General features: G+C 63.2%; 45 protein-coding genes, 3 tRNA genes and 1 riboswitch. Of the genes, 30 read left to right on the top strand and 18 right to left on the bottom strand.

All coding sequences use genetic code 11. The annotated features are described in order from the left end of the window. Positions 1–56: 56 nt before the first annotated feature. Positions 57–2,273 (top strand): patatin-like phospholipase family protein, encoded by a 2,217-nt coding sequence (locus CBW50_RS19315; RefSeq protein WP_086147054.1) that lies wholly within the window; start codon positions 57–59, stop codon positions 2,271–2,273. On the opposite strand, the gene CBW50_RS19320 is transcribed toward CBW50_RS19315, so the two are convergent. After that, positions 2,246–3,031, bottom strand: coding sequence for a helix-turn-helix transcriptional regulator (locus CBW50_RS19320; protein WP_172404820.1), 786 nt, complete (start codon positions 3,029–3,031; stop codon positions 2,246–2,248). The two genes, CBW50_RS19315 and CBW50_RS19320, sit on opposite strands and share 28 nt — an antisense overlap. A gap of 167 nt (positions 3,032–3,198) precedes the next feature. Here CBW50_RS19320 and CBW50_RS19325 point away from each other — a divergent pair, with 167 nt between their 5' ends. Further along, positions 3,199–3,813: an outer membrane beta-barrel protein gene (locus CBW50_RS19325; protein ID WP_086147055.1), complete on the top strand. Its 615-nt coding sequence runs from the start codon at positions 3,199–3,201 to the stop codon at positions 3,811–3,813. 138 nt (positions 3,814–3,951) lie between these two features. Here the strand turns inward: CBW50_RS19325 and CBW50_RS19330 are convergent, their stop codons facing one another. The 8 genes from CBW50_RS19330 to CBW50_RS19365 form a co-directional block, all read right to left on the bottom strand. Continuing rightward, positions 3,952–4,146: a hypothetical protein gene (locus CBW50_RS19330; RefSeq protein WP_077398720.1), complete on the bottom strand. Its 195-nt coding sequence runs from the start codon at positions 4,144–4,146 to the stop codon at positions 3,952–3,954. A 15-nt stretch (positions 4,147–4,161) separates the two neighbouring features. Continuing rightward, positions 4,162–5,514, bottom strand: a complete 1,353-nt coding sequence (hslU, locus tag CBW50_RS19335) for an ATP-dependent protease ATPase subunit HslU (protein ID WP_086147088.1) — start codon at positions 5,512–5,514, stop codon at positions 4,162–4,164. A gap of 46 nt (positions 5,515–5,560) precedes the next feature. After that, positions 5,561–6,097, bottom strand: a complete 537-nt coding sequence (gene hslV / locus CBW50_RS19340) for an ATP-dependent protease subunit HslV (protein WP_076565072.1) — start codon at positions 6,095–6,097, stop codon at positions 5,561–5,563. 219 nt (positions 6,098–6,316) lie between these two features. Further along, the gene (gene dksA / locus CBW50_RS19345) at positions 6,317–6,769 is read right to left on the bottom strand and encodes an RNA polymerase-binding protein DksA (protein ID WP_034753066.1); all 453 of its coding nucleotides are present in this window, start codon (positions 6,767–6,769) and stop codon (positions 6,317–6,319) included. 482 nt (positions 6,770–7,251) lie between these two features. Continuing rightward, positions 7,252–8,352 carry a GTP-binding protein gene (locus CBW50_RS19350; protein WP_086147056.1) on the bottom strand — a complete coding sequence of 367 codons (1,101 nt, stop codon included), beginning with the start codon at positions 8,350–8,352 and terminating at the stop codon, positions 7,252–7,254. A 125-nt stretch (positions 8,353–8,477) separates the two neighbouring features. After that, positions 8,478–9,425, bottom strand: coding sequence for a tyrosine recombinase XerC (locus CBW50_RS19355; protein WP_086147057.1), 948 nt, complete (start codon positions 9,423–9,425; stop codon positions 8,478–8,480). Positions 9,426–9,432: 7 nt separating this feature from the next. Beyond that, positions 9,433–10,110, bottom strand: coding sequence for a DUF484 family protein (locus CBW50_RS19360; RefSeq protein ID WP_086147058.1), 678 nt, complete (start codon positions 10,108–10,110; stop codon positions 9,433–9,435). A 163-nt stretch (positions 10,111–10,273) separates the two neighbouring features. Further along, positions 10,274–11,362: a porin gene (locus CBW50_RS19365; protein WP_086147059.1), complete on the bottom strand. Its 1,089-nt coding sequence runs from the start codon at positions 11,360–11,362 to the stop codon at positions 10,274–10,276. A gap of 414 nt (positions 11,363–11,776) precedes the next feature. Here CBW50_RS19365 and CBW50_RS19370 point away from each other — a divergent pair, with 414 nt between their 5' ends. Further along, on the top strand, positions 11,777–13,282 hold the full coding sequence (locus tag CBW50_RS19370) for an SEL1-like repeat protein (RefSeq protein ID WP_086147060.1): 1,506 nt from the start codon (positions 11,777–11,779) through the stop codon (positions 13,280–13,282). Between the two features lie 8 nt (positions 13,283–13,290). On the opposite strand, the gene dapF is transcribed toward CBW50_RS19370, so the two are convergent. Genes dapF through CBW50_RS19385 form a run of 3 tightly spaced genes read right to left on the bottom strand, consistent with a single transcriptional unit; the run spans position 13,291 to position 15,907 of the window. Further along, positions 13,291–14,154 carry a diaminopimelate epimerase gene (dapF, locus tag CBW50_RS19375; RefSeq protein WP_086147061.1) on the bottom strand — a complete coding sequence of 288 codons (864 nt, stop codon included), beginning with the start codon at positions 14,152–14,154 and terminating at the stop codon, positions 13,291–13,293. A gap of 11 nt (positions 14,155–14,165) precedes the next feature. Then, positions 14,166–15,041 carry a lipid A biosynthesis acyltransferase gene (locus tag CBW50_RS19380; RefSeq protein ID WP_086147062.1) on the bottom strand — a complete coding sequence of 292 codons (876 nt, stop codon included), beginning with the start codon at positions 15,039–15,041 and terminating at the stop codon, positions 14,166–14,168. Then, entirely contained in the window at positions 15,038–15,907 is an 870-nt protein-coding gene (locus CBW50_RS19385) for a lysophospholipid acyltransferase family protein (RefSeq protein WP_086147063.1), read from the bottom strand. The genes CBW50_RS19380 and CBW50_RS19385 overlap by 4 nt, the downstream gene beginning before the upstream one ends. Before the next feature lie 188 nt (positions 15,908–16,095). Here CBW50_RS19385 and metK point away from each other — a divergent pair, with 188 nt between their 5' ends. The 4 genes from metK (at position 16,096) to metF (ending at position 20,385) form a co-directional block, all read left to right on the top strand. Further along, positions 16,096–17,262 (top strand): methionine adenosyltransferase, encoded by a 1,167-nt coding sequence (metK, locus tag CBW50_RS19390; protein WP_076565088.1) that lies wholly within the window; start codon positions 16,096–16,098, stop codon positions 17,260–17,262. A gap of 282 nt (positions 17,263–17,544) precedes the next feature. Next, positions 17,545–17,613, top strand: a riboswitch (S-adenosyl-L-homocysteine riboswitch). A gap of 24 nt (positions 17,614–17,637) precedes the next feature. After that, positions 17,638–19,062, top strand: a complete 1,425-nt coding sequence (gene ahcY / locus CBW50_RS19395; protein WP_086147064.1) for an adenosylhomocysteinase — start codon at positions 17,638–17,640, stop codon at positions 19,060–19,062. 149 nt (positions 19,063–19,211) lie between these two features. Next, positions 19,212–19,568 (top strand): phage holin family protein, encoded by a 357-nt coding sequence (locus CBW50_RS19400; protein ID WP_086147065.1) that lies wholly within the window; start codon positions 19,212–19,214, stop codon positions 19,566–19,568. After that, positions 19,555–20,385 (top strand): methylenetetrahydrofolate reductase [NAD(P)H], encoded by an 831-nt coding sequence (metF, locus tag CBW50_RS19405; protein WP_086147066.1) that lies wholly within the window; start codon positions 19,555–19,557, stop codon positions 20,383–20,385. The genes CBW50_RS19400 and metF overlap by 14 nt, the downstream gene beginning before the upstream one ends. A gap of 19 nt (positions 20,386–20,404) precedes the next feature. Here metF and CBW50_RS19410 read toward each other — a convergent pair whose 3' ends face one another. Further along, entirely contained in the window at positions 20,405–20,935 is a 531-nt protein-coding gene (locus CBW50_RS19410) for a 5-formyltetrahydrofolate cyclo-ligase (protein ID WP_086147067.1), read from the bottom strand. Positions 20,936–21,034: 99 nt separating this feature from the next. Here CBW50_RS19410 and CBW50_RS19415 point away from each other — a divergent pair, with 99 nt between their 5' ends. From CBW50_RS19415 to CBW50_RS19430, 4 genes are all read left to right on the top strand, one after another. Continuing rightward, the gene (locus tag CBW50_RS19415) at positions 21,035–23,023 is read left to right on the top strand and encodes a lytic transglycosylase domain-containing protein (RefSeq protein WP_086147068.1); all 1,989 of its coding nucleotides are present in this window, start codon (positions 21,035–21,037) and stop codon (positions 23,021–23,023) included. 22 nt (positions 23,024–23,045) lie between these two features. Beyond that, complete coding sequence (locus CBW50_RS19420) at positions 23,046–23,762, top strand: glutathione S-transferase family protein (RefSeq protein ID WP_086147069.1); 717 nt, start codon at positions 23,046–23,048, stop codon at positions 23,760–23,762. A 12-nt stretch (positions 23,763–23,774) separates the two neighbouring features. Continuing rightward, positions 23,775–24,872, top strand: coding sequence for a multifunctional CCA tRNA nucleotidyl transferase/2'3'-cyclic phosphodiesterase/2'nucleotidase/phosphatase (locus CBW50_RS19425; protein ID WP_086147070.1), 1,098 nt, complete (start codon positions 23,775–23,777; stop codon positions 24,870–24,872). 86 nt (positions 24,873–24,958) lie between these two features. Continuing rightward, positions 24,959–25,675 (top strand): GNAT family N-acetyltransferase, encoded by a 717-nt coding sequence (locus CBW50_RS19430; protein ID WP_086147071.1) that lies wholly within the window; start codon positions 24,959–24,961, stop codon positions 25,673–25,675. Here the strand turns inward: CBW50_RS19430 and CBW50_RS19435 are convergent, their stop codons facing one another. After that, positions 25,676–26,200 carry an Lrp/AsnC family transcriptional regulator gene (locus tag CBW50_RS19435; protein ID WP_070220829.1) on the bottom strand — a complete coding sequence of 175 codons (525 nt, stop codon included), beginning with the start codon at positions 26,198–26,200 and terminating at the stop codon, positions 25,676–25,678. 125 nt (positions 26,201–26,325) lie between these two features. Here CBW50_RS19435 and hppD point away from each other — a divergent pair, with 125 nt between their 5' ends. The 11 genes from hppD (at position 26,326) to kefC (ending at position 42,498) form a co-directional block, all read left to right on the top strand. Next, complete coding sequence (hppD, locus tag CBW50_RS19440; RefSeq protein WP_077398749.1) at positions 26,326–27,453, top strand: 4-hydroxyphenylpyruvate dioxygenase; 1,128 nt, start codon at positions 26,326–26,328, stop codon at positions 27,451–27,453. Between the two features lie 251 nt (positions 27,454–27,704). Continuing rightward, positions 27,705–31,298, top strand: a complete 3,594-nt coding sequence (locus CBW50_RS19445; protein WP_086147072.1) for an indolepyruvate ferredoxin oxidoreductase family protein — start codon at positions 27,705–27,707, stop codon at positions 31,296–31,298. Between the two features lie 125 nt (positions 31,299–31,423). Beyond that, on the top strand, positions 31,424–32,917 hold the full coding sequence (locus CBW50_RS19450; RefSeq protein WP_086147073.1) for a S41 family peptidase: 1,494 nt from the start codon (positions 31,424–31,426) through the stop codon (positions 32,915–32,917). A gap of 162 nt (positions 32,918–33,079) precedes the next feature. Beyond that, positions 33,080–35,803 carry a TonB-dependent siderophore receptor gene (locus CBW50_RS19455; protein ID WP_086147074.1) on the top strand — a complete coding sequence of 908 codons (2,724 nt, stop codon included), beginning with the start codon at positions 33,080–33,082 and terminating at the stop codon, positions 35,801–35,803. A gap of 124 nt (positions 35,804–35,927) precedes the next feature. Further along, on the top strand, positions 35,928–37,703 hold the full coding sequence (locus tag CBW50_RS19460; protein WP_086147075.1) for a M14 family metallopeptidase: 1,776 nt from the start codon (positions 35,928–35,930) through the stop codon (positions 37,701–37,703). A 97-nt stretch (positions 37,704–37,800) separates the two neighbouring features. Further along, a complete protein-coding gene (locus tag CBW50_RS19465) occupies positions 37,801–38,964 on the top strand; it encodes a glycosyltransferase (RefSeq protein WP_172404823.1) in 1,164 nt (387 codons plus the stop codon). Beyond that, on the top strand, positions 38,961–39,443 hold the full coding sequence (locus tag CBW50_RS19470; RefSeq protein WP_086147076.1) for a hypothetical protein: 483 nt from the start codon (positions 38,961–38,963) through the stop codon (positions 39,441–39,443). Before CBW50_RS19465 ends, CBW50_RS19470 begins: the two co-directional genes overlap by 4 nt. Further along, positions 39,440–40,015 (top strand): dual specificity protein phosphatase family protein, encoded by a 576-nt coding sequence (locus CBW50_RS19475; RefSeq protein ID WP_086147077.1) that lies wholly within the window; start codon positions 39,440–39,442, stop codon positions 40,013–40,015. Before CBW50_RS19470 ends, CBW50_RS19475 begins: the two co-directional genes overlap by 4 nt. Further along, positions 40,012–40,299, top strand: coding sequence for an SRPBCC family protein (locus CBW50_RS19480; RefSeq protein ID WP_086147078.1), 288 nt, complete (start codon positions 40,012–40,014; stop codon positions 40,297–40,299). Before CBW50_RS19475 ends, CBW50_RS19480 begins: the two co-directional genes overlap by 4 nt. A 12-nt stretch (positions 40,300–40,311) precedes the next feature. Then, positions 40,312–40,587, top strand: a complete 276-nt coding sequence (locus CBW50_RS19485; protein WP_086147079.1) for a hypothetical protein — start codon at positions 40,312–40,314, stop codon at positions 40,585–40,587. An 84-nt stretch (positions 40,588–40,671) separates the two neighbouring features. Beyond that, positions 40,672–42,498, top strand: a complete 1,827-nt coding sequence (gene kefC / locus CBW50_RS19490; RefSeq protein WP_086147080.1) for a glutathione-regulated potassium-efflux system protein KefC — start codon at positions 40,672–40,674, stop codon at positions 42,496–42,498. Positions 42,499–42,553: 55 nt separating this feature from the next. Here kefC and pepF read toward each other — a convergent pair whose 3' ends face one another. The 4 genes from pepF to CBW50_RS19510 all read right to left on the bottom strand — a co-directional run bounded on the left by pepF (position 42,554) and on the right by CBW50_RS19510 (position 46,807). After that, a complete protein-coding gene (gene pepF / locus CBW50_RS19495; protein WP_086147081.1) occupies positions 42,554–44,431 on the bottom strand; it encodes an oligoendopeptidase F in 1,878 nt (625 codons plus the stop codon). 167 nt (positions 44,432–44,598) lie between these two features. After that, positions 44,599–45,531: a tRNA 2-thiocytidine(32) synthetase TtcA gene (gene ttcA, locus CBW50_RS19500; RefSeq protein WP_086147090.1), complete on the bottom strand. Its 933-nt coding sequence runs from the start codon at positions 45,529–45,531 to the stop codon at positions 44,599–44,601. Between the two features lie 35 nt (positions 45,532–45,566). Further along, positions 45,567–45,965, bottom strand: a complete 399-nt coding sequence (locus CBW50_RS19505) for a dihydroneopterin aldolase (protein WP_046682033.1) — start codon at positions 45,963–45,965, stop codon at positions 45,567–45,569. A 53-nt stretch (positions 45,966–46,018) separates the two neighbouring features. Then, the gene (locus CBW50_RS19510; RefSeq protein ID WP_086147082.1) at positions 46,019–46,807 is read right to left on the bottom strand and encodes an SDR family oxidoreductase; all 789 of its coding nucleotides are present in this window, start codon (positions 46,805–46,807) and stop codon (positions 46,019–46,021) included. Positions 46,808–46,881: 74 nt separating this feature from the next. On the opposite strand from CBW50_RS19510, the gene CBW50_RS19515 reads away from it, so the two are divergent. The 8 genes from CBW50_RS19515 to CBW50_RS19550 all read left to right on the top strand — a co-directional run. After that, positions 46,882–48,033: a class I SAM-dependent methyltransferase gene (locus CBW50_RS19515; RefSeq protein ID WP_086147083.1), complete on the top strand. Its 1,152-nt coding sequence runs from the start codon at positions 46,882–46,884 to the stop codon at positions 48,031–48,033. Positions 48,034–48,172: 139 nt separating this feature from the next. Then, a complete protein-coding gene (locus tag CBW50_RS19520) occupies positions 48,173–49,258 on the top strand; it encodes a J domain-containing protein (RefSeq protein WP_086147084.1) in 1,086 nt (361 codons plus the stop codon). 65 nt (positions 49,259–49,323) lie between these two features. Then, on the top strand, positions 49,324–50,919 hold the full coding sequence (locus CBW50_RS19525) for a DUF3369 domain-containing protein (protein ID WP_086147085.1): 1,596 nt from the start codon (positions 49,324–49,326) through the stop codon (positions 50,917–50,919). A 134-nt stretch (positions 50,920–51,053) separates the two neighbouring features. After that, positions 51,054–52,697, top strand: coding sequence for a tetratricopeptide repeat-containing response regulator (locus CBW50_RS19530; protein ID WP_086147086.1), 1,644 nt, complete (start codon positions 51,054–51,056; stop codon positions 52,695–52,697). Between the two features lie 236 nt (positions 52,698–52,933). Then, positions 52,934–53,018, top strand: a tRNA-Tyr gene (locus CBW50_RS19535). A gap of 60 nt (positions 53,019–53,078) precedes the next feature. Beyond that, a tRNA-Gly gene (locus CBW50_RS19540) sits at positions 53,079–53,152 on the top strand. Between the two features lie 43 nt (positions 53,153–53,195). After that, positions 53,196–53,270 (top strand) — tRNA-Thr (locus CBW50_RS19545). An 88-nt stretch (positions 53,271–53,358) separates the two neighbouring features. Then, the coding region (locus CBW50_RS19550) for a GTP-binding protein (RefSeq protein ID WP_253251337.1) at positions 53,359–53,498 on the top strand (140 nt) is incomplete at its 3' end.

Here is a 53,498-nt window from a genome sequence, read left to right on the forward strand (position 1 = left end):
ACAGGAGTCTTCATGTTCTTGATCCGTGCCGTCCTGGCGGCCTGCGTGGCGGCGCTGTGCGTCTTGCCGCAAGCCGGCGCTGCCGCACCGCAGCCGACGCTCCCGCCGTCGCGCCTTCCCCCGTTCCCGGCCAGGCCGTTCCCCCGCCCGCGCGCCCGCGCATCGCCCTGGTGCTGTCGGGCGGCGGCGCGCGCGGCCTCGCGCATATCGGCGTATTGAAAGTGCTGCAGGAACTGCACGTGCCGATCGACATGGTGGTCGGCACCAGCATGGGCGGCGTGGTCGGCGGCGCGTATGCGGCCGGCGCTTCCGTGGCGGACCTGGAGAAGATGGCGCGCGAGACGAATTGGGCGCGCGTGGTGGCCGATCGGCCGCCGCGCGACGAACTGGCGTTCCGCCGCCGCGAGGAAGATTTGCTGCTGCCGTCGCGCATCGAATTCGGCACCAGCCGCAACGGCATTTCCACGCCGCCGGCCGCGGCCAGCAATGCGGCGCTGGAGATGGCGCTGAACCGCCTGCTGCCGGCCGGCATGCGCGACCGTCCCGCCAGCCAGCTGCCCTTGCCCTTCCGCTCGGTGGCCTCGGACCTGGTCAATGGCGAGCTGGTGGAGCTGGTCGACACGCCGCTGTTCCTGTCGATGCGCGCCTCGCTGGCCGTGCCCGGCGTGTTCGCCCCCGTGCGCGTCAACAACCGGCTGGTGGTCGACGGGGGCCTGGTGCGCAACCTGCCCGTCGACATGGCGCGCGCCATGGGCGCCGACATCATCATCGCCGTCAACGTGGGCACGCCGCTGGCGCCGGAAAAAGAGCTGGGCAGCGCCATCGGCGTGGCGCAGCAGATGCTGCAGATCCTCACGGAGCAGAACGTGCAGCGCTCGCTCAAGGAACTGCAGCCGCAGGACATCCTGGTGGCGCCGGACCTGACGGGCGTCAGCTTCCTCGACTTTGAAAACTATGCGCGCGCCATGCGCGCCGGCGAACAGGCGGCGCAGGCGCTGGCCGCCCGCCTGGCGCCGCTGGCCCTGCCGCCGGAACAGTACGTGGCGCGCGAGCAGCTGCGCCTGGCCGCGCCGGCCCTGCTCGACGTGGCCCTGCCGCTGACGCGCCTGGCCGTGGAGAGCGAAGGCGATATCAATCCGCGCATCCTGCAGGCGCAATCGGGCCTGGTGGAAGGGCAGTCGGTCACCCAGGAAGACGTGCTCAAGGCGGCGGCCAAGCTGTATGGCCGTGGCGACGTGGCGCGCGTCGAGACGGACGTGGTCGATGCGGGCGACCAGCGCGCCGTCACCATCAAGGCCGTCGAGGCGCCGTGGGCCAGCAGCCGCCTGCGCGTGGGCCTGGAAGTGGCCAGCGATTTCAGGGACAGCAATACCTTTGCCTTGAAGCTGCTGCACGTGCGCTCGAATCTGAACAGCTGGGGCGGCGAATTGCGCAGCATGGTGCAGATCGGCACCACGCGCAACTTCGGGGTGCAGTACTGGCAGCCGCTGGGCGCCGGCAATCCGTGGTACATCGCGCCGTCGATCCAGTACAGCTCGCAGGCGGTCGACCTGTTCGACAAGGGACGGCGCAATGCGCGCGTCGCCTACAGCGGCCAGGGCGCCAGCCTGGTGCTGGGGCGCCAGTTCGGTTTCTGGGGCGATCTGCAGTTCGGCATCACGCGCAGCGAAGTCAAGGCCGGCGTCAGCATTCCCGCCGACCCGGCCTTGGCCGACCAGCGGGCGCTGGGCACCAACCAGTTCGTCCAGTTCCGCGTCGATACCCTCGATTCGCCCGGTTTCCCCACGCGCGGCGTGCTGTTCGACGCCACCTGGACGCGCTCGGCGACCACCGGTACGGGCGAGTCGGGCCTGGGGCGTTCCGCCATCACGGGCATGAAGGCCTTTGGCCGCGGCAACTGGGCCGGCCACGTGTATGGCGAATGGGCGCGCGCGCAGCGGGGCGAGGCGCCGCTCAGCCTGGGCGGCTTTTTGCGCCTGTCCGGCACGCAGTTCGAGTCGGTGACGGGGCGCAGCGTGGCCCTGGCGCGCATCGTGATGGCGCGCCGCATCGGTTCTCTGCCGAGCACCCTGGGCGGCGCCGTGCGGGCCGGCTTTTCGCTGGAAATGGGCGGCGGCTTCGATCAGAGCGAGCGCTGGAAAGCCAGCAAATTCACGCAGGCCAGCAGCGCCTTCATCTCCGTCGATACGCGCTTCGGCCCCGTGTACGTGGCGTCGGGCGCGTCGAAGGGCGGCGCGAGCACGCTCTATCTGTTCCTGGGACCGGTCTGGTAAGGGGCTGCCGGGGCGACGGACGCCGTGCTGCGGCGCAGCGCCGTGAAGGCGGCAAATTCCCATGAGCGAAAACCCAGCAGCAGGGTAAAGCCGTCGCGCTCCTGCGCGGGCAGGCGCCGGTCGTTCTGGTGCAGGCGCGCCAGTTCCTCGGCCAGCTGGCGGATTTTTTGCACCAGCTCCTGGGCGCTCGACAGCGACAGGCGCGCCGGGATGCACATCAGGGTTTCGCCGGCGCCGTCAAAGTGTCCGCTGAAATAATCGGCTACCACGTACTCGCGGAAGTACTGCTGCACGGGACCGTCGGCCAGCCAGTGGAAGGCGTTCGAGACGCGCAGGCTGTAGCGGTTCAGCGGTTTGAGCTCGATCAAGCCCAGGCGGTCCAGTTCGGCCAGGCAGCCGATGCACTCGGCCTGCGTCAGCGCATACGTTTCCACCACCTGCTCCAGGCTCCAGTGGCCCAGGCAGCAGATCGCCACCAGCAGCAGGCGCGGATGCGCCACCAGCGACTTTTCCTGCACCAGGGTGAGCGTGTCGGCGTGCGGCGTGATGTCGGCCGCGCCGCGCAGCACGTCTTCCATGGCGATGCCGGAAGCCTTGCAGATCAGGGCCAGGCGCGACAGCGACATGTCGTGCTGGCCAAACATGCGCTTGACGCTCGATTCGCTCATGGCGATGCGCTCGGCCAATACCTTATAAGTGATGCCGGCGGCGCGCAATTGGGTGCGCAGCACGCGTAAAACCAGTTCAGGCGAACTCACGATAGTTCCTTTTTACAAGTTTGGTAGCGGATGACGGTACCGAATGTAGCCCTTAATGGCACTTTGCACAAGGTGATAGTACTTTGTGGCAAAAAAGATGACACTCCCGCTTGTGGCTCGCGCAGCGCGCTACAACCAGGCAATCCATCCACTTGTAGAGGTTATCCATGTTCCCATCTTTCCGTTTTCCCGCAGCCCTGCTGGCGCTGGCCAGTATCGCTCCCCTGCATGCCGCGGCTGCCGATCCGGCGCCGAGCCCCATCTATATGGGCGCCAGCTACGGCTTTCGCGCCAGCACCAACCTCGATTGCGTGCCAGGACAAGGCGATTGCGACAAAAGCAGCAAGCGCAGCGGCAAGGCCTACGTGGGCTACAGTTTCGATGCGCTGCCGTTTCAGGGCGGCGTGGCCCTGCCTTCGATTGAGCTGGTGGGGTACCTGGGGGGAGAGGTCAAGTCCGGCTTTGACACGGGCGCCGGCAAGCGTGCTGGTCGCGGCAAATTCACCGGTCTCGGCATGCAGGGCGTGCTCGGCTACCAGTTCGACGCGTTCACCCTGAGCGGCCGCGCCGGCGTGGCTTACACGCAGGGCAAGGTCGATTATCTGGGCGGCGGTTCGGACAAGAAGGACAAGATCGGCCTGACCTACGGTATCGGCGCGGCATATGCGTTGAACAAGAACTGGTCGCTGCACCTCGATTGGGACCGCGTGCCGGTCAAGTACAGCACCCAACAGACGAGCAAGGTCGACATGTTTTCGCTGGGCGCGTCCTACCGTTTCTAAGGGGGACGTTCAGCAGACGATGGCCTGATGGCGGACGCCCTGTAAAAGGGGTGTCCGCGGGCGGCCTGCAATGCCCATGGCGGCGTTGCACTGCGCATACTGTCTTCGTCCATGCGCCTTGCCATGGACATTTCCAGATCAGTCCTTGACGTCTACCTTCAGCAGCAGTTTCGCCAGCAGGCGTTTTTCCTGCTGGCGCTGGCCGGACACGGTCTTCACATGCGCCCCGGCGGCGCGCTGCAGGGCAGCGGTGGCGACCGGGTTGCGCGGCTTTTGCGAGGGTTCGACGCGGAACTGCATTTTCTGCCGCGTCGCCAATGCCTTGTTTGCCATCGGTCCCCTCCTTGACTACAGCACGTAGCGCGACAGGTCTTCGTTGACCGACAGCGCTTCCAGGCGTTCATTGACGTAGGCGGCATCGATCACCAGCAGGTTTTCCGTCGTGCTGCTGCCTTCGCTGGCCGTAAACGACACTTCCTCCAGCAGTTTTTCCATCACCGTGTGCAGCCGGCGCGCGCCGATGTTTTCCGTGCGCTCGTTGACCGAATAGGCGATTTCCGCCAGGCGCGTGATGCCTTCCGGGGCGAATTTCAAGGTCAGGTTTTCCGTCGCCAGCAGGGCTTCGTACTGCATCGTCAGGCAGGCGTCGGTGCTGGTCAGAATGCGCTCGAAGTCCGAGATCGACAGCGATTCCAGTTCCACGCGGATGGGGAAGCGACCCTGCAGCTCGGGGATCAGGTCCGACGGCTTGGCCAGGTGGAAGGCGCCCGAAGCGATGAACAGGATGTGGTCCGTGCGTATCATGCCGTACTTGGTGTTGACGGTCGTGCCTTCGACCAGCGGCAGCAGGTCGCGCTGCACGCCGGCGCGCGAGACGTCGGCGCCGCCCGCTTCCGAGCGCGAGGCGATCTTGTCGATTTCGTCGAGGAAGACGATGCCGTTCTGCTCGACGTTCTGGATGGCCTTCTGTTTCAGCTCATCCTCGTTGACCAGCTTGGCCGCCTCTTCCTCGACCAGCAGCTTTAATGCTTCCTTGATCTTGACCTTGCGCGCCTTCTTGCGCTGGCCGCCCACGCCCGAAAACATGGACTTGATCTGCTCCGTCATTTCTTCCATGCCCGGCGGCGCCATGATTTCCATCTGCGGGCCCGCCTCGGCCAGTTCCAGCTCGATTTCCTTGTCATCGAGCTCGCCCTGGCGCAAGCGCTTGCGGAAGGTCTGGCGCGTGCTGTCGCCGCTGCCCGTGTCCACGGCCGCTGGCGTATTCGGCGTGAAACCGAAGTCGCGCGCCGGCGGCACGAGGATATCGATGATGCGGTCTTCCGCCGCGTCTTCGGCGCGCGCGCGCACTTTCTTCATTTCCAGCGCGCGCGTCTGCTTGATGCCGATGTCGATCAGGTCGCGGATGATGGTGTCGACGTCGCGGCCCACATAGCCCACTTCCGTAAACTTGGTCGCTTCGATCTTGATGAACGGCGCTTCGGCCAGCTTGGCCAGGCGGCGCGCGATTTCCGTCTTGCCGACGCCCGTGGGGCCGATCATGAGGATGTTCTTGGGCGTGATTTCATGGCGCAGCGGTTCGGCCACCTGCTGGCGGCGCCAGCGGTTGCGCAGGGCGATGGCGACGGCGCGCTTGGCCTTGGCCTGGCCCACCACGTGTTTGTCGAGTTCGGTAACGATTTCCGACGGGGTCATGTTCATGATCATAGTTGGCTTTCTGTATTCTTTGCTTGGGCGCGCTTGGCGCTTAATCGAGAGTCTCGATAATGTGCGACATGTTGGTATAGATGCACAGCTCGGCGGCGATGGTCAGCGACTTCCTGACCACCTCGGCCGGCGACAAGTCCGTGTTTTCCTGCAGCGCCTTGGCGGCCGACTGGGCGTAGGTGCCGCCCGAGCCGATGGCGCCGATGCCGTCTTCCGGTTCCAGCACGTCGCCGTTGCCCGTGATGACCAGGGTCGACTCGCTGTCGGCCACCAGCAGCATCGCTTCCAGGCGGCGCAGCACGCGGTCGGTGCGCCAGTCCTTGGCCAGTTCCACGGAAGCGCGCAGCAGATTGCCCTGGTGTTTTTCCAGCTTGCCTTCAAAACGGTCGAGCAGGGTGAAGGCGTCGGCCGTGCCGCCGGCAAAGCCGACGAGAACCTTGCCCTGGTACAACTTACGCACCTTGCGGGCCGTGCCCTTCATGACGATATTGCCCAGCGTGACCTGGCCGTCGCCGCCCAGGGCCACTTGCTTGCCGCGCCGGACGCAGAGGATGGTGGTGCCGTGAAATTGTTCCATAGTGACCTCAAAAGATTCGTGCCTATGCGTGCAGCGTCATGCGCCTGCGCGCCCATGGCTCAAAAGTGGGGATGGAAAAGGCAATTGCAAGCGGCACTTGCCGCTGCCGCGCTCGCTTCAGTGTAGTCGGCGCGGGACGAAAAAAAAGCACGCAACGCAGGTTGTGTGCTTTTTTCGCCATCACGGGCCGCCGGGGCGGCCGCGCAAGGGAAGGGGCGATCAGTCGCCGTACAGCTTTTGCTTCAGTTCGCGCCGTTGCTGGGCTTCCAGCGACAGGGTGGCGGTCGGACGGGCGATCAGGCGCGGGATGCCGATAGGCTCGCCCGTTTCTTCGCACCAGCCATAGTCGCCGGCGTCGATGCTGGCGATCGATTGCTGCACTTTCTTCAGCAATTTGCGTTCGCGGTCGCGCGTGCGCAGTTCCAGCGCATGCTCTTCCTCGATGGTGGCGCGGTCGGCCGGGTCCGGCACGAGCACGGTTTCACGCAAGTGTTCCGTGGTTTCGCCGGCGTTTTTCAGCAAGTCTTTCTCGAGCTGCTGCAGGCGCGCCTTGAAGAATGCCAGTTGTGCCGGATTCATGTAGTCATCTTCGCTCATGGCGCGAATTTGGTCTTCGCTGATGAGAGGGATGTCTTGGTTGGCGGCCGGGGTCGATTTATTAGTTTTGGTCATAACTTCGCTTACCTTCGATACGACAGAGTTTTCAAATTGATCAGTTGATGCGGCGGTGCCGAGCAACTGTACAGGTTCCGCTTGGCATTGCTGTCCCGCTGTACTGCGTGCGACCTTGGCTTGCCGGCGGCGGCCAGGACTACCGGCCGGCTATTTTTGCCATGTTGATAACTTTTTACCGCTCTATGCCAGTCGCGCTCTGTGCGCGACAACGGGCGTGTTGGGTGGATCGCTTGCATGCCTGGCATGCGGCCAGCGGCAGTTTGCCAGCATTTCATGACAGGCTAACGACATGGGCCGTTTTCGTCGCTGATTTTGGCACGCTTTGCCTTATATTGCCATCCCGATTTGTTGACTAGCCGATCAGAGGCGGCCACTTGTTGGTTTATGTCAGCAAGATTGTCGTCGGATGGCGGGAAAGCGTGCTTTACTTTCCCTTTTGTTTCTGCTTTGCAACGGGTACTTTGCAAAACCCGGCTAGTTTATACCAAACATTGTTCGAGTCCGCGAATAAAAATGTCTTTTGGTAGATTTTTGCCAATAAATACCATTTTGCTGCCGCGTACCTCGTTTTCGCCCCATTTGGCGCCCAGGTCACTGCCCATCAGCTGGTGCACGCCCTGGAAGACCACCTTGCGCTCGGCGCCCTGCATCAGCAGCACGCCCTTGTAGCGCAGCATGCGCGGGCCATACACTTGCACCAGGCCGCCGAGGAATTCGTCGAGCTTGGCGCTGTCGAACGGCTGCGTACTCTTGAAAACAAAGGCGGCGATATCGTCGCTGTGCTGCGCATGGTGGTGGTCCGCATGGCCGCAGTCGGTGGCGCAGGCGTCGCTGTGCTCGTGTTTGTGGCCGTGCTCATGGCCATGTGCATGGTCGTGCGCCGTGTCGTGCACCGTGTCGTGATCATGTACGTGCGCCGTCTCCGTCGCCAGGAAATCCGGGTCCAGCTCCAGCTTTTCATTCAGGTTGAAGCCGCGGATGTCGAGCACCTCGGCCAGCGGCGCGCGGCCGAAATCGGCCCGGGCGATGGGCGCGCGCGGATTGATGCGCTTCAGGCGGCGCGTCAGGGCGGCCACGTCGTCATCACTGACGAGGTCGGTTTTTGACAGCAGCAGCTTGTCGGCAAAGCCCACTTGCCGCTGGGCTTCCTCGTATTCGTCAAGTTGCTTCATGGCATGGCGGGCGTCGACCACCGTGATGATGGCGTCGAGCATGTAGCGGCTGCCCACTTCCTCGTCGACAAAGAAGGTTTGCGCCACGGGGCCGGGATTGGCCAGGCCCGTCGTTTCGATGACGACGCGGTCAAACGCGATCAGGCCAGCGTCGCGCTTGCGCGCCAGTTCCGTCAGGCCCACGATCAGGTCGCCCCGCACGGTGCAGCAGATGCAGCCGTTGTTCATCTCGATGATGTGTTCGTTGCTATCCTGCACCAGGATTTCATTGTCGATGTTTTCCTGGCCAAACTCGTTTTCGATCACGGCGATGCGCATGCCATGGTCTTCCTGCAGTATGCGGTTGAGCAAGGTGGTTTTGCCCGCGCCGAGGAAACCGGTGAGGATGGTGGTGGGTATCATTGCCATGCGATGCCTATGCTGTAGTCGGTGGTGCCGCCGCGCAAGCGGACGAATCCGGACGATTATGCCGGAATTTCCCAAATGCTTGCAAATGTGCGCCGATTCGCTTGATTTGGATCAGGCCGTCTGGATTATCTGGCCTTGGCGCGCGGGTGGGCCTGGTCGTAGACGTGGGCCAGGTGCTGGAAGTCGAGGGCCGTGTAGACCTGGGTCGAGGTGATGCTGGAGTGGCCCAGCATTTCCTGCACGGCGCGCAGGTCGCCCGACGATTGCAGCACGTGCGAGGCAAACGAGTGGCGCAGCACGTGCGGATGCACGTTGGCGGGAATTTCCGTCGCCAGCGCGTGCGCCTTCAGGCGCAGCTGCAGCACGCGGGGCGAGATGCGCGTGCCGCGCGTGCTTAAAAACAAGGCAGCGCTGCCATCTTTTGCCTGCGGGCGCACGGCCAGCCAGGCGGTCAGGGCCACGAGAGCTGCCTTGCCGACGGGCACCTTGCGCATCTTGCTGCCCTTGCCCGTGACGACGACTTCGAAGCTGGCCATGTCGAGCCAGCCCAGCGAGGCGGGCTGGCCGCCTTCGGCCTTGCAGTAGTGGGTGTCCAGGCTGGTCAGTTCGGACACGCGCAAGCCGCTCGAATACAGCAGCTCGAACATGGCGCGGTTGCACAGCTGCTCCGGCTCGGCGCCGCCCTGCTGGTGTTGCGCGGGCGCCACGAGGCGCACGGCGTCGTCCACCGACAGGGCTTTCGGCAAGGTCTTGGCCCGCTTGGGCGCGCGGATGCCGTCGACGGGGTTGGCGTCGAGCGCCGTTTCGCCGCTGAGCCAGTTGAAGAAGCCGCGCCACGACGACAGCTTGCGCGCGATCGAGCGCGGGTCGAGGCCGCCGGCGTGCAGCTTGGCCGTGTAGCGGCGCACTTCATTGTGCGCCAGGGCCGTCCACGGCGTATTGCCGCTCAGTTCCAGCAGGGCGCGCAGGTCGCGCCCGTAGGCGTCCAGCGTATGCGGCGACAGCTTGCGCTGCGTGGCCAGCTGCGCCAGGTAGGCGTCGAGCCAATCGGCCTTGCCGCGCGCCGCATGCATGGCGGCCTCAGGCTGGCGAACCGGCGCGCAGCGCGGCCAGGGCGGCGCTGGCCGTGGCGCCGATATGCACGAGGAAGTCGGTGCCCATGCTGGAGGTGAAGCGTTCGCTGTCTGGCGAGCCGAGCACCAGCAAGCCGAAGGTGCCCGTGGTGCCCGGGGCGCGCAGGGCGATCATCACGGTCGATTCGATTTTATCCGCCTGCAACCAGTGCACGGCTTCGAAATCGCGGTTGCTGCCGCAGTACGGCGCTTGCAGGCTGTTGGCGAACATGCGCACGTCGGCCGTGACGTCTTCCGTGAACCAGCCGTTGGCGTGTTCCGGCAAGACTTGCCACAGGCGCAGACTGACGTAGGGCACGTCGAAATTGCTTTGCAGCGCATCGACCAGCACGCGCGGCATGGCGGCATCGTTGCGTACTTGCAGCATGGCCTGGTTCCAGCCGTGGAACTTGCTGGCGATGTCGCCATTTTCCTCGGCCAGGCGGCTCAGCTTGGACATGCGCAGCTCGAGCGCCTTGTATTTGTCGCGCATCACTTCCATCTGCCGCTCCTGCAGCGAGATGGTGCGTCCCGTCAGCGGGCTGCTCAGTTTGACCTCGCCGAGCAGAGCTGTATGCTCTTCGAAGAAATTCGGGTGCTCGCTCAGATACTGGGCGACGGTGCTGGAATCGAGTGTGGCGGTCATTGATAGTGTCAGAAGATAGAAGGATGAACACTTGATTCTAACCGAGAGTGCGCCGCAATATGGAGCAAAAGCGCGCGCCCATGAAAAAAGCGGCATGGTTGCCCATGCCGCCTTGCTCCGTCTGGCGCGTCACGTCACCCGTAGCGGGTGACGCGCGATGCCATTAGAAGTTGTGGTGTACGCCGATGCCGAAGTAGTTGATGCTTTTCGCAACGTTGTAGTTGATATTGTCGGCCACAGCGCCTTTTTTGTTCGAGATGTCTGCATATACGTAGGTGCGCTTCGACAGATTGTAGTCATAGCCCAGCGATGCTTGCTTGGTTTTGACGACGCCATCGGGCGTTTTCTGGCCATAGCCGGCGCGGATCTTGCCTGGGCCAACGTCGTAGTTGGCGCCCAGTACCCACGATTTGGTGCCGGTATTGATGATTTTGAAGTCATCATCCTTCTGGTGCTGGATCGACAGCATGACTTTCAGCTCAGGAATAGGATTGACCGAGGCGGCAACCGACCACAGCTTGGCTTGCAGGCCATTGCGCTCGTAGGCAGCCATGGCGGCAAAACCAGGCGAGGTGTACGTCGCGGAGATCGAGTATGGCGTCGATGTCGGCGCCACGTTGGCTGGCACGGCATAGTTGCCCGAAGCAAATGTTACCGAATTGCCCGGCGCACGTGCCGGGACGGCGCTGTTGTTATTGGCTTCCTTGGCAGCGACGGTGGCGTTGAGCTGGAAGCCATTGAACACTGGCGAGTTGTAGAACACGGCGTTCGAGAAGCGGTTACGCGAGTTGCCTGGCGCGCTCAGCGGATCGCTGGTGTAGCCGGCGACGGTCAGGTCGGTCTGGAAACCGGCTTGCGTAGGCATGCCCGACCATGGTTCGAACGAGGTGCTCACTTCCTGGTATGCGGTCAGACCACGGCCCAGACGCAGGGTACCGAAGTCGCCTTGCAGGCCGACGCGGCTTTGACCCTGGAAGAGTGGACGCGAGTTGTTGCCCGACGTGTTTTCAATGGTGCCCGTGTCGGATTCATAGCGAATTTCCAGTTGGAAAATAGCTTTCAAGCCATTGCCCAGATCTTCCGTGCCTTTGAAGCCCAGCTTGTTGTTGTCGCGTTTGCCGACGGAAGTGGTGCCTTCGGTGGCCTTGGTCAGACCTGCATCGATCGTGCCGTAGATTTGAACGGACGACTGCGCTTGTGCGGTTGCGGCGTAGGCGCCGAAGAGAGCGAGGGCAACGAGTGATTTTTTCATGTCTTATTCCCTATTAAAAGTAAGTTCCGTCCGAGATCCGAGCAGATTGAAATGCGCCAACTGCCGCGTTTCGATGAATGAACCTTAATTCGTCGGCACGCAAGACGTGTGGGATTGGTCAAATATGCGTGAAAAGATTGGTGAAAAGCGGCATAAGCGCATGCCCCTGTTGTATTTTTGTAACGCGCGATTTCTGCGGCCGGCACGCCAACGGCCACCGTCTTCCCTTGCTGGCGCATCGGCCGCAAGCGCATATTGGCGTAACGTCGCCATGGCATTGTTGCGTTGAATCAAGTTCTTGCGCCGGCTTTGGCGGAATTTGGACGCCGTGACGGTACACTAGGGGACGGCTTGCATCGACAGGCCTGAGACAGCTCACCATTATTAGAATCATTGACTCAATATCGAGAATCGATGGCAAATCGCGAAACATTAGGATTGATCAAGGGGGCGCGTGCGGGCGATGTGGCCTGCCAGCTGGCGCTGGGACGGCTGTACCTGTTCGGGCAGGGCGTGCCGCAGAGCTTGCCGACCGCCTTGCACTGGCTGGCACGCGCGGCCCAGGAAGACAGCCAGGAAGCTTGCATGCTGATCGGCACGCATGTGCCGTTCGAGGTGGCGCAACCGGCGGCCAAGGTGCTGATTCCGTACTACGCGCAGGCGTACGACGCGGGGCTGGCGCAGGCCGGTCTCGTGCTGGCGCAGCTGGTGCTGGGCGATGCGGCCAGCACCACGTGCGAAATCCTGCGGGCCAAGGCGCGCCTGGCCCTGGACGCGGCCATACGCGCCGGTTTGCCCGATGCGCAATGGCTGCTCTCCACGCATGATGGCGTGGCCGGAGACGCTGTAGCGGCCGTCAGGCATGCCGTGGCGCAGGGAAGCGAGGCCGATACCCTGGTGCATGCCGGGCTCGAGCGTGCATGGAATACGGGCGACCATGCGGCGTTCCTGGCGCAGGGCTTGCCGCTGGCGCGCGAACTGCTGCAGCGCCAGGCGGCGGCCGGCGCGCGCACCATCGCCCTCGATGCGCAGCAGGTGCTGTTGCTGTCGCGTTGCGCCCAGGCGCTGGCGCCCGGTGGCGACGCCGAGGGCTGGCAGTGTTGCGAACTGGCCGCGCATGGCGGCGACCGCACGGCACAGCTGGAGCTGGGACTCGGCTATGCGCGCATGGATGCGCATGGCCAGCGCCTGGCCACGCGCAATGGCGCGGCGAATTTCAAGCGGGCAGTGCGCTGGCTGACGCAGGCGGGCGAGCAGGGCCTGGCCGAAGCGTGGTTCGTGCTCTCGCGCATCTATACAAAACCGGAATTTTCCCAGCGCAATGTGGTCGAAGCCCATTGCTGCCTGGAGCGGGCGGCCGACCTGGGGCATGGCCCGGCCCAGCTCGAGTGCGGCATGTATGCGTGGCGTAACCGCCGTGATGGCGTCAACAGCGACGTGCGCGCCGCCTACTGGCTGCTGCAGGCGCAGGCGCAAGGCAGTGCTGAAGCGGAGGCGGCGCTGGCGCGCATTGCGCCGCGCGGCGAGCCGGGCGACTGGGGGCAGTGGGCCGCGCTGCAAGCCGGCTCGCCGCTGCGCCAGCTGGAGCAGAATCATCCCTTGCTGGCGGCGCGGCTGGAACTGGCACGCTGGTTTCACCTGTCGCGCGCCGAGGCATTGCTGCTCGACATGCATGCGGCCGACCAGGGGCATTGTCTGTTGATCGATATCAGTGCCGCGCATGGCCGCGGCAAGCGGCGCCTGGCGCTGATCCGCACGGCGCAGGAGCGCCAGGTGCTCGACCAGGTGGTACGCCTGTTCGAGCGCGTCGATTGCGGCGTGGCGGGGCCGGAAGGCAATTACCGGCAGCGCTTGTACCGCCTGAAGTGCTACCTGGGCGAGCTGGGCGTCGCGCAGGAACAGCAGTTCCTGGCCGCCTGACCCATTCCTTACAGCTCGATCGTGCCTTCGAAGACGGTTACGGCCGGGCCCGTCATCAGGACGGGCTGGCCCGGGCCTTGCCAGGCGATCGACAGTTCGCCGCCGCGCGCACTGATGCGCACGGGGGAATCGAGCAAGCCGCGCATGATGCCGGCCACGGCGGCGGCGCAGGCGCCCGTGCCGCAAGCGAGGGTTTCGCCCGCGCCCCGTTCAAACACGCGCAGTTTCACGTGCTGGCGGTTGACGATCTGCATGTAGCCGGCGTTGACGCGGCGGGGAAAGCGCGGGTGGTGCTCGATCAGCGGCCCCGACGCTTCCAGGTCTTGCGCGTCGACATCGTCGACCACCTGCACGGCATGCGGATTGCCCATCGAGACGACGGACACCAGCACCGGGCCTGCATGACCGGGCAGCGCCAGGTCCAGCGGCCATAAGGTGTCATTTCCCTGCGCCACGCCATCGAGGCCGCTTGCATCGAACGGCACCAGCGCGGGTTCGAGCACGGGCGCGCCCATGTCGACCGTGATGCTGCCATCAATTTCCAGGCGCGGTGCGATGATGCCGGCCATGGTTTCCACGCGGATGCTGCTCTTGCTTGACAAGCCTTTTTCGCTGACGAACTTGACGAAGGCGCGCGCGCCGTTGCCGCACTGTTCCACTTCGCCGCCGTCGTTGTTATAGATGCGGTAGCGGAAGTCGCAGCCGGGCAGGCGTGGTTTTTCCACCACGAGGATCTGGTCGGCGCCGATGCCGAAACGGCGGTCGGCCAGGCGCTGCCACTGGGCCGGCGTGAAATCGACATCCTGATTGATGGCGTCGATGACGATGAAATCGTTGCCCGCGCCATGCATTTTGGTAAATTGGAGTTTCATGTTCCGCCGTATCACTTGTGCTGGTTATAGAACGACGCTTCGCCTTCCGGACGCGTCTTGAAGCGTTTATGGGTCCAGAAATACTCGGCCGGCGCTTCGCGCACGCGCTCTTCGATGAATTCGTTCATGCGGCGCGTGGCGGCCGTGATGTCGTCGCCCGGATAGTCATCCCAGGCCGGATAGTAGGTCACTTGCCAGCCCTGGTAATTGGGTAAAAAAGTGGCGATGACGGGTATCACCTGCGCCTTGGCGGCCAGCGCCAGGCGCGCCGTGGCCGTCAGGGTGGCGGCCGGCACGCCGAAGAAGGGCACGAATTCCGCATCCTTCTCGCCGAAATCCATGTCCGGCAGCATGAAATACGGCAAGCCGTCGCGCAGGGCGCGCAGAATCGTCTTGATGCCGTCCTGGCGCGTAAACAGCTTGGGCGGCTTGAAGCGCGAGCGGCCGTTGCGCAAGGCCTGGTCGAAGGCGGCGTTCTTTTGCTGCACGTACATCGAGGAAGCGGAAATTTCCATGGCCGTGGCGGCGCCGGCCACGTCGAGACAGACGAAGTGCGGGCACAGCAAAATGGTGGGCTTGGCCGCGATCTGCTGGCCCGGGAACGCGGGCACTTTCCTGATCAGGCGGTTCAGGCGTTCTTCCGATGACCACCACAGGATGCTGCGCTCCCACACGCTGCGCGAATAGGCCTGGAAATGCTGGCGCGCCAGGGCCACGCGTTGCTGTTCCGTCAATTCCGGCATGCACAGGCGCAGATTCGTCAGGGCGATCCTGCGCCGCGTGGGCATGGCAATGAACAGCACGCTGCCGACGGCCACGCCGAAGCGGCCGAGGATGGGCAAGGGCAGCCAGTGCAGCAGCCACATGAAGGCGATCAGCAGTCTCATGCCTGCTCCCCGGCGGGCTCGGGCGTGGCGGGCGTGGGCGGCGGCGCGCCGCGCGGCACCTTGTAGCGATTGTAGCTCCACAGGTATTGCGCCGGGCTGCGCGCGATCAATTGTTCCATGGCCGCGTTGATGGTGCGCGCCTGTTCGGCCGAGGTGCTGTCGAGGGACGCGGTGAACGGCACGAAATGCACGACATAGCCGCGTCCGCCCGGCAGGCGTTCCGCGTAGGTGATGATGACTTCGGCGCCGCCCATCTGCGCCAGCTTGGCCGGCAGGGTCATGGTGTAGGCGGGACGGCCGAAGAAATCGGCCCACACGCCTTCGCCCTCCTGCGGCACCTGGTCCGGCAGCAGGCCGATCGGCTGACCTTTTTTCAGGCATTTGGCGAAGATGCGCACGCCCGACATATTGGCCGGCGCCAGCATCAGGTTTTCGCGCGCGCGCGCGCCTTCGATCAGCGGTTTCAGGGCGGCGCGCTTGGGCGGACGGTACATGACGGTGAGCGGCGTGCGCAGCGCGATCTGCTGGGCGACGATTTCAAAGCAGCCCAGGTGGGGTGTCAGGAAGACAATGCCACGGCCATGCTGCAGCGCCTTTTCCACCAGTTCCCAGTTTTCCACCGTCGCATGGCGCGCCACGCGCTCGGCCGGCGCGCACCAGATGAAGGGCAGTTCCAGCACGCTCTTGCCCGCTTCGGCCACCGCCGTGTGCAAGTGTTGCGAAAACCCCGCACCCTGCATGTTCTCGCGCATGCGGCGGCGGTAGGACGGGGAAATGGCGTAAATCACCCAGCCGAGCGCAGCGCCCAGGCCATGCAGGACGGGCAAGGGAAAGATGGATAAGAAGCGGAAAATAGGGACTAACATGTATAAGCTGGTTCCAGGAATGGCGTGTTGCCGTGCCAAAATTTTTTAAGAAGCGTAAAATACCACGTATGCAGTACCCGCTGAGTTAATAGACAACTTGCGAAGCGGAATATAAATATCGCTAAAGCGTCGCAGGCAAAATCCTCTTTACTGCGACAGAACATTCACATAGTAATCAGGAGCTTGCAATGTCAAACGACTATCTCTTCACTTCCGAGTCCGTCTCGGAAGGCCATCCCGACAAGGTTGCCGATCAAATTTCCGACGCCATCCTTGACGCTATCCTGACCCAGGATCCAGCCGCCCGCGTGGCTGCCGAAACCCTGTGCAACACGGGTCTGGTGGTACTGGCCGGCGAGATTACCACGCACGCCAATGTGGATTATATTCAAGTTGCGCGCGAAACCATCAAACGCATCGGCTACGACAACACGGAATACGGCATCGACTACAAGGGTTGCGCCGTGCTGGTGGCCTACGACAAGCAGTCGCCGGACATCGCGCAAGGCGTCGATGAAGGCGCGGGCATTGACCTGGATCAAGGCGCTGGCGACCAGGGCCTGATGTTTGGCTACGCCTGCGATGAAACGGCCGAGCTGATGCCTGCCGCCATCCACTACGCGCACCGCCTGGTCGAGCGCCAGTCGCAACTGCGCAAGGATGGCCGTCTGCCATGGCTGCGTCCGGACGCGAAATCGCAAGTGACCCTGCGCTACGTCGACGGCCGCCCCGTCGGCGTGCACACGGTCGTGCTGTCGACCCAGCACGCGCCGGAAATCTCGCACAAGCAGATCGAAGAAGCCGTCATTGAAGAAATCATCAAGCCTATCCTGCCGCGCGAATGGCTGACGGAGACCAAATTCCTCGTCAACCCGACGGGCCGTTTCGTCATCGGCGGTCCGCAAGGCGATTGCGGCTTGACCGGGCGCAAGATCATCGTCGACACCTACGGTGGCGCGGCCCCGCACGGCGGCGGCGCGTTCTCGGGCAAGGACCCGTCGAAAGTCGACCGTTCGGCAGCCTACGCGGCCCGTTACGTGGCGAAAAACATCGTCGCCGCAGGCCTGGCGCGTCAATGCCAGGTGCAGGTCAGCTACGCCATCGGCGTGGCCAAGCCGATCAACATCACCGTCTACACGGAAGGCACGGGCGTGATTCCCGATACGGAAATCGCCAAGCTGGTGCTGGCGCACTTTGACCTGCGTCCGAAGGGCATCGTGCAAATGCTGGACCTGCTGCGCCCGATCTACCAGAAGAGCGCCGCCTACGGCCATTTCGGCCGCGAAGAGCCGGAATTCACGTGGGAGCGCACGGACAAGGTCGCCCTGCTGCGCGACGCTGCCGGCCTGAAGTAATCTAAGTAACCCCAATAAATTATTGTGATCTCTGACTTCCATAACCGGCGCTCTGCGGCGTTGCCCGCTGCTAGCAGTGCTCGCACTGCGTCGCAGCGGGCGCCTTGCATAGCATCGGCTTCTGTTCTTCATAATTTCACAATAATTTCCTGAGGATTACTTAGTCAGACTTGCAAGAAAAGCGCCCCGGCCGCCAGGCTGCGGGCGCTTTTTTTATATGTTGTTAGTTGGCAATGCATGCCGAACAGGCTGGCGCGCGCGGCTTGACAATGTTAAAATCCCGTGTCCGAGGAGCGTTGCGACGAAGAAATTCGCCAGGCTCGGAATATCCTGCAACCGCGCTCACGTACCTTTTTCAACTGAAAGGAGGGCGTGATGAACGCCGTACTCAAATCGCAACACGACTACACCATCGCCGATATCACTCTGGCCGCATGGGGCGACAAAGAAATCAAGATTGCTGAAACGGAAATGCCTGGCCTGATGGCCATCCGCGAGGAATTCGCGGCAGCGCAGCCATTGAAGGGCGCGCGCATCACCGGTTCCATCCACATGACCATCCAGACCGCCGTGCTGATCCAGACCCTGGAAGCACTGGGCGCGCAAGTGCGTTGGGCATCGTGCAACATTTACTCCACGCAAGATCACGCCGCCGCCGCCATCGCTGCCGCCGGCACGCCCGTGTTCGCCGTCAAGGGCGAGTCGCTCGACGACTACTGGGAATACACGCACCGCATCTTCGAATGGCCGGATGCGGACGGCAAGGCTGTCTACTCGAACATGATCCTCGACGATGGCGGCGACGCCACCCTGCTGCTGCACCTGGGCGTGCGCGCGGAAACCGACCTGTCGGTGCTGGCCAACCCCGGTTCGGAAGAAGAAATCTGCCTGTTCAACTCGATCAAGAAGCACCTGCTGGTTGACCCGACCTGGTACTCGAAGCGTTTGCCGGAAATCCTCGGCGTGACGGAAGAAACGACGACCGGCGTGCACCGTTTGTACCAGATGCATAAGGAAGGCAAGCTGGCTTTCCCTGCGATCAACGTCAACGATTCCGTCACGAAATCGAAATTCGACAACCTGTATGGCTGCCGCGAATCCCTGGTCGATGGCATCAAGCGCGCCACCGACGTGATGATCGCCGGCAAAGTGGCCGTCATCGCCGGTTACGGTGACGTCGGCAAGGGTTCGGCGCAAGCCATGCGCGCCCTGTCGGCGCAAGTGTGGGTGACGGAGGTCGACCCGATCTGCGCACTGCAGGCGGCGATGGAAGGCTACCGCGTCGTGACCATGGATTACGCGTGCGAACACGGCGACATCTTCGTTACCTGCACCGGCAACTATCACATCCTGACGCACGACCACCTGACGCGCATGAAAGACCAGGCCATCGTCTGCAACATTGGTCACTTTGATAATGAAATCGACGTTGCTTCGTTGAAACAATACGAGTGGGAAAACATCAAGCCGCAAGTTGACCACATCATCTTCCCGTCGGGCCGCCGCATCATCCTGCTGGCCGAAGGCCGTTTGGTCAACCTCGGCTGCGGCACGGGCCACCCGTCGTACGTGATGAGCTCGTCGTTCGCCAACCAGACGATCGCGCAGATCGAGCTGTACGCGAACACGGCCAACTACCCGGTCGGCGTGTACACCTTGCCGAAACACCTGGATGAAAAAGTCGCGCGTTTGCAACTCAAAAAGTTGAATGCGCAGCTGACGGAACTGACGCAAGAGCAAGCCGACTACATCGGCGTGCGTCAAGAAGGCCCTTATAAGCCAGAGCACTACCGTTATTAATCGCTTGCTTGCCTCGGGAACCTACTGCGCTTCTCGGCCACGCCGCGCATCCGCTCGCTACGGTTCCTGAGGCAACAAGACTGATCGGTGTATCGTTAGAGACAGCCGTTACTGTGCTGTCTCAATATCTTTTTTGACAGGCTAGAGAAATGCGCTTGCTACTGATTTGGTTTATCAATGCGGCAGCCCTGTTTGCCGTCCCCTATCTGATGCATTCGGTGACGATGAGCAGCGGCTGGACCGCGCTGCTGGCCGCTGCCGTGCTGGGGCTGGTCAATGCACTGATCCGTCCTTTGCTGATCCTGCTGACCCTGCCCGTGACGTTTCTGTCGCTGGGCCTGTTCATTTTGATCATCAATGGCTTCCTGTTCTGGCTGGTGGCGCAGGTGATAGCTGGTTTCCATGTCGCCAGTTTCTGGTCTGCCGTCGGTGGTGCCATTCTGTACAGCATCATTTCCTGGGCCTTGTCGACCTTACTTTTGAGTAATGACGATGGAAAAGCATAATTTCAGTATTGAGTTTTTCCCGCCGAAAACCCCGGAAGGGGCGGAAAAGCTGCGCGTCACGCGCGCCAAGTTGTCCGAATTGCATCCGAAGTATTTCTCGGTGACGTTCGGCGCGGGCGGCACCACGCAGCAGGGCACGCTGGACACTGTGCGCGAGATCCTGGCGGCCGGCGAAGAAGCCGCACCGCACCTGTCTTGCGTGGGCGGCACGCGCGAATCGATCCGCGCCGTGCTGGGCGAGTTCAAGGCGGCCGGCGTGAGCCGCATCGTGGCCTTGCGCGGCGATTTGCCGAGCGGCTACGGCGCCTCGGGCGAGTTCCGCTACGCCAACGAGCTGGTGGAATTCATCCGCGCCGAGACGGGCGACCATTTTCATATCGAAGTGGCCGCCTATCCGGAAGTGCATCCGCAAGCCCGTTCGCCGCAGGACGACCTGAATGCGTTCGCGCGCAAGGTGCAGGCCGGCGCCGATGCGGCCATCACCCAGTACTTCTACAATGCCGACGCGTATTTCCAGTTTGTCGAGCAGACGCAGAAGCTGGGCATCAATGTGCCCATCGTGGCCGGCATCATGCCGATCACGAATTACACGCAGCTGATGCGCTTTTCGGACATGTGCGGCGCGGAAATTCCACGCTGGGTGCGTTTGAAACTGGCCAGCTTCGGCGACGACAGCGCGTCCATCAAGGCGTTTGGCCTGGACGTGGTGACGGGCCTGTGCGAACGCCTGCTGGAAGGCGGCGCGCCAGGCTTGCATTTTTATAGCATGAACCAGGCGGCCGCCACGACGGCCTTGTGGCAGCGCCTGGTGAAGTAGTACCTCGGGCTTACAGCGCCTAATAGTAAAGATCGCCCTCGGTCACGATGTAATCGAGGGCGATGTCGTATTGGCCGTTCGGAAAACTTGCCGCTAGGCAGGCATAGGCGATACCGACGGTGCGCGGACGGGGCGTTTGGGCCAGCGTGCGGTCATAATAGCCGCCGCCATAACCGAGGCGAAAGCGTTCCTGGTTAAAACCCAGGCAGGGCACGAGCAGGGCCGCGGGCGCCGGGTGCAGGCGCAACCGGGCCGGCACGGCCACGCCCATGCCATCCTTGACCATGGCTTCGCCAGGCGTCCAGCCGGAAAATGCCAGCGGCGCGTGCTTTTCCAGCACCACCGGCAAGCTTAATTGCACGCCGCGCGCGGCCAGCTGCGCATATGCCTCGTGCAAGTCGGGCTCGCCGTGCAGCGGCCAGTACACGCCCAGTTCCTTGACGTTTTCCTGCGCGCACCAGTCGAGCAGGCGCTGCGCGATGGCCGCATCCCATCCTGCGCGCGTGGCGTCGGGCAGGGCACGGCGTGCCGCCAGCAAGGCTTTGCGCAAGCCGGCTTTTTCCTGTGGCGCAATGGGTGGCCGTGCAGCCGGGTCGCATGTTATTCTAGGGTCGCTATTCATATCACCATCAAGATTGAGAGTCGTACATTGATTTCCCCACTGAAATGGATTGCCGGCTCGATGCTGTGTGCCGCATCGGCCTTGTCTCCCCTGGCCGCCCTGGCCCAGGTGTCCGCCACCGTCTCCCCCGCTGCCGCGCTGGCGTCCGATACGCGCAGCGAGGATGATGCCTTCCTGCTGCTGCGCGACGCCGCGCGCAAGGATGACGCCGAAAAAGCCGACTTTTATGCGGCGCGGCTGACGAATTACCAGATTCCATCGTATGTCGACTATTATCGGCTGAAACCGCGCATCAAACTGCTGACCGAGGCGCAATTTCGCGATTACCTGAACCGCTACAAGGGCAGCGCCATCGCCGACCGCTTCCGCAATGACTGGCTGCTGGAACTGGGCCGCAAGCGCGACTGGGCAGTGTTCGATGAGCAATACCCGCAATTTGCCCTCGACGATGATACCCAGCTCAAGTGCTACGCGCTGATGTCGCGCGCCGCCAAGGGCCAGAACGTGGCGGCCGAGGCGCGCAATCTGCTCGTCGCGCCGCCCGGTTATGGCGAAGCGTGCGGCAGCCTGATCGCCGTATTGGCGCAAAACGGCCAGTTTGACACGAATGAGCTGTGGGCGCAGATCCGCCTGGCGGGCCAGACCAACGCCACGGGTCCGGCGCGCCGCATCGCGCTGCTGCTGGGCGCGTCCGACGCGAAGATGGCGCAAGCGATCGACTTGCCCGCGCTGATGCTGGCCAAGGGGCCGGGCCCCAGCCGCGCCGACCATGAAATGTACCTGGTGGCCATCGGCCGCATGGCGAAAAGCACATTAAAACTGGGCGTGGTGGCGCTGCAAAAGGCGAGTGCGCAGCTGACGGCGCAGGAACAGGCCATCGGCTGGTCCAACCTGGCCTTGCAGGCGTCGTACTCGCTGGCGCCGGAAGCCTTCGAATATTGGCAAAAATCCAATGGCGCGCCATTGACCCTGGAGCAGATGCAGTGGAAAACGCGCATTGCCTTGCGCGAAGGCAACTGGCCCATGGTGAAGTCGTCCATCCAGGCCATGCCGGCCTCGCTGCGCACGGACCCCACCTGGGTCTACTGGCTGGCGCGCGCGCAGCAGGCGGAAACGCCGGGCCGCCCGAATGCACAGGCCGATGCCCTGTACCGCACGATTGCCGACCAGTCGAATTTCTACGGCTTGCTGGCCAACGAAGAGCTGGGCAACCACCTGGTGCTGCCGCCGCCGGGCCAGCCCGTCACGCCGGCGGAAATTGCCGCCATGGCCGCCAATCCGGGGCTGCAGCGGGCCTTGAAATTCTTCAATATGCGCTTGCGCTTCGAAGGCACGCGCGAGTGGAACTGGGAATTGCGCTCGATGACGGATCGACAACATCTGGCGGCCGCGGAATTTGCGCGCCAGAACAATGTGCTCGACCGCATGGTCAACACTTCGGACCGCACGCGCCTGGAAGTGGACTATACGCAACGCTATCCGACGCCGCACGACGACGTCATGCATCCGGCCACGCAAACCCTGGGCCTCGATAAAGCCTGGGTGTATGGCCTGATCCGCCAGGAATCGCGCTTCATCATGGATGCGCAATCGCACGTGGGCGCCTCCGGTTTGATGCAGGTCATGCCGTCGACGGCCCGTTATGTCGCCAAGAAGATCGGTTTGACTGATTTCGTCACGGAAACCTTGAGCGATGTGCGCACGAATGTCTTGCTGGGCACGAATTACCTGAACATGGTGCTAGGCGGCCTCGACGGTTCGCAAGTGCTGGCCAGCGCCGCCTACAACGCGGGGCCGGGGCGCCTGCGCATCTGGCGCGCCACCATGACGCGGCCGCTGGAAGGCGCCGTCTTCGCCGAAACGATCCCGTACACGGAAACGCGCGGCTACGTGAAAAACGTGATGGCCAACGCCACGTATTACGCGGCCCTGTTCGAGAAAAGCCCGCAGTCGCTGAAGGCGCGCCTGGGCACCGTGGGACCGAAAAACAGCGCTGTCGCGGCCGATTTGCCTTGAACCTTACCTGGATTAGCTGATTATGCAAACGACCATCCTTGATCCCAGCCTGACGCAAGCCCTGGCCGCCGCGCGCGAGCCAGGTTTGACCCTGATCATCGGCAACAAGAATTACTCGTCGTGGTCGATGCGCCCGTGGGTGGCCATGACGGCCTTCGGCATTCCGTTCCAGGAAGTGCGCGTGCTGCTCGACCAGCAGGACACGGCGACGAAAATCGCCGCCTATTCGGCCTGCGGCCGGGTGCCCGTGCTGCTGGCGGGCGAGATGACGATCTGGGACAGCCTGGCCATCTGCGAATACCTGGCCGAGCAGTTTCCTGACAAACACCTGTGGCCGCAGGATGTGGCCGCGCGCGCCATGGCGCGTTGTGTCTGCGCGGAAATGCATTCCGGTTTCACCGGCTTGCGCACGGACATGTCGATGAATATCAAGGCGAAGCTGCCGGGACGGGGCCGCACGGCCGCCGCGCAGGCCGACATCGGCCGCATCAGCGAAATCTGGGAAGAGTGTTTATCCCGCTTTGGCCACCACCAGTTCCTGTTTGGCGAGTTTTCCATCGCCGATGCGTATTTCGCCCCCGTCGTCATGCGTTTCCGCACGTATGGCGTGTCGCTGGCGCCGGCGCTGAACGCCTACTGCGAGCGCGTGCAGGCGCACCCGGCCATAGCCCGCTGGATCACGGAAGCGCTGGCGGAGACGGAAACGGCGCCCAAGCACGACGCGGAACTGCCTGATTAAGAAAAGAGTGTTATGAAGATATACACGGTCGGTGGCGCGGTGCGCGACCAACTGCTGGGCTTGCCCGTGAAAGACCACGACCACGTCGTCGTCGGCGCCACGCCCGAAGACATGCTGCGCCAGGGCTTCCGCCCCGTCGGCAAGGATTTCCCCGTCTTCCTGCACCCGCAGACGCAGGAAGAATACGCGCTGGCACGCACGGAACGCAAGACGGCCCCCGGCTACCGGGGCTTTGTCTTCCATACGGCGCCCGACGTCACGCTGGAAGACGACCTGGTGCGGCGCGATCTGACCATCAACGCCATCGCCCGGGCCGAGGATGGGACGTTGACCGACCCGTTCGGCGGCGTTGAGGATATTCGTAACAAGATCTTCCGCCACGTCTCCGACGCATTCGGCGAAGACCCCGTGCGCATCTTGCGCCTGGCCCGCTTTGCCGCCCGCTACGACGCTTTCACCATTGCACCGGCCACTCTGGCCCTGATGCGCCGGATGGTGCTTGATGGCGAAGTCGATGCCCTGGTGGCCGAGCGCGTGTGGCAGGAAGTGGCCAAGGGCTTGATGGAACGCCGCCCGTCGCGCATGCTGACGGTGCTGCACGAATGCGGCGCGCTGGCGCGCATCATGGGAGAAATCCAGCTCAGCGAGCGCTTGCTGCAGGTGATCGACCATGCGGCCGCGCAGGGCCTGGACTTGCCCGTGCGCTTTGCCGTCCTGACGTTGCATATGAGTAAAGATTCCATCGAGCAATTGAGCGAGCGCTTGCGCGTGCCCAACGAATGCCGCGAACTGGCCGTCATGGCGGCGCGCGAGCTGGACCATATCAACGGCGCGCTGGCCTTGCACGCCGAAGCCGTGGTGAGCTTGTGCGAGCGCTGCGACGGCTTGCGCAAGCCGCAGCGCTTTGCGCAGATGCTGCAGGCCGCGGCCTGTGACGCTCAGGTCACCGGCGACTTTCCCCAGGCGGCGCGGCTGCAGGGCGGACTGGACGCGGCGCGCGGCGTGAATGCGGGTGCGCTGGCGCAAGGCTGTACGGAGCCGAAACGCATCCCGCAAGTCATCCATGCGGCGCGGGTGGCGGCCGTGGCGGCCTTTCTGGACCAGGCTTGAATGGCGGGAATAGGCTACAATACCGGCGGATGCTGCACTGCACAATTCCGGCCTGACGTGCCGCAGCACCGCCTCCAGGAGTCGACGTGACCTTACCCAAGCTATTTCAAAACCCGTTTCGCCGCTGGCTCAGCCGTAGCGGCGGCGGGCGCCCGACCGTGCTCGTCAAGCAATTGCATGAGCGCGACCGGCGCCGCATGATGAAGCATTTCCTGGCGCTCGAGAAAAGCGACCGCCTGCTGCGCTTCGGCAGCGCCTTGCCCGATGAACTCGTCGCGCAGTACGTGCAAAAGATGGATTTCTCGCGCGACATGATTTACGGCGTCTACAACAGCCTGTTCAAGCTGGTGGGCGTGGGCCATCTGGCGTTCGCGCCGAAGGACCAGTCGCCGGCAAAAAGCGTGGTGACGGACAAGGAGCAGGTGGCGGAATTTGGCGTGTCGGTGTCGAAATCCATGCGCGGCATGGGCGTCGGCTCGAAACTGTTCGAGCGGGCGGCGATTCACTGCCGCAACAACGACGTTGATACTCTGTACATGCATTGTTTGTCGTCGAACAAGACGATGATGCATATCGCCAAGAAGGCGGGCATGGAAATCCAGCGCGATTACGGCGAAGCCGATGCGTATTTAAAACTATTGCCGCCGAACCCGACCAGCATGCTGCAGGAAGCCGTGCAGGAGCAGTTCGCCATGTTCGACTACACGTTCAAGGCGAACGCGCGCGCCGCCAGCAAACTGTTCGAACGCTTGCCGGGGCGCAAGAAGTCCGCGCCGCCGCCATCCCCGCCGCCGGCCGACTGATTACAGCAGGGGCAGGGCCGTCGTATCCTTGATGCGCTGCAAGGCGAAGCTCGATTTCACGTCCAGCACGGCCGGGTGGCGCAGCAGGGTGGCCATCATGAAGCGCGAAAAGTGCTCCATGTCTTCCACGTGCACGCGCAGCAGATAATCCATCTCGCCCGTCATCGCATAGCACGCCACCACTTCCGGCCAATGCGCCACGGCCACGGCGAAGTCGGCGCGCGGCGAGGTATTCGTCACCAGGTTCGGCGCCAGCACGCGCGCCGTGCTGTGCGCCGTGGCGTCGCTGTGCTTTTCCAGCCGCACGTTGACGTAGGCCAGCAGGCCCAGGCCGATCTTTTCCGGGTCCAGCAGGGCCACGTACTGGCGGATCACGCCCGCTTCTTCCAGCCGTTTGACGCGGCGCAAGCATGGCGACGGCGACAGGCTGACCTGTTCGGCCACGTCCTGATTCGACAGGCGGCCATCGGCCTGCAGGACGGCGAGGATCTTGCGATCCGTTTTATCCAGCGTAATTTTGCTCATGCTTCCTCCGGTGGTTCTTGTTTCACGCAATATTATTGCGCAAATCATGATTGTTCGGGAGATCTTTGGCATTTAATGCCCGTGACCCACGCCTATACTGTGCGCTACTTCTTGGAGGAGACATCATGCAATTTCAGCCTTGGGATAACCCGATGGGTACCGATGGTTTCGAGTTCGTCGAGTATGCAGCACCAGACCCAAAAGCATTGGGCAAGCTGTTCGAGAACATGGGATTCACGGCCATCGCGCGCCACCGCCACAAGGATGTCACCCTGTACCGTCAGGGCGACATCAATTTCATCATCAATGCCGAACAAGATTCGTTCGCGCAGCGTTTTGCCCGCCATCACGGCCCGTCCGTGTGCGCCATCGCCATCCGCGTCGACGACGCGGCCTTCGTCTACCGCCGCGCGCTGGAACTGGGCGCCTGGGGTTTCGATAACAAAACCGGCCCGATGGAGCTGAATATCCCCGCCATCAAGGGCGTGGGCGATTCCCTGCTGTATTTCGTCGACCGCTGGCGCGGCAAGGGCGCCGACAAGGAAGGCGCCGCCGCGCCGGGCGGCATCGGCGACATCAGCATCTATGACGTCGACTTCGTCGCTATTCCGGGCGCCGTCGCCAACCCCGTCGGCCATGGCCTGACCTACATCGACCATTTGACGCACAATGTGCACCGTGGCCGCATGAAGGAATGGGCGACGTTCTATGAAAGCCTGTTCAACTTCCGCGAAGTGCGCTATTTCGACATCGAAGGCAAGCTGACGGGCCTCAAATCGAAGGCCATGACTTCGCCGTGCGGCAAGATCCGCATCCCGATCAACGAATCGTCGGACGACAAGTCGCAGATCGCCGAATACCTGGACCAATACCATGGCGAAGGCATCCAGCACATCGCCCTGGGCACGGACAATATCTATGCGTCCGTGCAAGGCATGCGCGATACGGGTATCGATTTCCAGGATACGATTGAAACTTACTATGAGCTGGTTAACCGCCGCCTGCCGAACCATGGCGAGCAGCTGGAAGAACTGCGCCGCCTGCGCATCCTGATCGACGGCCACAGCACGGAAAACGAACGCGAACTGCTGCTGCAGATCTTCACGCAGACGGTGATTGGCCCGATCTTTTTCGAGATCATCCAGCGCAAGGGCGACCAGGGCTTCGGCGAAGGCAATTTCCGCGCGCTGTTCGAGTCGATCGAGCTGGACCAGATCAAGCGCGGCGTGCTGAAGGATACGAACGCGGCGTAAGCCGAAGTACCGGGGTCAGACGGGGGCGCCGAGCCCCGACGGGTCTGAGCCCGGCACTCTGCTGGTTTGACCAAAAGTAACAAAAAAGCAGCAGCACGGGAGTGCAGCGCAGCAAAGAACTGCGCGCCTTCCTGTGGTAGTCTACGACAAACAAGTCATTTTTCCGCACCGGCATGCTCACAAAGCGCGGCCGGTACGTGTGAGTTCAACCGACTTTGCACGCGTAGCACAGAGAATAATGGAGACAAGTAATGAATGCACCAATCAAGGGCTCGAGTCTTGAGCCGGGCGCGCACGCGTCCGAAATTTCCCTGAACGACAAATACACGCTCGAGCGTGGCCGCGCCTTCATGACGGGCACGCAGGCGCTGATCCGCCTGCCCATGTTGCAGCGCGAGCGCGATTTGAAGGCTGGCCTGAACACGGCCGGCTACATCACCGGCTACCGCGGTTCGCCTGTGACGTCCGTCGACATGACGGCGATCAAGGCCAAGAAATACCTCGATGAACACCACGTCAAATTCCACCCTGGCCTGAACGAAGACCTGGCCGCCACGGCCGTCTGGGGCACGCAGCAAACGAATCTGTTCGAAGACGCGAAGTACGACGGCGTGTTCGGCATGTGGTACGGCAAGGGCCCCGGCGTCGACCGCTGCGGCGACGTCTTCAAGCACGCCAATAACGCCGGTTCCGCCAAGCACGGCGGCGTGCTGGTGCTGGCCGGCGACGACCACGCGGCCAAATCGTCGTCCACGGCGCACCAGTCCGACCATATCCTGAACGCCTGCGGCATCCCCGTGCTGTACCCGTCGTCGGTGCAGGAATACATCGACTACGGCTTGCACGCCTGGGCCATGAGCCGCTACACGGGCTTGTGGGTGTCGATGAAATGCGTGACCGACATCATCGAGTCGGGCGCCGCCGTCGATTTCGACCCGGACCGCGTGCAGATCACCCTGCCGACGGACTTCGAGATGCCGGCCGGCGGCTTGAACATCCGCTGGCCCGACACGGTGCTGGAACAAGAAGTCCGCATGAACAGCTACAAATGGTATGCGGCGCTGGCGTATGCGCGCGCCAACAAGCTCAATAAAATCATCTGGGACAGCCCGAAGGCGCGCATCGGCATCATCACGGCCGGCAAATCCTACCTGGACACGCGCCAGGCGCTGGCCGATCTCGGCATCGACGAGCAGACGGCGTCCGACATCGGCATCCGCCTGTACAAGATCGGCATGACCTGGCCGCTGGAAGCGGACGGCGTGCATGAATTTGCCAAGGGCCTCGACGAAATCCTCGTGGTGGAAGAAAAGCGGCAAATCCTCGAATACGCGCTGAAGGAAGAGCTGTACAACCTGAAGGATGGCGAGCGTCCGCGCGTGGTCGGCAAGTTCGACGACACGGGCGAGTGGAGCAACCAGAAGGGGACCGGACACGGCGACTGGCTGCTGCCGGCCACGTATGAACTGAACCCGGCGATGATCGCCCGGGCCATTGCCAGCCGCATCTCGCGCTATTACGCGGGCCACCCCGTCGAGCAGCGCGTGAAGGAGCGCATCGCCTACCTGGAAGCGAAGGAAAACGTCCTCAAGGCCATCAGCGTGAAACCCGATCCGCAAAAGGACCGCACGCCGTTCTTCTGCTCGGGCTGCCCGCACAATACCTCGACCAAGGTGCCGGAAGGCTCGCGCGCGCTGGCCGGCATCGGCTGCCACTACATGGTCCTGTGGATGGACCGCGAAACGTCGACCTTTACCCACATGGGCGCCGAAGGCGTCACCTGGGTGGGGCAGGCGCCGTTCACGAATGAAAAGCACGTGTTTACCAACCTCGGCGACGGCACGTATTTCCACTCGGGCATCCTGGCCATCCGCGCCGCCGTCTCGGCCAAGGTGAATATCACCTACAAGATTCTGTTCAACGACGCGGTGGCCATGACGGGCGGCCAGGAATTCGACGGGCCATTATCTCCGGCCATCATTTCGCGCCAGATCGCCGCCGAAGGCGTCGGTCCCATCATCGTCGTCACCGACGAACCGGAAAAGTATCCGGACGATTACGCCTGGGCCGAAGGCGTCACCGTGCGCCACCGTTCGGAACTGATGGACGTGCAGCGCGAACTGCGCGACATGCCCGGCGTGTCGGCCATGATCTACGACCAGACCTGCGCCTCGGAAAAACGCCGCCGCCGGAAACGCAATGAATATCCGGACCCGGCCAAGCGGGCCGTCATCAACGAAGCCGTCTGCGAAGGCTGCGGCGACTGCTCCGTGCAATCGAACTGCCTGTCGGTGGAACCGCTGGAAACGGAACTGGGGCGCAAGCGCCAGATCAACCAGTCGTCCTGCAACAAGGATTTTTCGTGCACGACGGGTTTCTGCCCCAGTTTCGTGACGGTGGAAGGCGGCGGCCTGAAAAAGCCGAAAAAAGCTGCCAGCGCCGACAAGGACGCGCCGGCCGTGCCGGCCTTGCCGACGCCAGCCATTCCATCGACGGCCGAGCCGTTCGGCATCCTGGTGACCGGCATCGGCGGCACGGGCGTCGTCACCGTCGGCCAGATCCTGGCCATGGCGGCGCACGTGGAAGGCAAGGGTTGTTCCGTGCTGGACATGAGCGGCCTGGCGCAGAAGGGCGGCCCCGTGATGTCGCACGTGCGCCTGGCGGACCGCCAGGAAGATATCCACTCGACGCGCGTCGGCACCGGTGCGGCTGACCTGGTGATCGGCTGCGATTTGATCGTCACGGCCAGCCGCGACGCCCTGTCGCGCATGGGAGAGGGGCGCAGCTGGGCCATGATCAACTCGACCAGCTCGTCGACGGCCGCCTTCGTGAAGAACCCGGACTGGCAATTCCCCGGCGCTTCGGCGCGCATGGAAATCGAAAAGGCCTGTGGCAGCGACCACGTCGACTTCATCGACGCGGGCCAGATCGCCACGGCGCTGATGGGCGACTCGATTGCCACGAACATGTTCATGCTCGGTTACGCCTGGCAAAAGGGCAAAGTGCCCTTGAGCGAAGCGTCCATCATGAAGGCCATCGACCTGAACAACGTCTCGGTGGCGTTCAACAAGGCCGCCTTCAACTGGGGCCGCGCCGGCGCCCACGACACGGCCAGCCTGGTGCGCATGACGACGCCAGCCAAGGTGGTGGAGTTCAAGCGCATCGACACGCTCGACGACATCATCGAAAAAAGAGTGGCCCTGCTGACGGCTTACCAGGACCGCGCGTATGCGCAGCAGTACCTGGACTTCGTCGGCCAGGTGCGCGCCGCCGAAAGCGCCCTGAACGGCCCGCACCTGCGCCTGACGGAGGCCGTGGCCCGCTACTTCTACAAGCTGATGGCCTACAAGGACGAGTACGAAGTGGCGCGCCTGTACACGGACGGCGCCTTCCAGGCGAAGATCGCCGCCATGTTCGAAGGCGACATCAAGCTCAAGTTCCACCTGGCGCCGCCGATCATGGCGAAAACGGATGCCCAGGGCCACCTGATCAAGAAGGAATATGGCCCGTGGATGCTCAAGGCATTTGGCGTATTGGCCAAAATGAAAGGCTTGCGCGGCACGGCATTCGACGTGTTCGGCCATACGGCCGAGCGCAAGATGGAGCGCGCGCTGATTCTTGAGTACCGCGCGACGGTGGCCGGCCTGCTGCCGAAGCTGACGACGGCCAAGCTGGCGCAAGCCGTGGCGATCGCCAGCATTCCGGAAGACATCCGCGGCTATGGCCACGTGAAGGAGCGTCATTTGAAGGCGGCCAAAGAGAAGGAAGCGAGTCTGCTGGTCGCTTTCAATGCGCCGGCGCCGTTGCCGCCCGTCGTGGCGGCACCCGTGGCGGCCACCGTGTGATGGGGTGAACGCCTCGCTGTAGCAATGGCGCCTGCGGGCGCCATTTTTTTCGTGTCAAAGAAAACAACGCCCGTCTGCAAAACGCATTATAATTTTTCGATAATTTCTTTTCGGAAAGTTTTCTCATGCATTCCCTGCGTCTCTTCTCCCTGGCCGTTCCTCTCGTCTTGTTGCTGAGTGCTTGCGGTGGAGGCGGCGGCGAGAGTGCGCCTGTTACCCCTCCCGTGACGTCGACCGGTCCGACGGCGCTAGTGGCCTCGTCCACGGTGGCGAACCGCTGCGAGAAGCCGCGTACGGGCAGCAGCGTGGATCTGCCGGGTACCCTGCCCGATGAACTGACGTGGGTGCGCAGCTGGATCGATGAAACGTATCTGTGGTACCGCGAAGTACCGGCCACATACCAGCCGCAGAACTTTGCCACGCCCATTTCCTATTTCGATGTGTTGAAAACAACGGCCACGACGGCGTCCGGCAAGCCGAAGGACCAGTTCCATTTCACCTATACGACGGCCGAATGGGAAGCCTCGCTCAATGGCGTGGAACTGGGCTACGGCATGCTGCTGGCGCTGACGCGCACCACGCCGCCGCGCAAGGCGGTGGTTACCATTGTCGAGCCAGGCTCGCCGGCCGACCTGGCGGGCTTGCGCCGCGGCGATGAGCTGCAAACCGTCGATGGCGCCGATTTCATCAATGCCCCTGACGCAGCCAGCGTGAAGATCATTAACGCCGGCCTGTCCCCTGCAGCGCAAGGCACGCACACGCTGGCGTTCAGCCGCAATGGCTCGCCCGTCTCCGCGAGCCTGCAGGCGGTGGAAGTCAACACCAGCGCCGTGCTCAACCAGCGCGTCATCGACACGCCCACGGGCAAGGTGGGCTATCTGACGTTCAACACCCACAACAATGTGGCGGAACGCCAGCTGGTCGAGGCGATGCGCCAGTTCCAGGCGGCCGGCATCAGCGACCTGGTGCTCGACGTGCGCTACAACGGCGGCGGCTACCTCGATGTCGCCAGCGAACTGGCCTACATGATCGCCGGTCCGCAGGCTACTGCGGGCAAGACGTTCGAGCAGGTGCTCTTCAATGACAAGACCAGGCCGCAAGCGCCCGTGCCATTCCATGCGCAGAGCCAGGGCTTTGCCGGGCCGAATCCCCTGCCCAAGGGCACGCCTTTGCCTACGCTGGGCCTCAAGCGCGTGACCTTGCTGACGACGGGCAATACCTGTTCGGCCAGCGAAGCGATCATCAACGGCTTGCGTGGCGTCGACGTGCAGGTCAACCTGATCGGCGGCAGCACATGCGGCAAGCCCTATGGTTTTTATCCCACGCCGAATTGCGGCACCACGTATTTTGCCGTGCAGTTCCAGGGCGTCAACGCCAAGGGCTTCGGCGACTTTGCCGATGGCATGGCGCCGACGTGCGACGTGAAGGACGACTACCAGCACCCGCTGGGTGACCCTGCCGAAGGCATGCTGGCGGCGGCGCTGCGCTACCGCAGCAGCGGCAACTGCACGCCGGCCACGGGCGCGATCCGGCTGCCGGGTTCGATGGAGAGGCCGGCCGACACGGCCATGCGCCTGCTGCGCCCGGCCTACAAGGAAATTGCTGTGTTGAACCGGTAAAGCCCGATTTTGCCCCCCTTCCTGGGCAAAGGTGGGGCGGTTTCCTGCTCATAAATCTTTCGATATAACAATTTTGATATATGAAAGAACGAATCGATTCGTTCTGTAATAACTGGCATCTTGATATCTTTCACCTTCTCCCTAACCTTGAGAAGCGCAAAGATGCCTATACAATTCAAGTTACCACCGCTCACCATAGCCGTACTGGCCGTCCTGGGCGGTTCCGCATGGCAGGCGCACGCGCAGACGCAAGCGCCCGCAGCGGATCTGCAGTCGGCGGCCACCCCGCCCGCCGTCGTGGTCACCGGTTCGCGGATTCCCCGCGCCAGCCTGGAGGGACCATCGTCCGTCACCATCCTGACGGGCGATGAAATCACCAAGCAAGGGTACAAGAACGTCTTCGATGCGCTGACCAACCAGGTACAGAACAGCGGCTTTACGCAAGGCGAGGACTTTGGCAACACCTTCACGCCGTCGGCCAATACCATCAGCCTGCGCGGCCTCGGCCCGAATCACACCTTGATCCTGCTCAATGGCCGCCGCCTGGCCGACTTCCCCGTCGCTTACGAAGGCGCCGTCAACTTCACCAACCTGGCGAATATCCCGTCAAGCATAGTCGACCGCATCGAGATCCTCAACGGCGGCGCCTCGGCCATCTATGGTTCCGACGCGATCGCCGGCGTGGTCAACGTCATCCTGAAGAAGCAGACGGAAGGTTTCGATATCAACGTCAAGGCGGGCGGCACCACGCGCGGCGGCGCCGGCAACCAGCGCGTGCAGCTGACGGGCGGCGGCAATTTCGACAAACTGCATACCTTGTTCAGCGTGGAGCTGAGCCAGCGCGATCCGCTGTCGAGCCTGCAGCGCGACTTCATGGCCACCCGCTCGGGCACGCCGACGAATATCGCGTCGCGCCGCGTGGTAAAGGCGGGTACTTCCGGCACCTACGTGGACCTGGGCGACACCTGCACGCAGTTCGGCGACCTGTTCGGCGGCAGCACCGTCAAGTACCAGGCGAAGAACGGCAGCTATTGCGCCAGCCCGAAAGTCGGCCCCACATACTGGACCACGCAGACCAAGAACCGCAGCCAGAACGTGTTCGGCAGCGCCAACTATGAGCTGTCGCCGGAAACGACCTTGTTCGCCGACTTCCTGATCGGCAAGAACTCGACCGAGAACAATACGCGCGGCCCGACGTGGACGTCGTCGTCGACGGGCAGCAGCTATTTCCGCAACCAGAATACCAATCGCTACGAAGCGTGGACGCGCTATATCTCGCCAGAGGAAATGGGCGGCGTGGAGCGCTACAACCGCAAATGGGACGACCTGGCCACGGCCATCTCGCTGGGCGCCAAGGGCCGCGTGCCGGGCACCAGCAGCTGGCAATACGAAGCCAATTACAACGCCTCGGTGTACAAGAGCGAAAGCCACACGCCGCGCGCGCTGGCCAATATCGACAGCTTCTTCCTGGGGCCGAAGCTGGGCACCGATGCCGCCGGCGTGCCGGTCTACGCGCCGGATCCGGCCCGCCTGTCGCGCCGGGTGACGGCGGCCGAGTTCGACAGCATCACGGGCAATTCCGACAGCGACGACAAGGCCTGGACGAATACCCTGAGCCTGGCTACCAACGGCGACCTGTTCCAGCTGCCCGCTGGCGCGGCGAAGATCGCCACCATCGCCGAAGTGGGCAAGCAGGGCTTCAGCAACGTGCCCGACGCGCGCCTGAACGAAGGCTACTTCAACGTCGCCACCAGGTCCGACATCACGGCCGGCACGCGCACCCGCTATGCGCTGGGGGCGGAACTGAATCTGCCGCTGCATGAAAAGCTGACCGGCACCCTGGCCGGCCGCTACGACCGCTACAGCTTTGCCGGCCGCCATGACGGCAAGTTCACCTATAACGGCGGCCTGGAACTGCGTCCCGCGCCTGAACTGCTGTTCCGCGCCAACTACGCCACCAGCTTCCGCGCACCGGACATGAACTATATCTACAAGGCGCGCGGCACCGGTTACTATTCGAGCACCACCGACTACTACCGTTGCGGCGCCGCCGGGCAGGCCATCGATAATTGCGACTACGCGAACAAATCGCCGGGCGCCGACTATGTGCAGAACGGCAGCAAGAATCTGCAGTCGGAGAAGGGTAAGTCGTTCGGCGTGGGCGCCGTCTGGTCGCCGACATCCAATTTCGACGTCTCGGTCGATTACTGGAATATCAAGATCGACGACCTGGTTACCAACCTGAGTTCCGACAAGATACTGCGCGATGAAGCCGATTGCCGCCTGGGCAAGACCGACATCAACTCGCCGACCTGCGTCGATGCCCTGAACCGCGTCGAGCGCTTTGCCGCCAATGCGCTGAACCGCGCCGGCGAGATCAAGACCATCACCGTCAATCCGATCAACGCGGCCAGACAAAGCAGCAGCGGCATCGACATCAGCGTCAAGTATTTGCTGCGCACGACGGACTATGGCCGCTTCGCCTTCAAGGCCAATTACGCCAAGGTGCTGAGCAATAAATCGCAGCAATTCGTCGGCGACGAAGAGATCGACGAGCTCAAATCGCTGAACAATTCGGACTGGCGCGACAAGCTCAACCTGAGCGTTAACTGGAGCGCTGGCGACTGGTCGAACACCTTGCTGGTCAGCCGCTACAGCAAGATCCCGAACGCCGCCGGCAAGGCCTATCTGACGCCGACGGCGCTGGCCAACATCAGCACCGTGTATCGCATCAATGACCGCGCCACCGTTTCGCTGATCGTCAACAACGTGTTCGACAAGATCAAGCGCGACGACAGCGGCGGCTGGCCGTACTACCCGGTGGGCAGCTACAGCCCGCAAGGCCGCCAGGGCTGGGTTGAATTCAACTACCACTTCGGCTCATAAGTCGAACTTGCCGGAGCACGGCCGGAACAGCCAACGCTGTTCCGGCTTTTTTATTTTCCGCTGCGTTTTTAGCCGACCGCCCCTCTATAATTGCCCGCTTGTCCACTCTCGATGGAGTTTGCCCATGCCACGTCACGCCCTGTTGTCCGCCGCCCTGTTCACCGTCTTTGCCGCCAGCGCGCATGCCGCGCCCGCCCTGACGACGGTGGCCGAGCGCTCCGCTTTCCTGCAGACGGGCCGCTATGCGGAAGTGGAAGCCCTGTGCCGCCAGTTTCAGTCGCGCTATCCGAAGCAGGTGCGCTGCGTGGAGTTCGGCCGCACGCCGGAAAACCGCCCCATGCTGGCGCTGGCTGTCTCCAATACGGGCGCCCTGACGCCGGCCGAGGCGGCGCGGCGCAAGCTGCCCGTGCTGCTGGTGCAGGGCGGCATCCATGCGGGCGAGATCGATGGCAAGGATGCGGGCTTCCTGGCGCTGCGCGAAGTATTGGAGGGCAAGGCGGCGCCCGGCGCGCTCGACAAGCAGGTCTTGCTGTTCGTCCCCGTCTTCAATGTCGATGGCCATGAGCGCTTTGGCCAGTGGAACCGCCCGAACCAGCGCGGCCCCGTGGAAATGGGCTGGCGCAGCACGGCGCAAAACTACAATCTGAACCGCGACTATGTGAAGGCCGATTCCCCCGAAATGCAGCACATGCTGGCGCTGGTCAACGCCTGGGATCCGCTGGCTTATGTCGACCTGCACGTCACCGATGGCGCGCAGTTCGAACCCGATATCTCGATTCAGGTCGAACCCGTGCATGCGGGCGACGCAGCCCTGCGCGTGGCCGGCACGGCTTTGCGCGATAATGTCCTGACCGACCTGGCCAGGCAGGGCTCGGACCCGAAGCCGTTCTATATTTCGTTTGCCGAGAACGACAATCCGCAATCGGGCTTTGTCGATTCGACGCCGAATCCGCGCTTCTCGCATGGCTATTTCCTGCTGCGCAACCGCTTCGGCATGCTGGTGGAAACCCATTCGTGGAAGGATTATCCGACCCGCGTGCGCATCACGCGCAACACCATCGTCTCGCTGTTGTCGCAAATGGCGCAGCATGGCGCGCAGTGGCGGCAAACGGCGCTCGAGGCGGACGCGCGCGCCGCGCAGCTGGCCGGCGCCACCTTGCCGCTTACCTATAAAACGACGGACAAGAGCCGCATGATCGCGTTTCGCGGCTACGCCTATACGCGCACGCCATCCGAGGTGTCGGGCGCGCTGATGACGCGCTACGACGAAACCACGCCGCAGATCTGGAACGTGCCGCTGCGCGACGAGATCGTGCCCGACCTGCAGCTGGCCGCGCCGAAGGCCGGCTACCTGGTGCCCGCCGCGCAGGCGCCGATGGTGGCGGCCAAGCTGCGCCAGCATGGCGTGTCGTACCAGGTGCTGGCCACCGCGCCCGGCAAGCTGCCGGTCGAAGCCTTCCGCGCCACGCAGGTGAAATTCGGCGCGCAGTCGTTCGAGGGCCGCCAGACGGCGGCCGTGCAGGGCGAGTGGCAGCAAGAGGAGCGTCCGGTCGATGCAGGTGCGTTGTACGTGCCCGTCAACCAGGCCAAGGCGCGCCTGGTCGTCGCGATGCTGGAGCCGCGCGCGCCCGATTCCCTGCTGGCCTGGGGCAGTTTCAATACGGCCTTCGAGCGCAAGGAATACATGGAAGAATACGTGGCCGAAGATGTGGCCCGTGCGCAGCTGGCGGCCGATCCGGCGCTGGCGGCGCAGTTCCACCAGAAGCTGGCCGACGATCCCGCGTTTGCCAGGAATCCGGCCGCGCGCCTGGAATTCTTCGCCCGCCGCCACGCCTCGTGGGATGAGCGGCTGAATCTGTACCCGGTGCTGCGCACGGATGTCGCGCCGGCGCTGAAGTAAGGGACGCCGCGCGCCTTGCTAATTTGCAATGTGCGCGGCGCGGAAAATGGTATTGTGCCTGTTTTCCCGATCAGGGCTTCCAGTGGAGCACCAGCGCATGCCGCAGCAAACACCGAAAAAAATTCTTATCCTGAGCGTTTCGGCCGGCGCCGGCCATATGCGCGCAGCGCAAGCCATCGAGGCATACGCGGCGCGCGATGACGGCGCCGGCCCAGCGGCGCTGGCCAGCCATCTCGACGTGATGGATTTTGTCACGCCCGCATTCCGCAAGCTGTACACGGATTTTTATATCAAGCTGGTCAACAAGGCGCCCGCGCTGTGGGGCTATCTGTACCATGCCACCCACGACGCGCCGCGCGACAGCTCGATGCAGCGGTTGCGCCGCGCCGTCGAGCGCCTCAACACGCGCGCGCTGATGGCGCAGATCGCCGCCTTCCAGCCCGATGCGATCATCTGCACGCATTTCCTGCCGGCGGAACTGCTGTCGCGCGCGCTGCGCCAGGGGCAGCTGGCTTGCCCCGTGTGGGTGCAGGTCACCGATTTCGACTTGCACCGCATGTGGGTGCATGAGCAGATGCAGGGCTATTTTGCCGCTACCGACGAAGTGGCGTTCCGCATGCGCCACGAAGGCATTCCTGCCGAACGCATCCACGTGACGGGCATCCCCATCATGCCCGCCTTTGCGCAGGCACCCGACCGCGCGCAGTGCGCGCAGGCGTTTGGCCTCGACCCGCGGCGCACGACGATCCTGCTGATGGGCGGCGGGGCGGGACTAGGCAGCCTCGATACCATCGCCGCGCGCCTGCTGGCGCTGGATGGCGACTTCCAGCTGATCGTGCTGGCGGGGAAAAACGCCGCCGCGCTGGCGGCGCTGCAAGCACTGGCCGGCCGCTATCCGGGCCGCCTGCTGGCACAAGGCTTTACCAGCGAAGTCGAGCGCCTGATGGCGTGCGCCGACCTGGTGATCACCAAGCCGGGCGGGCTGACCACCTCGGAATGCCTGGCCCTGGGCTTGCCCATGATCGTCAACTCGCCGATTCCCGGGCAGGAAGAGCGCAACGCCGACTATCTGCTGGAGCAGGGCGTGGCCCTGAAGGCATTCGATGCCGTCACCCTCGAATACCGCGTGCGCCTGTTGCTCGATCATCCTGAGCAGTTGCAAGCCATGCGCGAAAAAGCCCTGGCGCTGGGCCGTCCGCGCGCCGCCGCCGACGTGCTGGTGCAGGTATTGGCGCAGAGCGTGGCGCCGGAGCCGGCGTGACGGGCGCCGTGGCCAAACCCTGGCAGATCGCCCTGACGCTGGCCTGGGTGGCCCTGCTGGGACTATTCTTCGCGCAGGTGGAAATCCAGATCGAAGGCGCGGCCGGCTGGGCCGCGAACCTGCCCACCTGGCGCATCGAAAGCCACCGGCTGCTCGATATCTTCTGGGGCGGGCGGCCGATGACGGGCTACCATGCCTGGGTCTTTCCCTTCATTGCCCTGTTCTTCCATTTCCCCATGCTCTTCCTGGCGCAGTGGTCGCTGCGCCTGGAATGCCGCGCCATCGGCTGCATCATGCTGTTCTGGATCATCGAGGACTATCTGTGGTTCGTGCTCAATCCCGCCTATGGCGTGGCGCACTTCAATCCGGCCCACATCGCCTGGCACAAGCACTGGCTGTGGTGGGCGCCGACCGACTACTGGGTATCGCTGCTGCTGGCCGGCGTGCTGCTGTGGTTTTCATACAAGAGGAAGTCATGACCTTTTCGCCTGTCCTGCTGTTGTTTTTGACCCTGGCGGCCGGTTCCGCCGGCGCGCAGGCGCGCGTGGCGCCCGAGCGCAACGCCGAGTGGGCGACGCCGTTGCCGCACGTGTCGAACCTGCACCAGGTCACCCCCGTCCTGTTCCGCAGCGCCAAGCTGGACAGCGCCGACGTGGCCCAGCTGCAGACGCTGGGCGTGAAGACGGTGATCAGCCTGCGTTCCTTCCACTCCGACACGCAGGTGCTCGATGGCAGCGGCATCCGCGCCGTCCGCATTCCCATCAATACCTGGGCCATCCGCGACAAGCATGTGATCGAGACCATGCGCAGCATCCGCGCCGCCGAACAGCAGGGCCCCGTGCTGCTGCACTGCCTGCACGGCGCCGACCGCACGGGCCTGATGGCCGCCATGTACCGCATGTTGTACCAGGGCTGGCCGCGCGAGAAGGCGATCGACGAGCTGAAAAATGGCGGTTACGGCTATCACGCCGTGTGGAAGAATATCGAAAGCTACCTCAAGCGCGTCGACGTGGCGGCGCTGCGCGCGCAGATCGAACAGGAGAAACCATGAAGACCTGGCTGTTCGCACTGGCCGCCGGTTATCCGCTGGCCACCCTGGCGGCCACGCCTGCGCTCGATTTGCGCGATGTCAGCAAAGCTGGCATGCCCGGCAAGACCTTTGTCGCCACGACCAGCATGCCGGCCAGCGTGGCCACCGTCTGCGCGGCCATCCAGGATTTCGCCGGCTATCCGCAGTTCATGCCGAATGTCGACAAGATCAAGGTGGCAGCTGCCGGCGGCGGCGCTTCGCTGGTCGATGTCACGCTCAAGCTGCCGATGGGAAAAATCAAGTAATACCGGCTGAGAATGACGCCCAAGGTGCTTGACGCCAGCTGCAGCTTGTCCTGGAAGCTGGTGCCCATGGAGGGACTGAAGGTGGAGGACACCATCGCCGACACCAGCGGCTACTGGCAGCTGTGGTCGGATCCGCTCGATGCGGGCGCTGCCGCCGTCAAGTACCAGGTGTACACGGATCCGGGCCCGGTACCGATGGGCCTGGGCTGGATCGTCGACAGCATGAGCCGTGACAGCATCCCGAAAATGTTCGACGCGCTGCGGGCGCGGGTGGCCGCGCGCAAATAGCCGGCGCAGCGGGGCCGCCACTGCACGCCGGCGCGCCACTTCAGGCATGATGTCGTTTCATTCACACATCTGTCCGGAACCCGCATGGAACACCACAGCTTCCTCATCAATATACTGTTTTACCTGGTGGCCGCCATCATCATGGTGCCGCTGGCCAAGCGCCTGGGCATGGGCGCCGTGCTGGGCTACCTGGTGGCCGGCGTCGTCATCGGGCCGTGGGGCCTGGGTCTGATCAAGAATGTCGAGGTGATCCTCAGCTTTTCCGAATTCGGCGTGGTGCTGCTGCTGTTTTTGATCGGCCTGGAACTGCAGCCCAGGCGATTGTGGCTGCTGCGCCGTCCCATCTTCGGCTGGGGCGGGGCGCAGGTGGGCGTCGTCAGCGCGGGCTTGTGCGCCGTGGCGATGGCTTTCGGCGTGGACTGGCGCACGGCGCTGGTCGGTGCGCTGGGGCTGTCGCTGTCGTCAACGGCCATCGTGCTGGCCACCCTGGGCGAACGAAAATTAATGAGCACGCCGGCCGGTTCCGCCGGCTTTTCCATTTTGCTGTTCCAGGATATCGCCGCCATTCCCATGATCGCGCTGGTGCCGCTGCTCGGTGGCCTGGTCGCGCATGGCGGCGAACCGGGCTGGCTGCGCGTGGCCAAGCTGGCTGCCGTGCTGGCTGCCCTGGTGATCGGCGGGCGCTTCCTGGTCAACCCCATCCTGCGCTTCATCGCCAGGACGGACTTGCGCGAAATCTTCACGGCCTTTGCCCTGCTGCTGGTGATTGCCATCTGCGTGCTGATGGAATCGGTGGGGCTGTCGATGGCGCTGGGCACCTTCATGGCTGGCGTGCTGCTGGCCGACTCCGAATACCGCCATGAGCTCATTTCCGACCTGGAGCCGTTCAAGGGCTTGCTGCTGGGGCTATTCTTCATCGCCGTCGGCATGTCCGTCGATTTCGGCGTGCTGCGCGCCCAGCCGCTGCTGATCCTGGCGCTGGTGGCCGGCTTGCTGGCGGTGAAAATCGCCTTGCTTTACCTGCTGTCGAAATTTTTCGACATTCCCCGCGGCCAGCAGCTGTTCTTTGCGCTGCTGCTGTCGCAGGGCGGCGAGTTCGCCTTCGTCGTCTTCGCCACGGCCGTGGCCGCGCACGTGTTTTCGCCGCAGACGGGCGCGCTGCTGGTCGTCGTTGTCACCGTGTCGATGGTGGCCACGCCCTTGCTGCTGCTGGCGCACGACAAATTCGTCGCGCCGCGCCTGCAGGGTGACAAGAAGCGCCGCCCCGACGACCATATCGAGGCGCAGGACAACCCCATCGTCATTGCCGGCTTCGGCCGCTTCGGCCAGATCATCGGCCGCCTGCTGGCGGCCAACAAGATCGGCGTGACGGTGCTCGACCACGACCCGGACCAGATCGAGCTGCTGCGCAAGTTCGGCTTCAAGGTGTTTTATGGCGACGCCACCCGCGTGGACCTGCTGGTGGCGGCCGGCATCGAGAAAGCGAAGGCGCTGGTGATCGCCATCGACAATGTGGACGACAGCCTGGCCCTGGTCGACGCCGTGCGCCTGCGCCTGCCCGAGCTGACGATCCTGGCGCGCGCGCGCAACGTCACGCATTACTATGAACTGATGAAGCGGGGCGTGACCCTGATCGAGCGCGAGACGTTTGCCGCGGCGCTGCTGCTGGGCGAGCAGACCTTGCGGCAGGTGGGCTTCAGCGCGGAACGGGCGCAGCGCGCGGCCGGCATCTTCGGCCGGCATAACCTCAAGACTTTGCTGGAAGTGGCGCCGCACTTCCAGGACCAGCAAAAAGTCATGTCGCTCACGCGCCAGGCGCGCGAGGAGCTGGAAGACATGTTCGAGAGCGATGCGGCGGCGTTTGCGGCCGAAAACGTTGCAGAATCGGGTGCAGACCCTCGGCACCGCTAACGCAGAGGCTTGCGCTAACGTGCGTGGGGGGCTGCCCCCAGCCTTTGCTTTGGGCTTACTTCCCCCGCTTCGCTTCGATTGCCTCGATCTGGTCCATGATGCCGTTCATGCGCGCCACCAGCGCCTGGTACGGTTTCGGCGAGGCCAGGTCGACGCCGGCCGCCTTCACCAGATCATACGGGTAGGCCGAGCCACCCGCGCCGAGCATCTTCAGGTAGGCGGCCAGCGCGCCCGGTTCCTTGTCGAGGATGCGCTGCGCGAAATCCTGCGCCGCCGCGATCGAGGTGGCGTACTGGAACACGTAGAAGCCGTGGTAGAAGTGCGGCACATACGCCCATTCCAGCGCGTAGGCGGGATCGATGCTCATGATGCCCTGCGCTTCGCCATGGTAGCGCTTGAGGATGCCGGCGTAGATGGCCGTGATCTCTTCGCCCGTCAACGATTCTCCCTTGTCCACCTTGCCGTGGATGGCTGCCTCGAATTCGGCGAACATGGATTGGCGGAAGAACGTGCCGCGCAGGTTTTCCAGCGCCGCGCCCAGGTACAGCAGGCGCTCGTCGTCATCCTTTGCCTGTTTCAGGCGCGCGTCAAGCAGCAGCGCCTCGTTCGTGGTCGAGGCGATTTCCGCGACAAAGATGCTGTACGGCGCATAGATCGACGGTTGCGCCTGGTTGGCCAGCACCGAGTGCATGGCGTGGCCCCATTCGTGCGTCAGGGTGCTGACGGCTTCGTAATTGTCCGTGTAATTGAGCAGCACGTAAGGGTGCACGTCGTACGCGTCGCCATTCATGTAGGCGCCGGCCACCTTGCGCGGGCGTGGATACACATCCATCCAGCGCGCATCCACGGCGGCGGTCAGCGCCTTGACGTAGTCGGAGCCCAGCGGCGCGGCGGAAGCGAGCATCATCTGCTTGCCTTCGGCCAGCGGGAAGCTACGCTCGCTTTTCAGCAGCGGCGCATACACGTCGTAATAGGCCAGGTCCTTGACGCCCAGCATGCGCGCGCGCAGCTTGAAGTAGCGGTGCAAGGTGGGCAGGTTGGCATTGGTTTGCGCAATCAGGGTCTGGTAGACGGCCGGCGGCAAGTTGTCGGCGTCGAGCGCGGCGCTTTGCGAATCGGCGTAATGGCGCACCTTCGCGTTGGCGGCGTCCGTTTTCAGCTGGCCGTACAGGGTTTCGCCGAACGTGCGTTCGTATTCTTTCCACTTGCCGAAGAAGGCATCGAACACCCGCTTGCGGTCGGCGCGGTTGTCGTCGCCCCGGTATTTGGTGTAGGCCGCCTGGTCGAGGCGCACCTCCTTGCCGTCCGATAGTTTGATGGTCGGCCACGGGATTTCCGCATTGGCCAGGGTGCGGTAGACGCTGGCGGCCGACCCTGTCGCCAGGCCGAACTGCGCCACCAGCTGTTCACCGGCCGCGTCCAACGTATGCGGCGCGCTGCGCAGCATGTTGCTCAGTTGAAAACGGTACAGCTGCAAGCCCTTGTCTTTCGCCAGCATGGCATCGATGCGCTTGCTGCCCATGGCGAGGATTTCCGGCTGCAAAAAGGTGGTGGCCTGGCTGAATTCGTTGCCCAGCAGGGCGGCGCGCTGGTTCAGCTGGTTGCCCTTGCTGTCGCCCGTATCCTGGTCGTAGTACTGCGCCGCATAGGTGGTGAGCGTATTGACGCGCTTGCGCGCATCGGCGTACAGGTCCAGGCAGCTTTTCAGGCGGGCCGGCGAGGCTTTCAACTGCCCCTTGCAGCCAGCCAGCTGCTGCAGCTGGGCCGACAGCCGTTTCGCGTCGGCGTCGAACGCGGCATCGTTTTGATACAGCGCCGTCAGATCCCAGCGGTCGGCCTGGCGGTCCGTGGGCGCAGGTGCGGCAGTGGCGGTGGCGAGCCCGAGGGCCAGCAGGGAGAACAGCAGGGGGCGCTTGAGCGCGGATGGCGTCATGGTTCATTCCAGTGAGGTTGTCGGAAGAATGCGTGCTGGCCGCCGGGCAGGAATGCGCGCGTGACACATCGCGTACCGGCAGAGCTGACTACGGTACCTCAAATGGACGCAGGGGGAAAGAGGGCGGATGCCGCCACCAGGACGGTGGCGGCGAAACAACATGAGGTTTACAGCGGTTGCAGCGGGATGGTGCCGAAGGTGGTTGGCGTCGAGCATGGCTCTTCGTCAAAGGCGATGTCGCCCATGGGGTTGGCCACGCCGTCCGCCTTCAAATCCTTGAAGCCGAACAGTTTCGGGTCCATCAAATGCGATGGGGCCACGTTCGACAGCGACGAGAAGATGCTTTCCACGCGGCCCGGGAATTTCTTGTCCCATTCGCGCATCAATCCCTTGATCTGCTTGCGCTGCAGGTTTTCCTGCGAGCCGCACAGGTCGCACGGAATGATGGGGAAGCCCTTGACTTCCGCATAGCGCTGCGTGTCTTCTTCCTTCACATACGCCATCGGGCGGATGACGATGTGCTTGCCGTCGTCTGACTGCAGCTTGGCCGGCATGCCTTTTAGTTTTCCGCCGAAGAACATATTCAGGAAAAAAGTTTCCAAAATATCATCGCGGTGGTGGCCCAGGGCGATCTTGTTGGCGCCCAGCTCGTCGGCCACGCGGTACAGGATGCCGCGGCGCAGGCGCGAGCACAGCGAGCAAGTCGTCTTGCCTTCCGGAATCAGCCGCTTGACGATGCTGTAGGTATCCTGGTTTTCGATGTGGAAAGCCACGCCCAGTTCCGTCAGGTAGGCGGGCAGGATTTCCGGCGGGAAATTCGGCTGCTTCTGGTCCAGGTTGACGGCAACGATATCAAAATGAATCGGCGCGCGTTCGCGCAAGGTCATCAAAATGTCCAGCAGCGCATAGCTATCCTTGCCGCCCGACAGGCACACCATCACCTTGTCGCCGTCTTCGATCATATTGAAGTCGCCGATGGCTTGGCCCACCAGGCGGCACAGGCGCTTGTGCAGCTTGTTGTTTTCCAGGGCGATCTTTTCCGCCTTCTTGCGCGCCAGTTTCTGCGCTTCCGCGTTGGCCGGGAATGCCACGGCCGTCATCGTCGTTTCCAGCACGGCGTTATTGCTCATGTTGTTCATGCTTCATCCTTGATCTTGAATACTTCCACGCCCACGCCTTCGCAGTCGGGATACACATCCGGCTTCATGCTCGACACGCGCGCGGCGCGCACGCGCGGGTGGGCCAGCATGGCGGCGAGCACGTCGTCGACCAGGCTTTCCTGCAGCTGCACATGGCCTTGGGCCATGCGTTTGGCGATGGTTTCGCGCATGAAGTCGTAGTCGACCACTTCTTCCAGCTGGTCATCCTTCGGCGTCGACAGGGCCAGGGGAATGTACAGGTCGACGTTGATGAGGACGCGTTGCTCGCCTTTTTTTTCGAAGTCGTAGACGCCGATGTTGATGAGGACTTCGTAATTGCGCAGGAACAGCCGGCGGCAATCGGCCAGGCGGGGGTGGGACAGGGCGGACGACATAGTTTTACCTTTTAGGGAATGCTGGAATGCTGGTTGTTTGGCAGGGCTGCTGATTATTTGGTCAAAAACATGACGTCGCGCGGCAATCCGATCAAGTGCTGGCCGCCGTCGACCAGCAGGGTCGTGCCCGTCAGCGCACGCGCGCCGGCCACGTAACAGACGCTGTCGGCCACGTCCTCAGGCGTGCTGGAGCGTCCCAGCGGCGTGTTTTCATGCGCCTTGGCAAAGTTCGCTTCCGTCTGCTCGCCGGAGAGCATGGTGATGCCGGGGGCAATGCCCACCACGCGCACTTTCGGCGCCAGCGCCTGGGCCAGCATGGTGGTCGCCGACAGCAGCGCCGCCTTGGACAGGGTGTACGACAAAAAATCAGGATTGAGATTGTACAGTTTTTGGTCCAGCAAGTTGATGACCACGGCTTGCCCGCCGCTCGGGGTGGCCTGGTACAGGGCCTGCGCCAGCAGGATGGGGGCGGCCAGGTTGGCGTGCATGTGGGCGTCCAGCGCCGCGACGGAAAAATTGCCCGCATTGTCGTATTCAAACAACGATGCGTTGTTCACTACACAAGTGACGGGTCCCAGCGCCGCCTGCGCCTGCGGCAGCAGCTGGCGCACGGCGTCTTCCTGCGCCAGGTCGCAGGGAAACGCTTGCGCGCGACGGCCCAGCGCCGTGATTTCCGCCACCAGGCTGATGGCGTCCTCGCGCGAGTCGCGGTAATGGACGGCGATATCCCAGCCGTCACGCGCCAGGCCCAGCGCGATGGCGCGGCCGATGCGGCGCGCCGCGCCCGTGACGAGGGCGACGCGGGGTGTGCTGTCGAATGGCGTTGTCGTTGCGTCTGTCATGTCTTTGCTATGGTTGAGATATTCGGTGGACGCCGCACTGGCGGCATGCGCCGCCGATTCGCTACAATGCGGATATGTCTCTTCCCGCACCCGATAGCGACGCGCTGGCCGCGTCCCATGCCTTGCAGCACCAGATTGCCGCCGAAATCGCGCGCAATGACGGCGCCATTCCCTTTGTCCGCTTCATGGAGCTGGCGCTGTATGCGCCTGACCTCGGCTATTACAGCGGCGGCGCCGCCAAGCTGGGCAAAGATGGCGATTTTACAACCGCACCGGAGATTTCGCCCCTGTTCGGCGCCACCCTGGCCCATGTGGCAGCCGCTATTATGGCGCAAACGGCCCCGCGCATCCTCGAATTCGGCGCCGGCACGGGCAAGCTGGCCGTTGATATCCTGACGGAAGCAGCGAATGCCGGCATTCATGTGGAACAGTATGCGATCGTCGAACTGTCCGGCGAATTGCGCGCGCGCCAGGAGCGGGCGCTGGCCGCCTTCCCGCAGGTGGTGTGGCTCGACGGCTTCCCCGACAGTTTCGAAGGCGCCGTGTTCGGCAATGAAGTGCTGGACGCCATGCCCGTCAACCTGATCAGCAAGACGCCCGGCGGCTGGTGCGAGCTTGACGTCAGCATTGCCGACGGCCAGTTTATCTTCGTCGAGCGCCCCGCGGGCGAGGATGTCGCGGCGCAGATCGCCGCCCAGGTGCCGGATGCGGATGACTTGCCAGTCGGCTATGTCAGCGAGATCCACGGCGTCGCCTGCGGCTTCATGCGTTCGCTGGCACGCATGCTGACCGCCGGCAAGGGCGGCGCGGCCGTGCTGCTCGACTACGGTTTCCCCGGTCACGAGTATTACCTGGGCCAGCGCGCCACGGGCACCCTGATGTGCCATTACCGCCACCATGCCCATGCGGAGCCGTTTTATTTGCCCGGTTTGCAGGATATTACCGCGCACGTGGATTTTACGGCAATGGCCGTGGCGGCGCAGGATGCTGGGCTCGACGTGCTCGCCTACATGGACCAGGCCTCCTTCCTGCTGGGCGCCGGCATCGGCGACTTGTTGCTGCGCACGGATCCCGCGCAGGCCAGGGCATATCTGCCGCAGGCGAGCGCCGTGCAGAAACTGCTGTCGCCAGCCGAGATGGGAGAGTTGTTCAAGGTATTGGTGGTGGGGCAAGGCGTGGAGTTGCCGGAAACCCTGTTGTCAGGTGACCGCAGCCACCGCTTGTAATATCAAGGCAGGGCGTTAACGCCCTGCAATTTCCTGTCCGCCGGTGGTTATTATCTTGTCATATCGTATATGATGACCGACACAGCACGGTTCCATCCTGCAAGAACCCGTCGCCGCGCACCGATTTCAAGATAGAACGATGGGAAAGATACATACACACTATGACAACCTGAAAGTGGCGCGCCTGGCGCCGCAGGAAGTCATACGTGCCGCGTACAAGGCCCTCAGCCAGAAATATCATCCAGACAAGAATCCCGGTGACGAAAAGGCGGCCCGCATCATGGCCATCCTGAATAGCGCCTACGGCACCCTGTCCGACCCCCAGCGGCGCCGCGAGCACGATGAGTGGATCGCCGCCGAGGAATGGGAAATCGAATGGCTGGAAAGCACCCACCACGAAGAAGGCAAATCCAAGGATGGCAGGCAGCATGGGCATCAGCATGAGCATGCGTGGGCGAAGGATGTGCCGCCGACGACGGGCAAGGCACCGCGCGGCGCACTACCGATCTGGCGCAACTGGCGCTGGTGGCTGAGTCTGCTTGTTTGCCTGCTGCTGGGCTGGCTGGGCGCCTTGCTGATGCTCGATACCTCGCAGCCCATGCCGACCGCGCTGGCGTCGGCCTGGAGCGGCCTGGCCCACGATGGCGCCAAGCCGTCCGCGGAGACGGCGGGGCCGGGCGCGACCGCCACGCCTCCGGCAAAGAACGAGACGGTGGCCATCGATAGCTGGGCAGTGGGCAAGCCGTATGCGGCCGAACCGGCGCAGCCCAAGGCGCCCGAGATCCGCGTGCAGGCCGTTTCCCAGCTCAACCTGAAGCCCAGCCGGCCTGTCTGCGACGGCACTGGCCAGGCCGAGTCTGCGGGACTGGTGGCGCCGAACGGCGAGCCGTGGCCGGCGCAGTCCGGTTATGTCGACGGGTTTCCGATCAGTAACAAGGGCGATGAGCTGGCTTTGACCATCGACAACAGCGGCAATGCGTCGCCCGTGTTCGTCAAACTGTATGACACGGAGCGGCGCTCGAATGTGCGCTACCTGTTTATCCTGGCGAACGACAGGCTGACGGTGGAGCAGCTCAGCGCTGGCAAGTATGAAGTGCGTTACCAGGCTGTCGGACCCGGCCAGGACAGTTGCGACGGCAAGACGCGCAGCAGCGCACCGGTGCACGCCCCCGGTCCGGCCTCGGCCGAAGGGAGTGCGCAGAATCCTGTTGTAAGCGGCATCTAATCTGATTATGCTTGATATGCGTCAAACGGCTTTCATCTCGAATCTATCCTTTAGGAGCAGCATCCATGACCGACCTCAAAGCCGATGCCGATGACAATTGGCTGCTTGACGAGGATGAGCCGGTGGCGAGTCCTGCCGGACTGGCCGCCCCTGACCAGCGCCTGTGGCGCGTCCTGATTGTCGATGATGACGTCGACGTGCATGCGGTAACGCGGCTGGCGCTGCGCAATGTCAGTTTCAAGGGCCGTGAACTGGAGCTGTTCTCCGCCTACAGCGGCCGCGAAGCGTATGACATCCTGCGCGACACGCCCGATATCGCGCTGGTGCTGCTCGATGTGGTGATGGAAACGGATGATGCGGGTCTGATCCTGGCCAAGCGCATTCGCGCCGACCTGAACAACTCCATCGTGCGCGTCGTGCTGCGCACGGGCCAGCCGGGCCAGGCGCCCGAGCAGCGCGTCATCATCGAATACGATATCAATGATTACAAGGCCAAGACGGAACTGACGACACAGAAGCTGTTTACCACCGTCATTTCGGCCCTGCGCGCCTACGAGAGCCTGATGATGCTCGAGCGCAGCCGCATCGGTCTGGGCAAGATCCTCGCCGGCGCCACCAATCTGTACCAGATCCACTCGCTGCGTGAATTCGCCTCTGGCGTGCTGAACCAGGTCAGCGCCATTCTCGACGTGGGTGCCGACGGCGTGCTATGCCTGATGCAGGGCGGCGCCGGACGGCCCGAGGTGGTTGCCGCCACGGGCACCTACGCCATGCTGGCGGAGTCGGAAGCCATGCCGGTCAACCACGCGCTCACGCCCACCATCGACAAGGCCTTCGCGGAAAAGCGCAGCCAGTTCGAGCATCCGGCCAATGTGCTGTTCATCCATACGGAGGGCAATCGCGAGCTGGCCATTTCCGTCACGCCGCCGTGGCCGCTGGCGCAGATCCAGCGCGACTTGCTGGAAGTGTTTTGCCAGCGCATCGCCGCCGCCTTCGATAACCTGTATATGTTCGGCCAGCTGCGCAAGGCGCAGGAAGCCACCGTGGTGGCCCTGGCCGACCTGGCCGAGTTCCGCGACAGCGACACGGGCGGCCATGTGCGGCGCGTGCAGCAATTGTCGGACGCCATCGCCCGCCGCATGCAGCAGCGCGGCGTGTACCCGGACGAGCTGACGCCGCAGCTGCTCGACATGATCGGTCTGGCGAGCATCCTGCACGACGTGGGCAAGGTGGCCACGCCGGACGCCGTGCTGCTCAAGCCGGGCCGGCATACGGACGAGGAGCGCACGCAGATGCAGCTGCACGCCAGCGTGGGCCGCACCATTCTCGAGCGGGCCGCCAACATGGTCGATGGCGTCAGCTACCTGACGTACGGCGCGCAGATCGCCGGCGGCCACCACGAGCATTTTGATGGCGCCGGCTATCCGAACGGCCTGAAGGGGCGCGACATCCCGATTTCCGCGCGCATCGTTGCCGTCGTTGATGTGTTCGATGCCTTGCTGCATGAACGGCCGTACAAGGAACCCTGGCCGTATCCGCAAGTGCGCGAATATATCGAACAGCGCAGCGGCAGCCAGTTCGACCCGGAAGTGGTGGCGGCGCTGCTCGACCTGATCGACCACGAGCCGCAACTGTGGCATCCGGAGCGCGCTGTCGCTTGAGTTATCGGCTTCGTTGCCAGTTTCCGGCGTTGCGCCATTCCCTTGGGCGTGCCGCCGGCATATACTCGGCAGCCTCATGCAGGCTGGCGCCATGCACCAGTGTGGTGCGCCGCTGAGTTTTCGGACATCACGACATGAAAGAACTCAAGGGCCTTAGCGCACTGATCATTGAGCCGCATCCGGGCATGCGCTCGAGTCTGCACAATATGCTCAACCTGTGCGGCCTGGCAAAGATCGACGATGCGGCCAGCTCCGGCCAGGCGATCCGCATGCTGGGCAGTAAATCGTATGACCTGATCCTGTGCGAATACGACCTCGAAGGGGGGCAGGATGGCCAGCAGATGCTGGAAGACTTGCGCCATCACAAGCTGATGCATGCCTCTACCATGTTCTTCATGGTCACGGGCGAGGGCAGTTTTGCCAAGGTGGTCAGCGCCGTCGAGCTGCTGCCCACCGATTACATCCTGAAACCTTTTACGGCTGACAGCATGCTTGAGCGCATAGGCCGCGCGCTGGACAAGCGTAACGCCTTCGTGCCCGTATATGAACTGATCGACGTGGGCAATGAGCGCGCGGCGATTGCCGCCTGTACCGAGGGAGCCAGCCTGTACCCGCGCTATGCGACCGATTTCATGCGCCTGCGCGCGGAACTGCATCTGCTGCTGGGCGAAGCGGCCGACGCCGAGCCGATCTATGCGGCACTGTACGAGGCCAAGGCCATCGGCTGGGCGCGCCTGGGCCAGGCCAAGACGCAGTTTCTGCTGGGCGAGTATGAGGCGGCGCAGGGCATGCTGGAAGGCTTGCTGGAAAACAACAAGCGCTTTCTCGACGCCTATGACTGGCTGGCGCGCACGCACCTGGCGCAAGGCAAGCCGCAGCTGGCCCAGGCAGCCCTGAGCGAAGCGGTGGCCCTGTCGCCGCATGCCGTGCGCCGGCTGCGCCGGCTGGGCGAGGCGGCCCTGGCGGCCGACGATATCGAGATGGCGGAAAAAGCCCTGAAACTGGTGGTAAGCAAAGCCAAGTATTCCGAGTTCCGCGATCCGGAAGACCATGTGCGCCTCGTGCAGACCCTGGTGCGCAAGGGCGATCCGCTGCAGGTGGGCGCCGTGATCCGCGACCTGGACAAGTCGATGGGCGGGCAAAAGAATGTGGAGCTGTGCAGCGCGGTGTGTAGTGCCATGCTGCATGCGCATACGGGCAATGCCGAGCGCTTGCAGCAGGCGCTCGATGCGGCCCTGCTGGCCAACCGCCACGCTCCCGGCGGCTCGAATGCCTTGAAAACGGAGCTGGCGCGCCATTGTCTGGCGCATGGACGCGAAGACGGCGCCGCCGAGGTGATGCGCGAGGTCATGCGCAATGCGCCCGACAGCGCCGCCATGACGCGTGCCATGGCCGTATTCGAACAGGCGGGGCGCGATGAGCTGGCCAAGGCGCTGGCGCGGCAAAGCCGCCAGGAGGTGGCCGACATGGTGGCGGCCGGCGCGGCCAGGGCGGGCGAAGGCGACTTCCGCGGCGCCGTCGAGTTAATGGACGAGGCCGTCGCGCGCCTGCCCGACAATCCGCAAGTGGTGTTCAATGCGGCCGTGGCCGTATTGAAATGCATCGAGCATGAAGGCTGGGACGAGCGCATGGGGCAGCAGGCGCTGATTTTTATTGCCGGCGTGCGCCGCCTGGACCCGCGCAATCCCAAATTGCCCGTGCTTGCAGGCTTGCACCAGCAGTTATTGCGCAAATATAAGCCTCACGGCAGCTCCTGGATGCATCCGTCCGAGGCTTAATGACGAGGGTAAATGCAGGGTGCATGACGGGAAAATGCGGTTTGCAGGCAGGAGGGATAAAAAAAATGCGAAAAAGAGCGACTTTTTCGCGCCAACCCTTGCACATTCTCAAATCGGGAGCTTATAATCACGCCCCGAAGCAGCCAACTTCTTCTTTATAAGCAAATGCAGCAGTCAGGCATCAGTAAATAAGGTTGACAGTTGTGAGTAGATGCTTCATACTCTGCGGTTCCCGCGGAGGGGTGGCCGAGTGGTTAAAGGCGACAGACTGTAAATCTGTTCTCTATGAGTACGCTGGTTCGAATCCAGCCCCCTCCACCAAGTTTTTGCAAGGAAAACTGGGTAGTAGCAAGTAAGTGAAGATAAAGTGAACGATACCTCGCGGGTGTAGCTCAATGGTAGAGCAGAAGCCTTCCAAGCTTACGACGAGGGTTCGATTCCCTTCACCCGCTCCAGTTTCCGTTCAGATGCTTGATGCATCGCATGCAACAAATTACAGCCCTTGTAGCTCAGTGGTAGAGCACTCCCTTGGTAAGGGAGAGGCCACGTGTTCGATCCACGTCAAGGGCACCAGAATTCGCAGTAGGCAGCACAGAAGCAATTCAAACCAGACCGTCGGGCGTGTGCCTGAGCAATCTAATCAAATCATTAGGAGTTCAAAATGGCAAAAGGTAAATTCGAACGGACCAAGCCGCACGTTAACGTCGGCACCATCGGCCACGTCGACCACGGTAAAACCACGCTGACCGCTGCAATCGCAACGGTTCTGTCGAAGAAATTCGGCGGCGAAGCCAAAGCATA

It is taken from the genome of Janthinobacterium sp. GW458P (assembly GCF_002127585.1).
Taxonomy (GTDB): Bacteria; Pseudomonadota; Gammaproteobacteria; order Burkholderiales; family Burkholderiaceae_D; genus Janthinobacterium.

Excerpts from the sequence above, each read along its gene's own strand:
- CBW50_RS19380 (WP_086147062.1), bottom strand. The coding sequence starts at position 15,041 with ATGAGACTGCTGATCGCCTTCATGTGGCTGCTGCACTGGCTGCCCTTG.
- ttcA (WP_086147090.1), bottom strand. The coding sequence starts at position 45,531 with ATGACGGCCGTGGCATTCCCGGCCAACGCGGAAGCGCAGAAACTGGCG.
- CBW50_RS19370 (WP_086147060.1), top strand. The coding sequence starts at position 11,777 with ATGGCAAATCGCGAAACATTAGGATTGATCAAGGGGGCGCGTGCGGGC.
- metK (WP_076565088.1), top strand. The coding sequence starts at position 16,096 with ATGTCAAACGACTATCTCTTCACTTCCGAGTCCGTCTCGGAAGGCCAT.
- CBW50_RS19420 (WP_086147069.1), top strand. The coding sequence starts at position 23,046 with ATGCAAACGACCATCCTTGATCCCAGCCTGACGCAAGCCCTGGCCGCC.
- hslU (WP_086147088.1), bottom strand. The coding sequence starts at position 5,514 with ATGAACATGACCCCGTCGGAAATCGTTACCGAACTCGACAAACACGTG.
- CBW50_RS19530 (WP_086147086.1), top strand. The coding sequence starts at position 51,054 with ATGAAAGAACTCAAGGGCCTTAGCGCACTGATCATTGAGCCGCATCCG.
- CBW50_RS19480 (WP_086147078.1), top strand. The coding sequence starts at position 40,012 with ATGAAGACCTGGCTGTTCGCACTGGCCGCCGGTTATCCGCTGGCCACC.
- kefC (WP_086147080.1), top strand. The coding sequence starts at position 40,672 with ATGGAACACCACAGCTTCCTCATCAATATACTGTTTTACCTGGTGGCC.
- CBW50_RS19350 (WP_086147056.1), bottom strand. The coding sequence starts at position 8,352 with ATGGCAATGATACCCACCACCATCCTCACCGGTTTCCTCGGCGCGGGC.
- CBW50_RS19505 (WP_046682033.1), bottom strand. The coding sequence starts at position 45,965 with ATGTCGTCCGCCCTGTCCCACCCCCGCCTGGCCGATTGCCGCCGGCTG.
- CBW50_RS19460 (WP_086147075.1), top strand. The coding sequence starts at position 35,928 with ATGCCACGTCACGCCCTGTTGTCCGCCGCCCTGTTCACCGTCTTTGCC.
- CBW50_RS19485 (WP_086147079.1), top strand. The coding sequence starts at position 40,312 with ATGACGCCCAAGGTGCTTGACGCCAGCTGCAGCTTGTCCTGGAAGCTG.
- hslV (WP_076565072.1), bottom strand. The coding sequence starts at position 6,097 with ATGGAACAATTTCACGGCACCACCATCCTCTGCGTCCGGCGCGGCAAG.
- CBW50_RS19365 (WP_086147059.1), bottom strand. The coding sequence starts at position 11,362 with ATGAAAAAATCACTCGTTGCCCTCGCTCTCTTCGGCGCCTACGCCGCA.
- CBW50_RS19445 (WP_086147072.1), top strand. The coding sequence starts at position 27,705 with ATGAATGCACCAATCAAGGGCTCGAGTCTTGAGCCGGGCGCGCACGCG.
- CBW50_RS19475 (WP_086147077.1), top strand. The coding sequence starts at position 39,440 with ATGACCTTTTCGCCTGTCCTGCTGTTGTTTTTGACCCTGGCGGCCGGT.
- CBW50_RS19330 (WP_077398720.1), bottom strand. The coding sequence starts at position 4,146 with ATGGCAAACAAGGCATTGGCGACGCGGCAGAAAATGCAGTTCCGCGTC.
- pepF (WP_086147081.1), bottom strand. The coding sequence starts at position 44,431 with ATGACGCCATCCGCGCTCAAGCGCCCCCTGCTGTTCTCCCTGCTGGCC.
- CBW50_RS19510 (WP_086147082.1), bottom strand. The coding sequence starts at position 46,807 with ATGACAGACGCAACGACAACGCCATTCGACAGCACACCCCGCGTCGCC.
- CBW50_RS19520 (WP_086147084.1), top strand. The coding sequence starts at position 48,173 with ATGGGAAAGATACATACACACTATGACAACCTGAAAGTGGCGCGCCTG.
- dksA (WP_034753066.1), bottom strand. The coding sequence starts at position 6,769 with ATGACCAAAACTAATAAATCGACCCCGGCCGCCAACCAAGACATCCCT.
- metF (WP_086147066.1), top strand. The coding sequence starts at position 19,555 with ATGGAAAAGCATAATTTCAGTATTGAGTTTTTCCCGCCGAAAACCCCG.
- CBW50_RS19450 (WP_086147073.1), top strand. The coding sequence starts at position 31,424 with ATGCATTCCCTGCGTCTCTTCTCCCTGGCCGTTCCTCTCGTCTTGTTG.
- CBW50_RS19435 (WP_070220829.1), bottom strand. The coding sequence starts at position 26,200 with ATGAGCAAAATTACGCTGGATAAAACGGATCGCAAGATCCTCGCCGTC.
- CBW50_RS19465 (WP_172404823.1), top strand. The coding sequence starts at position 37,801 with ATGCCGCAGCAAACACCGAAAAAAATTCTTATCCTGAGCGTTTCGGCC.
- CBW50_RS19455 (WP_086147074.1), top strand. The coding sequence starts at position 33,080 with ATGCCTATACAATTCAAGTTACCACCGCTCACCATAGCCGTACTGGCC.
- CBW50_RS19360 (WP_086147058.1), bottom strand. The coding sequence starts at position 10,110 with ATGACCGCCACACTCGATTCCAGCACCGTCGCCCAGTATCTGAGCGAG.
- CBW50_RS19325 (WP_086147055.1), top strand. The coding sequence starts at position 3,199 with ATGTTCCCATCTTTCCGTTTTCCCGCAGCCCTGCTGGCGCTGGCCAGT.
- CBW50_RS19400 (WP_086147065.1), top strand. The coding sequence starts at position 19,212 with ATGCGCTTGCTACTGATTTGGTTTATCAATGCGGCAGCCCTGTTTGCC.
- CBW50_RS19515 (WP_086147083.1), top strand. The coding sequence starts at position 46,882 with ATGTCTCTTCCCGCACCCGATAGCGACGCGCTGGCCGCGTCCCATGCC.
- CBW50_RS19425 (WP_086147070.1), top strand. The coding sequence starts at position 23,775 with ATGAAGATATACACGGTCGGTGGCGCGGTGCGCGACCAACTGCTGGGC.
- CBW50_RS19355 (WP_086147057.1), bottom strand. The coding sequence starts at position 9,425 with ATGCATGCGGCGCGCGGCAAGGCCGATTGGCTCGACGCCTACCTGGCG.
- dapF (WP_086147061.1), bottom strand. The coding sequence starts at position 14,154 with ATGAAACTCCAATTTACCAAAATGCATGGCGCGGGCAACGATTTCATC.
- ahcY (WP_086147064.1), top strand. The coding sequence starts at position 17,638 with ATGAACGCCGTACTCAAATCGCAACACGACTACACCATCGCCGATATC.
- CBW50_RS19525 (WP_086147085.1), top strand. The coding sequence starts at position 49,324 with ATGACCGACCTCAAAGCCGATGCCGATGACAATTGGCTGCTTGACGAG.
- hppD (WP_077398749.1), top strand. The coding sequence starts at position 26,326 with ATGCAATTTCAGCCTTGGGATAACCCGATGGGTACCGATGGTTTCGAG.
- CBW50_RS19385 (WP_086147063.1), bottom strand. The coding sequence starts at position 15,907 with ATGTTAGTCCCTATTTTCCGCTTCTTATCCATCTTTCCCTTGCCCGTC.